At 61.2% G+C, this 47,337-nt stretch carries 38 protein-coding genes, 1 tRNA gene and 1 riboswitch; of the genes, 12 read left to right on the forward strand and 27 right to left on the reverse strand.

Translation table 11 applies throughout. From position 1 onward, the window contains the following. Nucleotides 1–170: 170 nt before the first annotated feature. From HMPREF2765_RS01970 to clpB, 10 genes are all read right to left on the reverse strand, one after another. Nucleotides 171–1,367, reverse strand: a complete 1,197-nt coding sequence (locus HMPREF2765_RS01970; protein WP_070604149.1) for a bifunctional glycosyltransferase family 2/GtrA family protein — start codon at nucleotides 1,365–1,367, stop codon at nucleotides 171–173. Further along, a complete protein-coding gene (locus HMPREF2765_RS01975; protein WP_070604150.1) occupies nucleotides 1,364–2,434 on the reverse strand; it encodes a phosphodiester glycosidase family protein in 1,071 nt (356 codons plus the stop codon). The genes HMPREF2765_RS01970 and HMPREF2765_RS01975 overlap by 4 nt, the downstream gene beginning before the upstream one ends. A 344-nt stretch (nucleotides 2,435–2,778) precedes the next feature. Further along, nucleotides 2,779–2,988 (reverse strand): DUF3073 domain-containing protein, encoded by a 210-nt coding sequence (locus HMPREF2765_RS01980; protein ID WP_005504588.1) that lies wholly within the window; start codon nucleotides 2,986–2,988, stop codon nucleotides 2,779–2,781. A 371-nt stretch (nucleotides 2,989–3,359) separates the two neighbouring features. Then, the gene (locus HMPREF2765_RS01985; RefSeq protein WP_070604151.1) at nucleotides 3,360–5,087 is read right to left on the reverse strand and encodes a carbohydrate-binding domain-containing protein; all 1,728 of its coding nucleotides are present in this window, start codon (nucleotides 5,085–5,087) and stop codon (nucleotides 3,360–3,362) included. Between the two features lie 246 nt (nucleotides 5,088–5,333). Further along, the gene (locus HMPREF2765_RS01990) at nucleotides 5,334–6,254 is read right to left on the reverse strand and encodes a polyphosphate polymerase domain-containing protein (RefSeq protein ID WP_070604152.1); all 921 of its coding nucleotides are present in this window, start codon (nucleotides 6,252–6,254) and stop codon (nucleotides 5,334–5,336) included. A 119-nt stretch (nucleotides 6,255–6,373) separates the two neighbouring features. After that, nucleotides 6,374–7,123 (reverse strand): DUF4956 domain-containing protein, encoded by a 750-nt coding sequence (locus HMPREF2765_RS01995; protein WP_070604153.1) that lies wholly within the window; start codon nucleotides 7,121–7,123, stop codon nucleotides 6,374–6,376. Nucleotides 7,124–7,439: 316 nt separating this feature from the next. Continuing rightward, nucleotides 7,440–8,642 carry an excalibur calcium-binding domain-containing protein gene (locus tag HMPREF2765_RS02000; protein WP_070604154.1) on the reverse strand — a complete coding sequence of 401 codons (1,203 nt, stop codon included), beginning with the start codon at nucleotides 8,640–8,642 and terminating at the stop codon, nucleotides 7,440–7,442. Nucleotides 8,643–8,956: 314 nt separating this feature from the next. Beyond that, nucleotides 8,957–10,162 carry an excalibur calcium-binding domain-containing protein gene (locus HMPREF2765_RS02005; RefSeq protein WP_070604155.1) on the reverse strand — a complete coding sequence of 402 codons (1,206 nt, stop codon included), beginning with the start codon at nucleotides 10,160–10,162 and terminating at the stop codon, nucleotides 8,957–8,959. Nucleotides 10,163–10,361: 199 nt separating this feature from the next. Beyond that, nucleotides 10,362–11,330, reverse strand: coding sequence for a Sir2 family NAD-dependent protein deacetylase (locus HMPREF2765_RS02010; protein WP_070604156.1), 969 nt, complete (start codon nucleotides 11,328–11,330; stop codon nucleotides 10,362–10,364). A 161-nt stretch (nucleotides 11,331–11,491) separates the two neighbouring features. After that, a complete protein-coding gene (gene clpB, locus HMPREF2765_RS02015) occupies nucleotides 11,492–14,101 on the reverse strand; it encodes an ATP-dependent chaperone ClpB (RefSeq protein ID WP_070604157.1) in 2,610 nt (869 codons plus the stop codon). Between the two features lie 258 nt (nucleotides 14,102–14,359). On the opposite strand from clpB, the gene HMPREF2765_RS02020 reads away from it, so the two are divergent. The 4 genes from HMPREF2765_RS02020 to HMPREF2765_RS02035 all read left to right on the forward strand — a co-directional run bounded on the left by HMPREF2765_RS02020 (nucleotide 14,360) and on the right by HMPREF2765_RS02035 (nucleotide 17,926). After that, nucleotides 14,360–15,043 (forward strand): NAD(P)-dependent oxidoreductase, encoded by a 684-nt coding sequence (locus tag HMPREF2765_RS02020; protein ID WP_070604158.1) that lies wholly within the window; start codon nucleotides 14,360–14,362, stop codon nucleotides 15,041–15,043. A gap of 18 nt (nucleotides 15,044–15,061) precedes the next feature. Next, nucleotides 15,062–15,724: an HAD family hydrolase gene (locus HMPREF2765_RS02025; protein ID WP_070604159.1), complete on the forward strand. Its 663-nt coding sequence runs from the start codon at nucleotides 15,062–15,064 to the stop codon at nucleotides 15,722–15,724. Between the two features lie 155 nt (nucleotides 15,725–15,879). Then, nucleotides 15,880–16,383, forward strand: a complete 504-nt coding sequence (gene dps, locus HMPREF2765_RS02030) for a DNA starvation/stationary phase protection protein Dps (protein WP_044150096.1) — start codon at nucleotides 15,880–15,882, stop codon at nucleotides 16,381–16,383. Between the two features lie 388 nt (nucleotides 16,384–16,771). After that, nucleotides 16,772–17,926, forward strand: a complete 1,155-nt coding sequence (locus HMPREF2765_RS02035) for a VIT1/CCC1 transporter family protein (protein WP_070604160.1) — start codon at nucleotides 16,772–16,774, stop codon at nucleotides 17,924–17,926. A gap of 182 nt (nucleotides 17,927–18,108) precedes the next feature. Here the strand turns inward: HMPREF2765_RS02035 and HMPREF2765_RS02040 are convergent, their stop codons facing one another. The 5 genes from HMPREF2765_RS02040 to HMPREF2765_RS02060 all read right to left on the reverse strand — a co-directional run bounded on the left by HMPREF2765_RS02040 (nucleotide 18,109) and on the right by HMPREF2765_RS02060 (nucleotide 25,041). Beyond that, on the reverse strand, nucleotides 18,109–19,035 hold the full coding sequence (locus HMPREF2765_RS02040; RefSeq protein ID WP_049363461.1) for a hypothetical protein: 927 nt from the start codon (nucleotides 19,033–19,035) through the stop codon (nucleotides 18,109–18,111). Nucleotides 19,036–19,270: 235 nt separating this feature from the next. Beyond that, nucleotides 19,271–20,188, reverse strand: a complete 918-nt coding sequence (gene sucD / locus HMPREF2765_RS02045) for a succinate--CoA ligase subunit alpha (protein ID WP_005504562.1) — start codon at nucleotides 20,186–20,188, stop codon at nucleotides 19,271–19,273. A 29-nt stretch (nucleotides 20,189–20,217) separates the two neighbouring features. Beyond that, nucleotides 20,218–21,384, reverse strand: a complete 1,167-nt coding sequence (sucC, locus tag HMPREF2765_RS02050; RefSeq protein ID WP_005504561.1) for an ADP-forming succinate--CoA ligase subunit beta — start codon at nucleotides 21,382–21,384, stop codon at nucleotides 20,218–20,220. Nucleotides 21,385–21,841: 457 nt separating this feature from the next. Continuing rightward, nucleotides 21,842–24,808: a UvrD-helicase domain-containing protein gene (locus HMPREF2765_RS02055; RefSeq protein WP_070604161.1), complete on the reverse strand. Its 2,967-nt coding sequence runs from the start codon at nucleotides 24,806–24,808 to the stop codon at nucleotides 21,842–21,844. Between the two features lie 160 nt (nucleotides 24,809–24,968). Next, nucleotides 24,969–25,041: transfer RNA gene (locus tag HMPREF2765_RS02060), tRNA-Arg, on the reverse strand. Nucleotides 25,042–25,185: 144 nt separating this feature from the next. Between HMPREF2765_RS02060 and HMPREF2765_RS02065 the strand changes: the two genes are divergently transcribed. Then, a complete protein-coding gene (locus HMPREF2765_RS02065; protein WP_070604162.1) occupies nucleotides 25,186–26,199 on the forward strand; it encodes a DUF4031 domain-containing protein in 1,014 nt (337 codons plus the stop codon). A 180-nt stretch (nucleotides 26,200–26,379) separates the two neighbouring features. Here the strand turns inward: HMPREF2765_RS02065 and HMPREF2765_RS02070 are convergent, their stop codons facing one another. The 3 genes from HMPREF2765_RS02070 to HMPREF2765_RS02080 all read right to left on the reverse strand — a co-directional run bounded on the left by HMPREF2765_RS02070 (nucleotide 26,380) and on the right by HMPREF2765_RS02080 (nucleotide 29,611). Beyond that, on the reverse strand, nucleotides 26,380–27,075 hold the full coding sequence (locus tag HMPREF2765_RS02070; RefSeq protein WP_070604163.1) for a C40 family peptidase: 696 nt from the start codon (nucleotides 27,073–27,075) through the stop codon (nucleotides 26,380–26,382). Further along, nucleotides 27,076–27,235: riboswitch (cyclic di-AMP (ydaO/yuaA leader) on the reverse strand. 697 nt (nucleotides 27,236–27,932) lie between these two features. Further along, a complete protein-coding gene (locus HMPREF2765_RS02075; RefSeq protein WP_049346095.1) occupies nucleotides 27,933–28,637 on the reverse strand; it encodes an iron-dependent transcriptional repressor DtxR in 705 nt (234 codons plus the stop codon). A 209-nt stretch (nucleotides 28,638–28,846) separates the two neighbouring features. Then, the gene (locus tag HMPREF2765_RS02080) at nucleotides 28,847–29,611 is read right to left on the reverse strand and encodes a DUF3027 domain-containing protein (protein WP_246824909.1); all 765 of its coding nucleotides are present in this window, start codon (nucleotides 29,609–29,611) and stop codon (nucleotides 28,847–28,849) included. A 141-nt stretch (nucleotides 29,612–29,752) separates the two neighbouring features. On the opposite strand from HMPREF2765_RS02080, the gene HMPREF2765_RS02085 reads away from it, so the two are divergent. From HMPREF2765_RS02085 to HMPREF2765_RS02100, 4 genes are all read left to right on the forward strand, one after another. Then, a complete protein-coding gene (locus tag HMPREF2765_RS02085) occupies nucleotides 29,753–30,025 on the forward strand; it encodes a hypothetical protein (protein ID WP_070604165.1) in 273 nt (90 codons plus the stop codon). A 74-nt stretch (nucleotides 30,026–30,099) separates the two neighbouring features. Continuing rightward, nucleotides 30,100–30,804, forward strand: coding sequence for a response regulator transcription factor (locus tag HMPREF2765_RS02090; protein WP_005504528.1), 705 nt, complete (start codon nucleotides 30,100–30,102; stop codon nucleotides 30,802–30,804). A gap of 1 nt (nucleotide 30,805) precedes the next feature. After that, the gene (locus HMPREF2765_RS02095) at nucleotides 30,806–32,305 is read left to right on the forward strand and encodes a sensor histidine kinase (protein WP_070604166.1); all 1,500 of its coding nucleotides are present in this window, start codon (nucleotides 30,806–30,808) and stop codon (nucleotides 32,303–32,305) included. Nucleotides 32,306–32,705: 400 nt separating this feature from the next. Next, nucleotides 32,706–32,996: a WXG100 family type VII secretion target gene (locus tag HMPREF2765_RS02100; RefSeq protein ID WP_005504526.1), complete on the forward strand. Its 291-nt coding sequence runs from the start codon at nucleotides 32,706–32,708 to the stop codon at nucleotides 32,994–32,996. A gap of 232 nt (nucleotides 32,997–33,228) precedes the next feature. Here the strand turns inward: HMPREF2765_RS02100 and HMPREF2765_RS02105 are convergent, their stop codons facing one another. Continuing rightward, nucleotides 33,229–34,641 carry an RNase H family protein gene (locus HMPREF2765_RS02105; RefSeq protein ID WP_070604167.1) on the reverse strand — a complete coding sequence of 471 codons (1,413 nt, stop codon included), beginning with the start codon at nucleotides 34,639–34,641 and terminating at the stop codon, nucleotides 33,229–33,231. Nucleotides 34,642–34,819: 178 nt separating this feature from the next. On the opposite strand from HMPREF2765_RS02105, the gene HMPREF2765_RS02110 reads away from it, so the two are divergent. After that, on the forward strand, nucleotides 34,820–35,809 hold the full coding sequence (locus HMPREF2765_RS02110) for a 4'-phosphopantetheinyl transferase family protein (RefSeq protein ID WP_083303605.1): 990 nt from the start codon (nucleotides 34,820–34,822) through the stop codon (nucleotides 35,807–35,809). Between the two features lie 112 nt (nucleotides 35,810–35,921). On the opposite strand, the gene HMPREF2765_RS02115 is transcribed toward HMPREF2765_RS02110, so the two are convergent. From HMPREF2765_RS02115 to HMPREF2765_RS02145, 7 genes are all read right to left on the reverse strand, one after another. Further along, nucleotides 35,922–37,025: an isochorismate synthase gene (locus HMPREF2765_RS02115; protein ID WP_070604168.1), complete on the reverse strand. Its 1,104-nt coding sequence runs from the start codon at nucleotides 37,023–37,025 to the stop codon at nucleotides 35,922–35,924. 86 nt (nucleotides 37,026–37,111) lie between these two features. Then, the gene (locus HMPREF2765_RS02120; RefSeq protein WP_070604169.1) at nucleotides 37,112–37,879 is read right to left on the reverse strand and encodes an SDR family oxidoreductase; all 768 of its coding nucleotides are present in this window, start codon (nucleotides 37,877–37,879) and stop codon (nucleotides 37,112–37,114) included. Next, nucleotides 37,876–38,595, reverse strand: coding sequence for an isochorismatase family protein (locus tag HMPREF2765_RS02125; RefSeq protein ID WP_070604170.1), 720 nt, complete (start codon nucleotides 38,593–38,595; stop codon nucleotides 37,876–37,878). The genes HMPREF2765_RS02120 and HMPREF2765_RS02125 overlap by 4 nt, the downstream gene beginning before the upstream one ends. Before the next feature lie 306 nt (nucleotides 38,596–38,901). After that, on the reverse strand, nucleotides 38,902–40,311 hold the full coding sequence (locus tag HMPREF2765_RS02130; protein WP_070604171.1) for an FAD-dependent oxidoreductase: 1,410 nt from the start codon (nucleotides 40,309–40,311) through the stop codon (nucleotides 38,902–38,904). Between the two features lie 207 nt (nucleotides 40,312–40,518). Further along, a complete protein-coding gene (locus HMPREF2765_RS02135; protein WP_070604172.1) occupies nucleotides 40,519–41,352 on the reverse strand; it encodes an alpha/beta fold hydrolase in 834 nt (277 codons plus the stop codon). Between the two features lie 27 nt (nucleotides 41,353–41,379). Continuing rightward, nucleotides 41,380–42,384, reverse strand: a complete 1,005-nt coding sequence (locus HMPREF2765_RS02140) for an NADP-dependent oxidoreductase (RefSeq protein WP_049353947.1) — start codon at nucleotides 42,382–42,384, stop codon at nucleotides 41,380–41,382. Between the two features lie 69 nt (nucleotides 42,385–42,453). Continuing rightward, nucleotides 42,454–42,888 carry an Rrf2 family transcriptional regulator gene (locus HMPREF2765_RS02145; protein ID WP_049353949.1) on the reverse strand — a complete coding sequence of 145 codons (435 nt, stop codon included), beginning with the start codon at nucleotides 42,886–42,888 and terminating at the stop codon, nucleotides 42,454–42,456. A 239-nt stretch (nucleotides 42,889–43,127) separates the two neighbouring features. Here HMPREF2765_RS02145 and HMPREF2765_RS02150 point away from each other — a divergent pair, with 239 nt between their 5' ends. Both HMPREF2765_RS02150 and HMPREF2765_RS02155 read left to right on the forward strand, forming a co-directional pair. Then, nucleotides 43,128–43,655: a mycothiol transferase gene (locus HMPREF2765_RS02150; protein ID WP_049353950.1), complete on the forward strand. Its 528-nt coding sequence runs from the start codon at nucleotides 43,128–43,130 to the stop codon at nucleotides 43,653–43,655. Nucleotides 43,656–43,867: 212 nt separating this feature from the next. Next, nucleotides 43,868–45,229, forward strand: coding sequence for an MFS transporter (locus HMPREF2765_RS02155; protein WP_246824527.1), 1,362 nt, complete (start codon nucleotides 43,868–43,870; stop codon nucleotides 45,227–45,229). Nucleotides 45,230–45,433: 204 nt separating this feature from the next. On the opposite strand, the gene rlmC is transcribed toward HMPREF2765_RS02155, so the two are convergent. After that, nucleotides 45,434–46,567: a 23S rRNA (uracil(747)-C(5))-methyltransferase RlmC gene (rlmC, locus tag HMPREF2765_RS02160; protein WP_070604173.1), complete on the reverse strand. Its 1,134-nt coding sequence runs from the start codon at nucleotides 46,565–46,567 to the stop codon at nucleotides 45,434–45,436. Nucleotides 46,568–47,337: the final 770 nt, after the last annotated feature.

The raw sequence follows: 47,337 nt of genomic DNA on the forward strand, positions 1-47,337 counted from the left end.
TTGTTGTCCAAGAAACGGGAGGCAGTTCATTTTCTCAGCGGGGGCTTTTCGTGAACAGAACGCTGCCGCATCTGATGCGGCAGCTTGCTTCTCCCACCCACCCTCACGACTGACGGGTGGGAGAAATCTTGGGGTACGCCCCTAGCGAGCTGGACGCTAGGTAGAAAGCGCTAGGGACGTACCTGGGAGGCGCGCACACCGGTACGGATACCGGCTGCCTCCATGCGAGCGGACTCGTAGCTGCTCACCGCACGCAGACCCGAAGGCGCGTTGGTTGCCACCGCCTTTTCTCGCGGCTTTTCCTGACTCTGGGCGGGTAGAAAAACCCAGTGGCGCTGGACCGCGAAGCTGACCGGAATGAGGATCAGCTCGGTCAGGATCTTGGCAACCAGCAGGGATACTCCCAGGCCGGTCAGGGTTTCCATCAGAGCCGCATTGGCTGCGAGGATACCCACCGCCAGCACGGCGTACCGCACCAGCGAGGAGGATGCCGAGGGGCGTGCGCCTCCGTCGTGCATGAGCATTCGGTTGACGGTGAAGTTCGTCAGCGCCGAGATGATACGTGCACCGACTACGGCTGCCAGGAGCGGAGCACCCAAGCCCACCAGGATGAAGAGGGCGATAGCATCCACGAGGAAGCCGGTCAGGAAAGACGAGGCCAGGAAGGCGAGCAGCGGTGCGTAGATGAGCGCCGAGTCCTGCAGGGGCCTAAAGTGGCTGGTCGGGTTGCCCGGCTCGTAGACCTTCACGATGGGTACCTGTACCAGGTCCACGTCTGCGCGGGTTGCGCGCAGCAGCATGGAGAACTCGTACTCGTACTTATCGCCGGGAATCTGCAGTAGCCAGTCCAGGATCTGCGGGGTAAAGCCGCGCAGACCGGTCTGGGTGTCTGCCACGCGGGCTCCGGTCGCCAAGGCGAAGAAGCCTACGGTTGCGCTGTTGCCAATCTTGGAGCGCAGCGGCACCCTAGTACCTTCTTCACCGGCGTTCGGGTCGGGCTTGGTACGCACGCCGAGGATGATGCTCCTCTGCCCTGCCGCCGCGGCGGTTTCGGTGCGCACACCCACACGGAAGATATCCCGAGGTAGGTGCTGGCCGTCCGCGTCGGCGGTGACGATGACCTCGCCGGGGCGGTTTGCTTTCGCCCAGGCGATGCCGGTGCGCAGTGCCGCACCCTTGCCCCTGTTGGCGGGGTGGGTCTGCACGGTCACGCCGTCGATGCGCAGTTCGGTAAAGATGGGTGCGTAGGCGCTGCCGGATCCGTCGTCAATCACGAGGATTTCGACGGCAGGGTCCTGTGCGCGCAGGGCCCGGGCAAGGCGGACCAGTGATTGGTCCGGCTTATAGGCGGGTATCAGGATAATCACGATGCGCTCCCTGCAATGTAGAGGATGTCGCTGGTGCCGCGTTCCTTGGTGCCACCCTGCGGGCGGTTGACCAGCTTGTTGTTGAAGACCATGGCGGAGGAGCCACCACCGTCCAGGTTGTAGGCGCTCACGCAGCCGAGGTCCTTGAACATCTGGGCGAACTCGGGCATGGTCACGCCACGCGAGTAGTTGGTGGAGCGGCCGTCGACCACGATGAAGACCAGGTGGTTGGTGCCGAGCACGCCCACACCGGTTCGCGGCTGGTAGCCCTGGATGGAGTGGTTACCGAAGTTGGTGTCCACTTCGACGCTGTCGATGCCGTCGACGATTGCGGAGTCCTTGACCAGTGCGGGGCCGAAGGAGAGGGTGTTCCACACGCCCTCGTTGACGAGGGTCTGGGCGTTGGTTGCGGTTTCGTCGTAGAGCTTGACGGAGCCGTCGCGGTAGAAGGCCAAACCCTCGCGAGCGCCGGAGTCACGGTAGACGACGCCGTTTCGGATCACGATGCCGGTGGTACGGAAGCCGTAGTAGTCGCCGTTAATCGCCCAGATGCCGTTGTGTTCGGAGGCAATGTTCGAGGGGATGTCGATGATGTTCTGGCCGAACTTGTTGTTGGCGAAGGCACTTCGCAGCAGGGTTGCGTTGTCGAGCTTGATGTCTGCTACGAAGGAGACGACCGCATCCGAGCCGCTGCCGGTGGTGTTGGAGGTGATGGTGATTGAGCCTTCGTTAGCGGTGAGGCTCTGGCCGTTGACCTTCACGCCGGTCAGTTCGGTGGGATCTGCGGTGGCGGAGCCGGAGGCGCTTGCGTTTGCCTGAGCTGCTGCCGCCTCGTAGGCGGTGGTGTCTTCGATTTCAGTGTGCTCTGCCAGGTAGCGGTTGTATGCCCAGCCTGCACCGCCGCCGACTACTGCGAGTGCGCCGAGGCCGCCGCCGATGAAGATTCGACGGGTGAGCTTCTTCTTGGCTAGCTTCTGCTCTGCGGCGGTTTGTGCTGCGTTAGCTTGTTCTGCCGCGGTCTGGGTGGTCTGGTCAATGTTCTGAGTCATGTTCTGTTCGTTGTTCATGTCTCTAGAATGCCGGCCTATTCTCTGTGCCAGGCATGACTAAGCTGTGCAGAAGCTATGTATGGTTATTCATCCAAAGCTTTTTTATGAGTGTTCCTGCCGTATTATCAGAACTTGCTATGCATATATTTGTATAAACATGTGATTGGGCTGTGGGTGCCGAGGTATTCCTTCCATTAGCCACCGCTCCCCCACTCCCCGCAGCACTGACCGCGACCTCGCCTGCACGCACCCGCCAAAAGGGCACGAAAAAACCGGCTGAGCACCCCGTGTGGGGTCTCAAGCCGGTTCATCATCTGTCGAATACGCTCGGTCGATATGCACCGAATCATTCCGCGTATTCTTTATGCCTCATCCTCGTAGGACGCGTACTTTTCTGCGTATGCCGAGTAGTCGTCCTCGTCGTCATAGCGACGGCGGGACGAATCGGAGGACTTCGTTTTCTTCGCACTGCTGAGCTCGCGCTCGAGTGCGCTGTAGTCGGTCTCGGGGCTGAAGTACTTCATCTCCCGAGCCTGCCTAGTTGCTTTAGCCTTCTGACGGCCGCGCCCCATGGCGTGACCCCCTCTTTCATCCTGTCCAAGGCGAACAGCACGCGCGGCGCATCGCTCTCGGATCGTTCAACAGTCTTTACTACACTATAGAGTACCCTGTTTCAGCCCTGAATGTCTCGCTCAACGGCACCTATTTTGCGTATCATGACACTTCTTCGCACCGGAACAACCGTTTTATTTTGCACCGCGACTTTTACCCCAGACACCACAGAGCCCCGCACCGGACGTATCGCTACATCCAATGCGGGGCGAGTGCCTCCCCTACCGGCTCACTCACAAGACCGGGTTCGGAGAGGGTACCGTACCGGTCATGACATCCGGCACGGGGCTTGAGGGGTCTCCCCCACCGCTTAGCCTGCGGTGAAGGGGCGCTAGCTTGCGGTGAAAGAACCGAGCGAGGTGGCGTTAGAAGCCAGGGTGGTGCTGGAGGCATCCACGCTATCGGTGGTGGTGTACACGGTGTAGCTCTGGCCCTTGGTGATCTTGGAGCTGGAGACCAGGATCAACGCGGTGCTGGAGTTCGTCACCTTGTAGTTCGCCACCACGGTACCGGAGGAGTCGGTCACCTGTACGGTGGTGCCGGCGCTCAGGTTCGATACGTTGCTAATCTTCACGTAGCCGCTGGTGGAGGAGGTTGCGGGCGCCTCGAACATGTCACCGGAGTTCGCCGCGCTCACGGTCGTGCCGTTGAGCAGCAGGTCACCGTTGGTGTCCAGGGAGGTGTTACCACCGGTGAAGGGGCCGTTCACGACCAGGGTGCCGCCCGAGAGGGTTGCCGTGCCGTTGGAATCGATGCCGTCGCCGTTCGCGTTCACGGTGACAGTACCGCCGGTGATGTTGATGGTTGCGTCGACGACCTCGAAGGTGCCGCCGCCACCGCCCATGCCGCCGCCTGCGCCACCGCCAGCCGGGGGCTGACCCATGGCACCGGAGGGTGCCTGGCCGCCCGAGGGAGCCTGACCAGCCTGCGGTGCCTGACCGCCCTGTGCAGCGTTACCCTGTGCAGCCTGGCCGCTCTGGGTATTCTGCGCAGTCTGGCTGGTCTGCGTGGTGGAGGTCGAAGCCAACTCAGTGCTGGTCGAGTCGGTGGTAGTCGTAGTGCTGTACGAGGCGTTGATACCGTCATCCGAGCTGGTCACGTTCACGGTGCCGTCCAGAATGTTGATGTACTGCGCCTCAATACCCTCGTTCGCCTTGGTAATGTTCAGGGTACCGCCGGAGATTTCAAGCACGCGCTCAGCCTTGAAACCGTCATCACCTGCAGAGATGTTCACGGTACCGCCACTCAGGCGTACCCAGCCGCGGTTGCCGTCGGTGTCGTTAGTTGCCTTGATACCGTCCTTGGTTGCGGTCACGGTGATGGTGCCGTCCAGGATATCGACGTAGTCCTTACCCTTGATGCCGGTGTTTGCCGCGTTCACTTCCAGGGTGCCGGAGGCAATGACCAGGCCGTCCGTGGTGTGGATACCCTCTTCGTACTTACCTTCAACCTTCAGGGTGCCCTCGCCGGCAAGGGTCAGGTCACTCTTGGAGTAGATAGCTGCATCGGGGCTACCGCTGGCGGTATCCGAGTAAGAGGAGCCGTCAGAGACGGTGTTGGTGGTACCCGAGGCGGTGTAGATGACGACCTCGTCCGCCTCAACAACGTTGATAGCTGCACCGGTGGAGTTGGTGATGGTCGCGTTGTTCAGGATCAGGCGGACCATGTCGCTGTCAGCTGCCTCAACCTTGATCTGGCCCTCGTAGGTGCCGGTGAGTTTGTAGTTGCCCGCCTTGGTGATGGTGATGACGCCGTCGCTGACGGTCACGCCGTCGGTCGCGGTCGGGTTAGAAAGATCGATAGTAACTTCGCTGGAGGAATCCCAGGTGACGTCCTTTGCGGAGTAGTGGGTGTCCTCGGCGAGCTTCGCGCCGCTCTTCACGTCGGTGGAGAAGGAGTCTGCCACCTTCGACGTGGTGCCCGAAGTGCTCGAAGCGGAGGTACTGATTGCACTCGAAGCGCTGGCATTCGATGCCGAGGTTGCCGAGCAGCCGGTCAACGCCAGGGCTGCCAGGAGGGTAATGGAGGTTGCGCTCTTAATCATATTGCTCTTTTTCACGGGTTTTCCTTTGTGTTTGGGTGACCACTCGCGTAGAGCCAGCGCCACAGGGGTAAGACGTATGTGAAATGTGAATATGTGTGAGAGCGGTTATTGCCTGTGTGGGGCGAATACAGCCGATGTTGTGCTTGGTTCGGGGGGGTATAGATGAGGGGCTGGGGGTGCGGGTAAGGTAGGTGCACTACCCTACCCGCGCATCCCAGATTGCCGTTTTAGGCAGGTCGCTGTTTTAAGCGGGTTGCCATTTTAGGCGGCTGCGAAACGCTCGGTCAGCAGCTTCTGGTAATCCTCTTCGGTCATGTCATCCACGTTCAGGCGGGTGCCCTCAACCGGTTCCAGGTGCATCCAGTTCTTCAGGGTTTCTTCCCACTTGTTGCTTGCCAGCTGCGGGTTCAACGCCGCCATACCGGTTGCAAACTTGGAAATCTTCGCGGGGGTGATGCCCGCATCCCAGAGGTGCTGGTCTGCCACGGAGGGCTCCACGCCGGACTTGGTTTCGATGATGACCGCGTTCGGCAGGCCGTAGGTGGTGCCGACCAGGTTGCCGTGGAAGTTGCGGTAGTTCACGCCCGCCATGAGGATGTTCTCGGACATGGGGGTCCAGGTCAGGGCGTTATCTACGGTCATACGGGAGGCGACCGGGTTCTTCTCGCTCTGCGGCAGGAAGACCGTGGTACGGCGGTAGCCGGTGGTCAGGACCGCCTCGAGCTTGTGCACGGGGCCGGCGAGGATATCGCCGAGTGCTGCGGTGATGTACTCGTGACCTTCCACGGTGAGCGTATCGCGGTTCTCGAAGGTGTACGGGATACGCTTCTTGACGGTCATATCCTGCTCACCGTCGGTCTTGACCTCCAGGAAGGTCAGCTCCGAGTCCAGGTAGCTACGGGTACGAATCTTGAAGGTATCGTCGCGGCTGTAGGCTGCCGAGTGGTAGCTCTGCATCTGCGGGGTGTCGAAGTAGACCGAATCGTAGGCGAAATCGCGCTGGCCATCGATTTCCATGACGGAGGCGTCTGCATCGAGCGTGGAGAGTACCTTGGCGGCAGTTTCTGCGTCGACAATGTACTTGCGGTCCACGCGGGTCTGCATGGCTGCCTTCTCGTTCATGGCTTCGAGGCTGATGCTCTTCCACTCTGCGGGGATGATGTTTGCGACTGCGTTAGTCATGGGTCTTCGTCCTTCTGGGGTGCCGTCCCCGCGTGCTGTGCGCTGGGGGGCGGCGTGTCGTGGGTATTGGAGATGTTTGTGCAGTTGGAGTGAATCGGAGGCTTTTATACCGGCTGGTCTTACTTGCCCACCGGGGTGCGCTGGAGCGGAACCATCCGGGTGTCCAGGGTGGTGTGCGCCTCGGCGGTGGGAGCCTGAGGTGCTGCCGGGTAAGCTGCAGGAGCCTGCGATGCTACCGTCTGAGCGGCTACAGACTGAGCCGCAATCGGTGCTGCGTTAGCCGGTGCTGTCTCCACTGCCGCGGGGGTGCCGCCCTCGGTGGTTTCCTTGGGTTGGTAGGTGACGGTGGCGCGGGTCAGGTTGTTCACCATGTCCAGCTCGGTGATCTTCGCCGAGGTGACGGTGTAACCCAGGCGAGCACTCAGGTATGCCTTGAGCTCTTCCTCGTCGCTGATCGCACGATCGGCGGTGACGGCCTGAGTCTGATCGGTAGAGACCGGGGTGCTGCGCGAGTCGAGAATCGCGATCAGGGCGACCAGGGTAGCCATGAGGCCGAAGGCGATGTACGCCGGGCTAATGTTCACACCTGCGATCATGCCGACCGAGAGGGCTACGAAGTAGTAACCCACCTCGCGCTGGCTCAGGGCGGTGGAACGCAATCGGATAATCGACAGGACACCGAAGAGGCCCATACCCATAGCGGATGCGTTCGATCCGGCGGATACCAGCGCCACCGAGACGGTGAAGATGCCGGCGTTGATGACCGCGTAGGAAATCATCAGTTCGCGGTTGCGGTGCCGCACCATGTAGAGGGTGCAGAGAGCTGCGATGGCTACGGCATCGGCAATCGCCATGGTCAGAATAGTCATTGGGTGCTCCAGATATCGTGTCGTGATGTTCGCGATGCTCTTTGCTGTCTGTTCTTCAGCTCCAAGCTGTGCGTTCTTTGTAGTATCTAGATTCCCGTGCAAGCCTGTGTTTACCCTGTGCTGCCCTTAACTTAGAGATAAGTGTTAGAAGTCTCTAGTAAATCTGCTGGTCAAATGCACTAGAGGCTATTATTTTTTTTCCTCTCTCCACTACGTTTTCTATATCTTCTGCGGTATCAAAAGGCATAAAAAATGGGCTCCCTCCGATATGGAGGGAGCCCATAAAAGCAGCTAAAAACTTAGCGACTAGGCGTTATTATGCCTTCTTGCGCATGCGGGTTGCCACGATGGTCGCGCCACCAGCACCCAGAGCAATCAGACCCAGACCAGCAGCGGTCATCGCACCGGATGCACCGGTCTTAGCCAGGGAAGAAGAGCTCTTAGAGGATGCATTGGAGGAACCGGAGCCCAGGTTGTCACCGGAGCCGGAGCTCAGCGAAACGCTGTCGGAGTTCTGGTAGTCGGGACGCAACTCGCAACCAATACCGTCACCGTCGGCGTCGAACTTCTCCAGGAAGTCGGGATCACCCTTGTAGATGGGGCCGCCACGGTCTGCCCACACATCAGCGCAGTTCGGGTAACGAGACTTTCCAGATCCGTTAGAAGAGCCCTTAGAGTCAGCCTTATTCTCATAGTTGGGGTCCTCGTCACAGCCCTTATTGTCACCGTCAGCGTCGAACTTCTCACGGAATTCGGGATCACCCTTGTAAATGGGGCCGCCACGGTCTGCCCACACGTCAGCACAGTTCTGGTACTTGTAGGTCTTCTCATCCTTTGCGGAGGAGTCGGAGCCCTGCTCAGACTTCTGCTCATCAGACTTCTGCTCTTCGGCAGGCTTCTGATCCTCAGCGGGCTTGGTTTCCTTAGCCTCCTCAACGGCGGGTGCGGAGGTCTCGTCAGCAGGCTTGGGAGCCTCGGTGGTCGGCTCAGCAGTTGCGTCCTTGGACGGCTCGGGGGTCGGATCCTGGGTGGGTTCCGGAGTCGGGTCCAGAGTGGGCTCGGGGGTGGGCTGCTCTGCGACCTTAATGGTCACGGTAGCTGCCTTGCCGCCACGGGGAACGTCGCCGTCCTTCAGGGAGCCGGACAGCAGGTAAATGTCAACGGAAACGCTGCCGTGCAGCTCTTCCTGCCAGGGGATGGTGGCGGAGAAGTTACCATCGCTATCAGCGTGGATTTCCAGGTAGTCCTGGCCGTTAATCTTAACGGCGCCCTTGTTCAGCTTCAGAGCCAGAACGGAGCCGGAGGTGCCGTCAGCGGTCTTGAAGCCCTCGCCACCAATGTTCAGGCCCTGACCCTCATACCAGGTGTCGGGGGCAATGAACTGTGCAGAGTCTGCGTAGGTGTAGACAGTCTGAGGCGCGCCTTCAACAGCGAAGGTTGCGGGAACGGAAGTAGCAATGAGGCCACAGCCAATCAGAGCGGTGGCACCGATGCGTGCGATGTTGTTTCGAATGTTCATGCCCCCCATTCTAACGAGCGAAGCTTGGGATACCGGCTCCCAAGACGCCAATTTGCCATGACCTGACTCACAAACCGGGGTTTTCTTGAAGGTTTATTGAAGGCATGGTTGAACCATAGAGACCTTTTGCACCGCCGTGCACCCCTAAAGTCTCAATTGAGACTTGAAGAAACCAGCAAGTACATGCGCCATCCCACCGACACAACACGCCAACAAAAACCACCCCGTTAAACGCAAGAATCCCCTCCGCCGAACATTCAAAAGCGTTCAGGAGAGGGGACTCTCACGCACCGCACCGGGCGGCGGCAATAGTTTTAGGAGTTCTTGCGGTTGCGCACAGCGGTCACGCCAGCAACACCCAGACCCAGAGCTACCAGACCCATACCAGCAATAGTGAAGGCATTCGAAGCACCGGTGTTAGCCAGGGAAGAGCGCTGAGCGCGGCTCGAAGTGTAGCTGCTCGAAGAGGAGGAGCCGCCGCCCAGGTTATCCAGACCACCAGAGTTGCGGGACGAAGAACCCGAGGAGCTGTTGGAGGAGGAACCGTCAGTCACCTCGCTGTTAATGACCTCGCAACCCAGGCCGTTACCGTCGTTATCAAACTTCTGGCGGAAGTCCGGGTGGCTCTTATGCATGGGCGCCAGGCCAGCAGCCGCAACCTCTGCGCAGTTCGCAAAGCGAGTGCTCTCAGCCGAAGCGGTCACCTGCTCGGTAGCGGAGGTGGAATCACCCAGCTGATCCTTCGCCTCGTTCGCAACGGCTACATTCTGATCAGCCGAAGCAGAAGCCGAAGCCGATGCGCTCGCAGAAGCAGTTGCCGAAGCGGAGGGGGTCGCCACCACAGAAGCAGAAGCCGATGCGGTAGCCGAGGGGCTCACCGAAGCGGTAGCGGACGCCTTCTCATCGGCGCGGTCCTTGATCTTTGCATCCACGGAGGCAACAACCTCATCAGCTGCGGTAGCCGAAGCAGTCGCGGAAGCCGAGGGGGTTACAGATGCGGAGGGGGTAGCCACCACGGAAGCGGTTGCCGAAGCGCTCGCAGATGCGGTAGCGGAGGGGGTTGCTTCCTGAACGGAGCGAGCCTCAATCTTCACGGTGGCTGCCTTGCCGCCGCGAGCGGTGTCGTTGTCCTTCAGGGAACCGGAGAGCAGGTAGACGTCCACGGAGATGCGATCGTCCAGGTCGTCCTGCCAGGGAATGGAAACGGAGAAGTTGCCCTTCTCATCAGCCTGAACTTCCAGGTAGTCCTTGCCGTCAATCTTGACGGAGCCCTTGTTCAGCTTGATGGCGATGGTGGAGCCGGAGGTGCCGTCCTGGGTCAGGAAGCCTTCGCCGGTAATCTTCAGGGTTTCGCCCTTGTACCAGACCTCAGAAATGTGGGAGGTTGCCTTGTCGGAGTAGACGTAGGTGACGGACTCTTCACCGTTCTGAGCGAAAGTTGCGGGGATTGCGGTGACCGCCAGACCGCAACCGATCAGGGCGGTGGCACCGAAGCGAGTGATAGTGTGTCGAATGTCCATCCCATCATTTTATCCCCGCACGGTGGGTATATCCGCCTGTCCAGGGGCTATTTGCAATGACTTGCAACACAAAATAGCACTTTCGTGCAGTTAACAGCGGGTCATCTACAGGTCAGTGCACGCGCGGCAAAATTCGCTAGAGAAACAGCATTCACTGGAAAACAGCGCAGCCTAGACCTCTGCAACGACTCCGGCAACCTTAAACGTCAACGGCGTCGAGCATGAGTTCCAGCGCCTCACCCACGCCGCTGCGCCACAGGTAGGTAGCCTTCGCATCCGCACGACCGGGGCCGCCATTGATGACAGCGACCGGCTTGCCGGCACGCAGAGCCTCCAACACAATCTTGTAGCTGCTCATAACCGCCACCGAGGAGCCCACCACCAGCAGCGCCGAACATTCAGCGAGCATGGCGTCCTTGCGTGCCTTACGTTCGGCGGGCACGGACTCACCAAAGTACACCACATCCGGCTTGAGGCGGGTCGAACCACAGCCAAGGCAGGGCACCATCTGAAAATCGCGGATATAGCGGTCGTCCAACTCCACATCGCCATCAGGGTTCACGCGCAGCTCTTCGTCTTCAAGGCGCGCCAGGTAGCCGAGGTTCGCAGCATCCAGGCGTGTATCCAGGCTTTCGCGACTCTCGTCCTGCCCGCAGTCCAGGCACACAATACGAGAGAGGTCGCCGTGCAGCGCCAGCAGACGGGAGCTTCCAGCACGGGCGTGCAGCCCATCCACGTTCTGCGTAATCACGCCGCTCACGGCACCCAGCTGCTCCAGCTCGGCGAGCGCATAGTGGGCACGGTTCGGTTCGGCGCGGCGCATGCGGCGCCAACCCACGTAGGAGCGCGCCCAGTAGCGTTGGCGGGCGGCGTCATCGTAGCGGAATTCCTGGTAGGTCATGGGGCGGTGGTCGTGCAGGGAACCGCCGGGTCCGCGGTAGTTGGGGATGCCGGATTCGGTGCTTACTCCCGCGCCGGTGAGCACGAGAACCTTACCCGCCTTGAGTAGCTCGGCAATACCCGCGGAGGCGTATTCTTCGTCGTGCGGGGTGGCGTTCTCAGAGACAACGCGCTGAATCGAGCGGATTGCTGCACGGTGCACGGAGGCGATTTCTTCGCGCTGCTCACCGGCGGCGGCGAAGTTCTGGTGGTCAGTCCAGCGGTCCATTCTTCTCCTCAATTCTCTGTGTACTAGTGCGGTCAGCGCGGTTCTAGTGCGTTAAACGGCTGTGGGGCACCCCTTTCGAGGGTACCCCACAGCCTATTTCGTATGGTTTCGAATGTGCAAACTCAGCCACGGGCTAAGTCCGCCCAGCCAGCCGATTGAGCTTAGTTCTCAGCCTGCTGCTCACGCTCGGAGGTCACCGACAGGCCGTCGCTGGCAACGTCCGGGTTCACATCCACGGTCACGGTGTCACCGTCGTGAATAGCGCCGGAGAGGATGCCGCGAGCCAGGCGGTCGCCAATCTCGCGCTGAACCAGGCGGCGCAGCGGGCGGGCACCGAATGCCGGGTCGTAGCCGGTCTTACCCAACCACTCGAGGGCTGCCTCAGTCACGTTCAGGGTCAGGCGGCGGTCCTCCAGACGCTTAGCCATGCTCTTGATCTGCAGACCCACGATCTGGCCCAGGTTCTCAGCCGACAGGGGCTGGAACATGATGATGTCGTCCAGTCGGTTGAGGAACTCGGGGCGGAATGCCTGGTGAACAACCTCCAGCGCCTTCTCGGAGCGCTCCTCGAAGGGCAGGTCCTGGTTGACCAGGTACTGTGAACCGAGGTTCGAGGTCAGGATCAGGATGACGTTGCGGAAGTCCACGGTGCGGCCCTGGCCGTCGGTCAGGCGGCCGTCATCGAGTACCTGCAGCAGGATGTCGAAGACCTCGGGGTGTGCCTTCTCGACCTCGTCGAGCAGGACCACCGAGTAGGGGCGACGGCGTACAGCCTCGGTCAGCTGACCGCCCTCTTCGTGGCCAACGTATCCGGGAGGGGCACCGACCAGGCGGGACACGGTGTGCTTCTCGGAGTACTCGCTCATGTCGATGCGTACCAGGGCACGCTCGTCATCGAACTGGAACTCAGCCAGTGCCTTAGCCAGCTCGGTCTTACCGACACCGGTCGGGCCCAGGAACAGGAAGGAACCAATCGGGCGGTTCGGGTCGGAGATGCCGGCGCGGGCGCGGCGCACAGCGTCAGAGACAGCGACTACTGCGGCTTCCTGGCCAATGAGGCGGGCACCGATGCGCTTCTCCATTTCGAGCAGCTTCTCGGATTCACCCTGCATCATGCGGCCTGCGGGAATACCGGTCCAGGAGGAAATCACCTCGGCAATATCGTCCGCGGTGACCTCTTCGGAGACCATGGACTCGTTCTTGGCGGTGTCCTCGGCGCGCTGTGCTTCTTCCAGCTCAGCCTGCTTTGCGGGAATCTCGCCGTAGAGCAGGCGGGATGCCTCAGCAAGGTTACCCTCGCGCTGTGCAACCTCTGCGCGGGAACGCAGCTCGTCAATCTGGGTCTTGATGTCACCCACACGGTTCAGGCTAGCCTTCTCGGCTTCCCAACGGGCGTTGAGGGCATCGAGCTGTTCCTTCTTGTCAGCCATGTCCTTGCGCAGTGCTTCCAGACGCTCAACCGATGCGGGATCGGTCTCGTCGGCAAGTGCCAGTTCCTCCATGGTGAGGCGGTCCACGGCGCGGCGCAACTGGTCGATTTCCTCCGGTGCGGAGTCAATTTCCATGCGCAGGCGGGATGCTGCCTCGTCAATCAGGTCAATTGCCTTGTCAGGCAGCTGACGGGAGGGAATGTAACGGTTGGACAGGGTTGCAGCGGCAACCAGCGCGGAGTCAGCGATCTGCACCTTGTGGTGTGCCTCGTAGCGTTCCTTCAGGCCACGCAGAATACCGATGGTGTCATCTACGCTGGGCTCGCCCACGTACACCTGCTGGAAGCGGCGCTCCAGGGCGGGGTCCTTCTCGATGTTCTCGCGGTACTCGTCGAGGGTGGTGGCACCAATCAGGCGCAACTCGCCACGAGCAAGCATGGGCTTGAGCATGTTGCCTGCGTCCATGGAGCCTTCGGATGCGCCAGCACCGACAACGGTGTGAATCTCGTCGATGAAGGTCACAATCTGGCCCTCGGACTTCTTGATTTCTTCGAGGACTGCCTTCAGGCGCTCCTCGAATTCACCGCGGTACTTTGCGCCTGCAACCATGGAGCCCAGGTCCAGGCTGATGAGGGTCTTGCCGCGCAGGGATTCGGGCACGTCGCCGGAAACCATGCGCTGTGCCAGGCCTTCCACGACGGCGGTCTTACCGACGCCGGGCTCACCAATCAGAACGGGGTTGTTCTTGGTTCGGCGGGAGAGCACCTGCACGACGCGGCGAATCTCAGAGTCGCGGCCGATGACCGGGTCAAGCTTGCCTGCGCGGGCAATGGCGGTCAGGTCGGTGCCGTACTTTTCGAGAGCCTGGAAGGTGCCCTCGGGGTCGGGGGTGTCCACGGTGCGGTCTCCTCGGACGTTGGGGATGGTCTGTGCGATGAGCTCTGCGGTAGCGCCGAGCTTGTGCATTGCTTCAGCGGTGCTATCGGTTCCGCTGGCAATGCCCAGCAGAATCATTTCGGTAGAAACGTAGGTATCTCCGAATCCCTGGGCGCGGGTCTGTGCCGCCTGCAGAGCGGAGAGCGCGGCACGGCTGAGGGAGGCGTTCTGCACGGAGGCACCGGATGCCTTCGGCAGCTTCTTGATTTCAGCGGATGCCGCCTCGGAGATAGCGTCCACATCCAGGCCTGCAGCCTTGAGGACTGCTACGGCGACGCCTTCGCGCTGGTCCATGAGGGCCTTGAGGATGTGTGCGGTTTCAATAGTGGGGTTGCCGGCGGTTTGAGCATTAGTATTTGCCGCCGAGATGACTTCTTGACTCTTGGTGGTGAACTTGTTGTCCATGATGTTCCTTTCGTGTTTCGAGGGGCTTATCCTATGCGCCCCTGCATTACACAACTTGAGTCTACTCCACTCAACTATGTTTCGCAAGCCTCCTGCAAAAAAATTTTCGTATTTTTCGCCCCACCTCACACCCCCTGACCCCCAAACAAAAGCCCCCGCCAAAACTCCCTGTCAAAGCCCCAGTCGAAGCCGCATTGCTATACTGACCGGATTGGGCGCTTGCAGGTTCCCATAACAGCTAAAGATTAGGGACCCCACATGAAAATACTGGTTCTAGGCGCAACCGGCCGCACCGGCCGCCTCTTCACCCACAAAGCCCTCGAGGGCGGGCACACCGTCACCGCCTACGTGCGCAACCCCGATAAGGCGCACACACTACTGGGAGCACACCAGAACCTCACCATCACCCCCGGTACCCTGGACGATGCCGAACGGCTCGCCGCAGCATCCGCCGGGCAGGACGTCATGGTGAGCACCCTGGGACAGAAGGCCACGGTGCGAGAGTTCCTTCACGGTACGTTCCTACAGGAGCGCCTGCCGCTCATCATGCAGGCGGTCACGGGCGCAGGCGTAAAGCATTGCGTTCTGATGAGTGCCTACGGTGTCGGCAATACGGTACGGACCGCGTCCCTCCCCATGCGCCTGGTGTGCAAGGTCATCATGCGCGGCATTTTTACCGACAAGGTTAAGGCGGACGCCCTGGTCGCCGAATATCAGCCGTATATTTCGCGTGCGCATCCGGGCAGGCTGACCGATCAGCCCGGTAAGGGCGGAGTGAAGGTATTTGATATGGCGAGCGTCGAGCGAACTCCGGGCATCCCCACGATTGCCCGTGAAGACGTCGCCGATGCGCTACTCACTATCGCCAAGAACCCCCAGAACGCAGGCACAGATTTTTTGGTGACGATTGGGGACGTTACCCTACGCTCACCCCAGAAATAAACCGGTAGGCTTAATGACATGACGACTACGAACACCTTCCCCGCCGCCATTCTCTTCGACCACGACGGAACCCTCGTCGATACTGAACCCGTATGGGCTGCCGCAAAGGTTGCTCTCGCCGCAGAATTTGGCGGCACCTGGACTGAGCAGGACACCCTCGACTGCCTGGGCCTATCCATGCAGTTCACCCTGGATCGCCTGCGTGAGCGCGGCGTGAACCTGCCGGACGAGGAGATTAACGATCGACTGGTGGCAAAGGTGCGCGAGGCCCTGGCACACCAGCCGGTCGAATTTCTGCCCGGCATTGAGCGTTTCCTCTTGGAGGTTCACGATGCGCAGATTCCGGCGGCAGTCGTCACGAATGCGACCACCTCCGTGGCTCGCCGCACCGCGAATGCGGCACCCGTGGGCACGTTCTCGGTGGTTATTGGCAACGATGAGACCACTAACCCCAAGCCGGACCCGCAGCCCTATCTTTTGGCGGCGGAACGTCTGGGTGTTGACCCGACTCAGTGCGTGGCTCTCGAGGATTCCCCTTCGGGCGTGCGCAGTGCGACCGCGGCGGGTATGCGCGTCATTGTTGTACCGGGCGAGCTGGAGGTTCCGGCAGAGCTGGGCACCGCGCGCCTCAAGCATGAGGAGCTGACCCTGGAGGCGGTTCGCGCGCTAGTGAACCAGTAGGATTCCACTACACCCCATCATGTGACGATTTATTACGAATTACTCAAAATAATCTTGACAGTGGTCTCCTAAAATGGTTTACTCATAATAACGATTCGGCGGGGCGTCAACCCCCACCGAACCGCAAGCATCACAGCAACATGAAGGAGACCATCATGGCATTCGCAAACTACACCGCACCCGGCCTGACCCTCGAAGAAGGCAAGGGCATTTCCGAGGTTCTCCAGGCACGTCTGCACGACCTGAACGACCTGCACCTGCTGCTGAAGCACGCTCACTGGAACGTGACCGGCCCCGGCTTCATCGCCGTTCACGAAATGATTGACCCCCAGGTCGACACCGTCCGCGAGTTCGTCGACGCCATCGCAGAGCGTATGGCAACCCTGGGCGCAACCCCCAACGGCCTGGCTGGCGCACTGGTCGCACAGCGCACCGTCGAGGACTACCCCGTCGGCCGCGCACGCGTTGCCGACCACCTGCACGCCCTGAACGACGTGTACACCCGCGTGATTGAAGCCCACCGCAAGGCGATTGCGTTCGCTGGCGAGTCCGACCCCGTCACCGAGGACCTGCTGATTGGTCAGACCGCCGAGCTGGAGAAGTTCCAGTGGTTCATCCGCGCGTTCCTGGAGAACAGCGCAGGCGAGATCTCCGAGTAAAGCTGGCGATAATCGCTAAATTCATCCCGGCCGCTACCGGCCAGCTGAGCGCTCCCGGCCCATAGCCGGAATAGATGCTTACCTTCGGGCGGGCGTTCCCACACGCTGTGTGGGGACGCCCGCCCGTTTGCACACCCGCGTCGCGCTATCTACCCCTCTTTCCTGTAGCCTACCAACCGCATCGTTCCGGCGCTTCGACCAGGAAAGATTCCTCGACGCGGGGGCTCCCAAAAGTACGTTGGGGCGAACTTCAACACCCGGTGGAGCCGTCCTAGATTTCCGATTCCAAGTGCTTTACAGTGGTTCACTGGCCAACACAGATTTGAACGCATTATCAGCGCGCGCGGGGCCAGACACCCCGCACGCACCGCATCCGCGGAAGGGATTTATGAGTACGCACGCACCCTACGAGCACGGCGCTGAAACCGAGATGCTCCAGAACGAGCCGGCACGCCACCGGGCAGTTACCGACCCGACCCCGGCGCAGATTAAGCGTTGGCGCCGTTACCTGGCCGACGAGGAATCCGAGGCGCGCATCTATCGCTACCTGGCGAAGCGTGCCGAGGGTACCGACCGCGAAATTCTGCTGCAGGTGGCGGAGGCAGAGAAGCGTCACCAGCAGCATTGGCGTGACATGCTCGGCGAACACGCGGATGTTCACGTGCGCCCGTCCATGCAGTCTCTGGTGCTGCAGTTCTTGGCGAAGAACTTCGGTTCGGTATTCATTCTGGCGATGGCTCAGCGCGCCGAGTCCCGCTCCCCCTACGCTGAGGATCCGGACGCCACCGAGGAAATGGCGGCCGACGAGGCGATTCACGAGGAAATTATCCGTGCCCTGGCGACCAGTGGCAGGGAGAAGCTTTCGGGTAATTTCCGTGCGGCAGTCTTTGGCGCTAACGACGGTTTGGTGTCGAACCTGGCGTTGACTATGGGCATTACCGCCTCGGGCGCATCCAGCTCGATGGTTCTGCTCTCGGGTATTGCGGGTCTGCTGGCGGGTGCGCTGTCGATGGCGGCGGGTGAGTTCGTGTCGGTGCGCTCTCAGCGTGAGCTATTGGATGCATCCCAGCCGACCCAGGTGACCCTGCGTGTTGCACACGATTTGGATTTGGACTCGAACGAGCTGGAGCTGATTTACCGTGCGCGCGGTATGGAGCCGGACGCAGCGCATCACCGTGCGATGGAGCGTTTCGGCTACATGGATTGTGACTGCGATCCGTCGCTGTCTCACCGCGAGGGTGAGGATCGTGAGGAGAACGTGGCTTTGGGTACCGATATTGGTGCCGCCGCAGCGTCGTTCGCGTTCTTTGCTTCGGGTGCATTGGTTCCGATTCTGCCCTATATTTTCGGTTTTTCGGGCGTGTTCGCGATGGTGCTATCTCTGCTGTTTGTGGGTGCGGCGCTGGGCTTCACCGGCGGCGTGGTGGGTCTGCTTTCAGGTGCTTCCCCGCTCAAGCGCGGTATTCGCCAGATTCTAATTGGTTTTGGTGCGGCGTTCGTGACCTATCTGCTGGGTCTGGCGTTCGGCACGACGGTCGGCTAGTTACAACACCCCCCAATAAGCTCTCAACAAGTGTATATAGCCGCTCTGGAATTCGTTTTCAAGCATTTGAGAACTATACAGATGCAGAAATCCCCCGGTGGATACATTCAGTGTATCCGCCGGGGGTTTTCTATACGCTCTGACCCCGCGCAAGGGGTTACCCTACTACGGGCTGAGCCCTATTACGGGTGAATCTCCGCGGTGGTGGCCTGACCGGAAACGCTCTCAGAACCGGTCGCGCCGTTGCCGGAGTAGGTCAGGTTAGCGACCTGCACGCTGGACGTCTGCTTGTACGAAACCCAGCCGTCGTTTGCCGGGAAGCGCAGCTGCGCCGGCATGAAGTTAGTCTGGCTGTAGTACTTGGTGCCGGACTGCTTCATGGTGTACGCCTTGCTGGTGGTGTAGACGATACGACCCTTGAAGGTGTAGGTGCCGTCGGAGTTCTGGGTGATGGTCGGTACTTCTGCGGTCCAGGTGCCAGCGGTCTGTGCGACGGACAGGTACTTTGCCTGGCCTGCGGAGGCTACCAGTTCGGTGGTCTTACCGGTCAGCTTGCGACCGGAGGGGGCCCATGCCTGGCCGTTGATCTTACCGAACTTAAGGAGCGACTGTGCGCTGGCGGCGACGGTGTACTCAACCTCGGTCACGAAGGTTGCGCCAGCTGCGAGGGTGACGCTGCTGCCGGGGATGTAGCCGGTGCCGGTTGCGGTGTCCTTGGTCGGTACGGACCACCAGAAGCCGCTGGAGGACATGTACGCGCCGTTTGCGCCGGTCTGGGAGTTGGTGACGGGGGTGAACTTACCTTCACCGTTGACGTAGGTTGCGCTCTTGGGCTTGGAGGTTGCGTCGTCCCAGTTGATGTCGGAGTCGGGGGTGCCGGAGGCGGTGAAGTGTGCCTCGGGGGTTGCCGGGTTGATGGTGCCGGTGTTGTTGGAGGATGCGTAGCCGACGTAGCCGCCGTTGTTCTGCACGCTGACGTACACGCCGTACTGTACGCCGGGGGTTTCCTTGGATGCTGCGTAGGCGGGCACTGCTGCGGAGGCTGCGACGACGGGTGCAGACCAGACGCCTGCCTTGGCGATGGTGCGGCGAGAGATGGGCTGGGTCATGAGTGTGGTGATCTCCTGTGAGTGGTGGTGTTTCTTGGAGCCGCCCAGAAAATGATTCTGACTAGGCTCAACGCCCTCCAGTATACAAAGGTTCTGGTCATACTTACATCTTTTTGCGGCACCATGTGCACAATCTTACTTTCTAGTGCAATATTTGCTAGCGCTAGAGGGGCGTTAAAAGCGCAGATGCCGGTAGCCTCATGGACTACCGGCATCTGCCGCAATTTTATGCTGTTTACTTCGCTGCGAAGATTTCGCGCATCAGGTTTGCAGCCTCGGAGGGGGTCTTACCGACCTTCACGCCTGCTGCTTCCAGAGCTTCCTTCTTCGCCTGAGCGGTACCGGAGGAACCGGAGACAATAGCGCCTGCGTGGCCCATGGTCTTACCCTCAGGAGCGGTGAAGCCTGCAATGTAACCAACGACGGGCTTGGTCACGTTTGCCTTGATGTACTCTGCAGCACGCTCCTCAGCGTCACCACCGATCTCACCAATCATGACGATTGCTTCGGTCTCGGGGTCAGCTTCGAAAGCTTCCAGAGCGTCGATGTGGGTGGTGCCGATGATGGGGTCGCCACCAATACCAATAGCGGTGGTGAAACCAATGTCAGACAGTTCGTACATCAGCTGGTAGGTCAGGGTACCGGACTTGGAGACCAGACCGATCTTGCCTTTGCCGGTGATGTTCGCCGGGATAATGCCGACCAGGCACTCCTCGGGGGAGATGATGCCGGGGCAGTTGGGGCCAATGATGCGGGTGATCTGCTTGCCGTTCTCGTCCACGGATGCCTTAGCAGCTGCCCAGAACTCTGCGGAGTCCTGAACCGGAACGCCCTCGGTGATGACGACGACGAGGCCAATCTTAGCCTCGATAGCCTCGAGAACTGCTGCCTTGGTGAAGGCCGGGGGAACGAAGACGATGGAGACGTTCGCGCCGGTCTTCTCCATAGCCTCAGCTACGGAACCGAACACGTTCAGCTCGATGTCGGAGCCGTCCTTCGCCTTGTGGGTGACGGTGGTGCCAGCCTTGCGAGCGTTCACGCCGCCCACAATGTTGGTGCCTGCTGCGAGCATGCGTGCGGTGTGCTTGGTACCCTCACCACCGGTGATGCCCTGAACGATGACCTTGGAGTCCTTGTTCACAAAGATAGACATATTACTTCCTTGAAATCCTTTGCTGGCGATTACGCCTTGTGAGCGAGCTCTGCTGCCTTGTCAGCGCCGGAGTCCATGGTCTCAGCCAGAACAACCAGCGGGTGGTTCGCCTCGGAGAGGATACGGCGACCCTCAGCAACGTTGTTGCCGTCCAGGCGCACAACCAGGGGCTTGGTTGCTGCGTCGCCCAGAATCTCCAGAGCCTTCACAATGCCGTCTGCCACTGCGTCACATGCGGTGATGCCGCCGAAGACGTTCACGAAAACGCTCTTGACCTGCTCGTCGCCCAGAATGATTTCCAGACCAGCAGCCATAACCTCAGCGGACGCGCCGCCACCAATATCAAGGAAGTTTGCGGGCTTGACGTTGCCGTGGTTCTCACCAGCGTATGCAACGACGTCCAGGGTGGACATAACCAGACCTGCACCGTTACCAACGATGCCGACCTCGCCGTCCAGCTTCACGTAGTTCAGGTCGAACTGCTTTGCCTTAGCTTCCAGCGGGTTCTCAGCGGACTTGTCCACGAGAGCCTCGTGCTCGGGCTGGCGGAATTCTGCGTTGTCGTCCAGGGAGACCTTGCCGTCCAGGGCGAGGATGGTGCCCTCGGGGGTCAGAACGAGGGGGTTAACCTCAACCAGGGTTGCGTCTTCCTTGGTGTAGACTTCGCCCAGCTTGACGAGAACGGGAACAACCTTCTCCTGCAGTTCTGCGGAGAAACCTGCTGCCTTAGCAATTTCCTCAGCCTTAGCCTGGTCCAGGCCAACCAGCGGGTCAACCTCGATCTTTGCCAGTGCCTCGGGGCGCTCAGCAGCGAGCTGCTCAATTTCCATACCGCCTTCTACCGAGCACATTGCCAGGTAGGAGCGGTTTGCGCGGTCCAGCAGGAGGGAGAAGTAGTATTCTTCGGCGATGTCTGCGCCGTCAGCGACCAGCACGCGGTGAACGGTGTGGCCCTTGATGTCCATGCCGAGAATTGCCTTAGCGTGCTCGTAAGCTTCTTCGGGGGACTTTGCGAGCTTAACGCCGCCAGCCTTACCGCGGCCGCCGGTCTTAACCTGAGCCTTAATGACGGTCAGGCCGCCAATTTCCTCAGCTGCTGCCTTTGCTTCTTCAGGGGTGGTCGCAACAATGCCCTTGAGCACGGGTACACCGTGCTTTGCGAAGAGCTCGCGCGCCTGGTATTCGAAAAGGTCCACAGGTGTCCTTCTTCTTCGAAGTGGTGCCGAGTACTGGTGCACTCGGCTTGGTCATTAGAGGAGGTTCCCCTGTGTGTCCGGTACGTGCGATAGGTGTCTCTCGCACCCGGCGCACACGCATCATTGACGCGGGGAATTTCTCTCGTCTCTACTCTATCGGATTCGGCGTGAGCTCGCACTCACGGAACCCTAAATCTGAGATTTTAGCGACTCAGCTCACAAATATTTTGGGTACATTCTACCCAAAGGCTGTGCACCGGGTAACTAACCCAAACTCGCGCTCCCCCATCCGCCGCGAAATACCGGCGAAAATGCGGCGTTTACCGCCGTGCTCTGCAAAGCCCCAGTCCCCTTCTCAGCAGGCGGACAACACGCCCGGTACGGCGCACAAAAGAGGGGCGGGAACCTCAGGTACCCGCCCCTCCATCGGCGTTGTCAGGTTCGCACGCCTGACGCGTTAGCTCACCTTCTCCAGCGGCGCGTAACGCAGCAGCAGGCGCTTCTCTTCCGAACCGAAACGGACCTTTGCCACGGTCTTATCGCCGCTACCCTCAACGGCGAGCACGCGGCCCTCACCGAACTTGGTGTGGCGCACGGTATCGCCGACCGCCAGAGTCGGGATTTCCTTGCTCTGGTGCACGCGGGAACGGTTCGTCACCTTCGAGGTGGCCGCCGCCAGCCCGTAGCTTGCCGAGCCGTTAATATCCGCGGTGGACGGCTCGGAGCGGCGTGCGGGGCGAGACTCGTAGGGGTCGTATGAGCCGCGCGAGCCACCGGAACTGTACCCGCCCGAGCTGTAACCACCCGAGTAGCCGCCGGAACCATAGCCGGAACGGGAACCACCCGAATAGCCGCCACCGTACGAGTTACCGTAGGAGCTGCCGCGAGTGCCATACGCACCCATACCGGAGGCGCCGAAGCCAGAGAAGCCTGCGGTGCGCTTCCACTCGATGAGCTCCTCCGGGATCTCCTCCAGGAAGGGCGAGGGCGGGTTGAACTGGCTCTTACCCCACATGGTGCGGGTCTCCGAGCGGGTCAGGTACAGGCGCTCCATGGCGCGGGTCAGACCCACGTACGCCAGGCGGCGCTCCTCGCTCATCTCCTTCTCGTCGGTCAGGGCGCGCTGGTGTGGGAACAGGCCGTGCTCCATGCCGGTCAGGAACACCACGGGGAACTCCAGGCCCTTGGCGGTGTGCAGGGTCATGAGGGTGACCATACCCTGGGCCTTCGCCTCGGCCGCCTCGGCGGCAATCTGTGCGGCGGAGGCGCTCTCACCCTCCGCGCTGGCGGGGCGGTTCGGGATCGAGTCGGCGTCGGCGACCAAGGCCACGTGCTCCAGGAACTGCTCCAGGTCGGCGCCGGGGTTCTCGGTCTCGAACTCGACCATGGCGTCAAGCAGCTCGGAGAGGTTCTCCACGCGAGACTCGTCCTGAATGTCCTTGGAGGCGCGCAGAGCCGCCAGGTACCCGGTCTGCTCCAGGACCGCTTCCAGGCAGGTTGCGGCCGGTTCGGTGCGGGCAATCTGCGCCAGGTCGTCCATGAGGCGCACGAACTCGGCGTACTTCTTCACGGCGGCGGCGCCCAGGCCGGGAACATCGGCGGCCTGGCGGGCGGCAGCAAAGAAGGAGATGCGGTTCGCACTCGCGTACTCCGCCACCACGGACTCGGACTTGGCACCGATACCGCGCTTGGGCTCATTCAGGATTCGGCGCACGTTCACGTCGTCATCGGGGTTGCTCAGGGCGCGCAGGTACGCCAGGGCGTCCTTGATTTCCTTACGCTCGTAGAAGCGGGTGCCACCGACCACGCGGTAGGGCAGGCCGGCACGCATGAGCATGTCCTCGAGGGTTCGGGACTGCGCGTTGGTGCGGTAGAAGATTGCGACGTCACCGGGCTGCACGCCGTGCTCGTCGGCAAGGCGGTCAATTTCGCGGGTGATGTAGCGTGCCTCGGCGTGCTCAGATTCGGCGACGTAACCGATGATTTTGGCGCCCGCACCGGAGGCGGTCCACAGCTTCTTGGGGCGACGATCGGGGTTGCGTTCGATGACCGCATTCGCTGCGGAGAGGATGTTCTGCGTGGAACGGTAGTTCTGTTCCAGCAGGATCGTGTGGGCGTTCGGGTAGTCCTTCTCGAAGTCCGTAATATTGCGGATATCCGCGCCGCGGAAGGCGTAGATGGACTGGTCGGAGTCACCCACGACGGTCAGCTCGGCAGGGGGCACGGCGTCCGGGTAGGGGCCGCGGTCAGCCGGTACCTTCGTGTGGGCGCCGACCAACTCGCGCACCAGCTGGTACTGGGCGTGGTTGGTGTCCTGGTACTCGTCCACGAGGATGTGGCGGAACTTGCGGCGGTAGTAGTTCGCGATTTCGGGGAACTTCTTCAGCAGGAAGACGGTGCGGCCAATCAGGTCGTCAAAGTCGAGGGAGTTGGCGGCGCGCAGACGCTGCGTGTAGACGGTGTAAATCTGCGCGATGGTTTTCTCGTAGGGGTTATCGGAGGCCACGCGGGAGGCGAACGCCTCGGCGCTGACCAGCTCGTTCTTCAGCGCTGAAATGCGGTTGCCCACAGCCTTGGCGGTGAACTTCTTGGTGTCCAGGTTGAGCTCTTTAATGATGAGGCTCAGCAGGCGCTGCGAGTCGGTCGAATCGTAGATGGTGAAGGTGGACTTCAAACCCAGGGCGGCGGCCTCACGGCGCAGCACGCGCACGCAGAAGCTGTGAAAGGTCGAGATCCACATGTGCTTAGCGCGCGGGCCAACCAGCGCCTCGATACGTTCACGCATCTCGGCTGCGGCCTTGTTGGTGAAGGTGATGGCGAGAATCTGGCCGGGGGTCGCGCGGTGGGTTGCGAGCAGGTAGGCGATGCGGTGGGTGAGCACGCGCGTCTTGCCGGAGCCGGCGCCCGCGACGATGAGCAGGGGCGAGCCGGAGTGCAGTACGGCCTCCTCCTGGCGTTCGTTGAGCCCGGCGGTGAGGGAGGCGGGGTCTACGGTGCTCAGGCTGTAGGTGCGTTCGCCGTAGGGATCGGCGGGGTCGAAGTCCTCGCCGTAACCGCCGACGCGGTAGGCGGGCGGCATAAAGTCGCCGAGCGGGTCGGCGGCGAAGGCTGCGGGCGCGCCGGGTTCGGGGGCGCTGGTAACGGGAGCGCTGTAGGCGGGCATGCCGGTAGGCAGGGCGCCGGGTACATCCTGAGCGGACGCCTCCATCATCGGGGCGTCCATCACTGCGGCGTCCATGGGAGGCGCGTAGTAGTCGTCTTCGGCAGGGGGTACGTCGTAGTACGGGTCGAAGGGCGGCTCGTCCGCCGGTGCAGGGTCAATTGGAGCGGGGTCCGCCGGTGCTGCGGGGGCGATGAGTTCGGCGGCGAAGAGGCCGTCCTGTTCGGTGAAGGACTGCTTCTGCTGTTCGGGCTTATCGCTCATCGTCTACCTCGCTACCTAGAATACACGTTCGATATTCCATGCTACCGCATTTACTCCCCCGCTCCCACCCGCTTGGTCACCCGGCCGCCCCTCGTTCACTCGGAGACGAGAAACCGCCCGCGCCTGCTAGTGCAAGCGACGGGCGGTTCTGTCATATGTGTGCCCCCGAGACGATTCGAACGTCCGACACCTTCTTTAGGAGAGAAGTGCTCTATCCCCTGAGCTACGAGGGCGTACCTATCCAGTATAAAGCACCGCGCGTCGCGGGTCGGCACGGTGTTCAGAAACCTCTGCGGCCTGCGCGATTCGCCTCCACTCTGCGTTCACCGCCCGAAGACACCCGCGCCCGGCGGCAGAACCACTCCTACAATGTACGAATGAGCATCTACATTGACCCACCCGTCTGGCCCGCGCACGGCACCGTCTTCTCGCACCTCATCTCCGATGCATCCCTGGCGGAACTGCACGAGTTCGCCGCGGCGGCGGGCATTAGCGAGCGTGCCTTCGACCGCGACCACTACGATGTACCGGCGCACCGCTACGACGAGCTGGTGCAGGCGGGTGCGAAGGAACTCAGCGGTGCAGAACTGACTCGCACGCTCATTGCCAGCGGTCTACGGATTCCCCTAAAGGAACGCCCCGAGAAGATCCGCCCGCGCCTGCTTCGCACCTGGGAGGCGGCGTTTGCGCCCCGCCTCGAGCGTGCGGATGCGTCCGCCGAGTCGCGGGCCCGACTTGCGGCACAGGTGGCGGAGCTGGGCGAGCGCCTGCTGCAGGCGTGGGAGCAGCCGCACCGCGCCTACCACCACAGCGGGCACCTTTCGCAGATGCTCACCGATCTGGACCGTCTCTACGCACACCGCACGCAGGGTTCTACTCCCCTGCCACTGGTTCTGGCGGCGTGGTTCCACGATGCCGTGTACGAGGGCGCGCCGGGTGAGGATGAGCGCCGTAGCGAGCAGCTGGCGAGCACCTCCCTGGAGCCGCTGGTTACCGCGGGTCTGCTCACCGGGCACGAGCTACAGATGGTGAGCCTTCTGGTGCGTGCCACGGCAACCCACGAGTTGCCCAAGTCTGTCGACCTACCGGCGGGCTATGAGCCGGCGGATATTCAGTTTTTCCTCGATGCCGATATGGCTATCCTGGCGGCTGATTCGGCACGCTATCGCCGCTACCTGCGCGGGGTGCGTAGCGAGTACTCCCATTTTGACGATGAGGCGTTCCGTGCCGGTCGTACGACCTTCCTGCGTTCGATCCTGGGGCGTAAATGCGTCTTCCTCTCCGAGGAGGGTCTACAGCTCTGGGAGGAGCCCGCGCAGACTAATCTGCAGGCAGAGCTCAGCGAGTGGGCGCAGGACCCGCAGGGGCTTCTGCAGGTTCTCGCGCCCTAGCCGCACACACCTCAACACATACCGCCGAGAATGCACCCATACTAAGGTGCCCTCTCGGCGGTATTTTCATGGAATCTCTCGGGTACGCAAATCTCAGGTACACAAAAGGCGCCCACCCCGTGCGGGGTAGGCGCCTTTTCGAAGTATGTTGGGCTAGACCCAGCTCTTATGCACTAAGGCTTAGAGAGCGGTGTAGTAGCCATCAACGGACATCCAGGAGGTGGGGTGCACCAGGGTACCGTTGGTGGGGTTCAGAGCGGAGATCATCTTGCCATCGCCCAGGTAGATACCAACGTGGCTGTAGCCGTTCTGGAAGACGATGTCGCCGGGCTGGGGGTTAGAGGTGGGGCGCAGCTCGTTCTTCATTGCGTAGGTGAAAGCGGTCAGCTTGATGCCGTGCTGAGCGAAAACCCAAGAGGTGAAGCCGGAGCAGTCCCATGCACCGAAGGTCTTGCCGCCCCAAACGTAGGAGCCGCCCAGACCGCTCATTGCGGTTGCGACGATTGCGTCACGGGAAGCATTACCGGTGTTGGAGGAAGCGGCGGGAGCAGCCTGCTCCTGGGTTGCTACGGGAGCAACGTAAGCCTGCTGGGTCTCAGCCTGGGGTGCTACGTAGGTGGTCTCAACGGCGGGAGCAGCGGGTGCCTCGGTTGCTGCGGGAGCAACGTAGGTCTGCTGTGCCTGAGCCTGGGGTGCAACGTAGGTGGTTGCGGGGGTGGTGTAGCTGGTGTAGTCGAACTCGTAGTTGGTGTAGTCGTAGGACAGATCAGCAGCAGCGGGGATCTGTGCAAATGCGTTCGCGGGAACGGTCGAACCGAGCAGAACTGCGCCTGCTGCGAGGGTTGCACCTGCAGTACGTACGATCTTCTTAACCATTGATAATTCCTCCATTGCCTGACGAGGTGAGCTGTCGGACTCGAGCATGGATTCGCTCGGCCACCGAAGTGACTTAGCCCCGAGGCCTCTCGATTGAGATGCCGTATCCCAGCTTGGGGATTGGGTCCCCCGCTTCTGCCATATTGGGTAGACGTTCATCGAAGCGTTGGCAGAACTCAGCGGAACCGCTTCGACGGTGCCCTCTTACGATGAGGATTTGAGCACAGAAACGAGAATACACAGAAAACTCCCAGTTGTCACTTCATTCGGACTTAAATTTTGAGCTTTCACCCCCGGCGGAACGGAGCGGGTTTGGGCAACTAGAACCCCGTTTATTTATGGGAGCTTAAGCAGATTAAGGCGTTTGACTAGGCATTTCACAAGGATGCACATTCGCTTTTAATGCACTACCACCCCTTAAGGGCATGGTTCAAAACTCTTAAAAATGACCCTCGTCTCTTAAGCTTTTGCTCCCATATACTCACTCAGAAACCGGCGTGTCTCTTAGCTTCAACCTCAGATTTAAGCGAAAAACGCGAAAAATGCACTCAAGCGCAGTTGCCAAAAAGTTAAGAGAGGAGTATATGCTCGCTCACGTGAGGGTAGCCTGGGCCACTGATCTACGCCACTTAGTCCACCTTTTGCAGCCCGAATACGCCTCGTTCCTCCGCTTTCCCCGATTCTTCCCTTATATGCGGCGTTTTACTCCGATTATTGAGCTAAATCGTCCATTATCTAAGACAAAGCCGGTTCTCAGGGAGCTAACGGCACAAAAAACGGTGGTACCGCCTCCTCAAGTGAGGAGGCGATACCACCGTTTAGCGTGAACTGGGTTAGCGGACTCTCAGAATTAGAGCTTAGAGGTTGCCGCCGCGCTTGACCACAATTGCGTTTGCCACGTCCATATCCAGGGAGAGGGTGTCCTCTTCACCGTCGGCGTGAACAATCACGTCATCGTCCTGACCGGCGACCACGGACACCGAAGCGCCGTAAACAATACCTGCGTCAGCCAGCAGCTTCAGCAACTCAACGTCAGTCTGAATGGACTCGGGGAAGCGAGAAATAGTGAAACGGTCCTCGGGACCGGAGTCGCGTGCCGCCAGGGACATGGGCACGGTGCGCTCGTCGTTCTTCTCGCTAGCGTGGCCCAGGTCCTCCAGGCCGGGAATAGCGTTACCGTACGGGGAGAACTTGGGGTCCTTGAGCATCTCCAGGATGCGCTTCTCCACCTTGTCACTCATGACGTGCTCCCAGCGGCATGCCTCTTCGTGCACGTACTCAAGTTCCAGACCAATAATGTCGGAGAGTAGCCGCTCAGCCAGGCGGTGCTTACGCATCACCTCGACCGCCTTGTGGCGGCCTTCCTCGGTCAGTTCGAGGTGGCGGTCCGGCTCAACGGTGAGCAGGCCGTGCTTCTCCATGCGTGCCACAGTTTGGGAAACGGTCGGGCCGGAGTGCTCGAGTCGTTCAGCGATGCGCGCACGCATGGGGACGATGCCCTCTTCCTCCAGTTCGAGGATGGTGCGCAAATACATCTCTGTGGTATCGATGAGGTCTGTCATATATCTCTCCCAGCTATCACCGCAACAGTACTTAGATAGCACTGCCTAAGTCGTTACTTAATTCAATAATCTATTATGTACTTTTTCAGCGGCTTTTGCCACGGCTTAAGTCATTGAGTCGCCCAATGAAAACTCATTGGACGACTCAAGACACCTTATATATACGCTTTTGCTAACCCACCCCTTATTAAGAGGAGTAGACGGTAGGCTTACTCTGCGGACTCAGCCTCAGCGGTTTCTTCCACGGCAGATTCGTTCTCTTCCGCTTTGTTCTCTGCGGGCTCAGCAGATTCCTCTGCCTCAGCGGTTTCGGCAGACTCTGCGTTCTCCTGCTCGGCGTTCTCCTCCAGGTCTTCCGGGCGAACGCGGTCAGCCCACGGCACCCAATCCGGCGCAATGAGCGCGTCGTCGCCGGGCAGCAGGCCCACCTCGCAGATCGTTGCCACGCGGGAACGAGGCGCACGCGAGAGGGTCGCGAACCAGAACCAGCCGCGGTAACCGGGCAGGGTGCACTCGAAAAGGTGAGTGCTCAGACGCTCTTCCTCGGCGCGCACGTGGTGCACCAGGCCGATAGCGTGTGCCGGGGCGATTTCCTGAACGCCCTGCAAAGCCACATCCTTGGCGGCGGCAAGAATCTCATCCACCTTGGAGGTGCGGCGCAACTTGTGCGGAACGCCCAGGGAGGGGGCGCCCACCTCTTCATCCAGCGGGGTGAAGGGGTCGGGGGTGGAGTCTTCGTTCTGTGCGGTTTCTTCGGCAGCAGATTCCTCAGAGGTATATTCCTCGGATGCAGATTCCTCAGCGGGCGTATCAGCCGCCTCAGTCTCCTCAGCGTTCACGGAGGGCTGAGTCTCAGCAGGTACAGCGCTACCCTCGTCGGTGCTCTCAGGCGCGGCAGAAGGCGCAACGGACTCTGCAGGCGCGTCAGTAGCGGGCGTAGTTTCGGGGAGCAGTTCAATAACCTGTTCAGACATACCCCTATTAAAGCATCTCGCGTGCGCAAACATTGCGGCGCCCGCCCCAAGCTTCGCATACGCTGTGAATTTGAGTCTCAAACCGCTAAATCTGGGGCTTCGCCCATTAACAGCTGTGTGTGAGCTGATACGGTTAAATTTATGAGTAATGAACCCGTACAGGACACGCGCAGTACCGCAGACCAGGCGCCCGCTCCCCTTCCCTACGCCGGAGCTATCCGTTGGCTCGGCGCGGCAGGTGCGCTTCTCGCCCTGCTCTGTCTGCTCACCGGAGTTGCCATGCTCGTGATGAAGTGGGTTGGGGCAACGCCGCCCGCCCTCATGAGCCAGATTCCGCTGGTCCTCCTACCCGTCGCCTTTATTGCACTCATGGCCGCACTCATCCTGTCGGTCATGCGCCGCAACAAGGCATAAAGATTTGAGCCGCAAGCTCACACACATCATTCACTTATCAAGTACAGCCTGCCATTCAGAGAGAAAGATAGAGTATGTCTGCTGAAGCAAAACTCCTAGTCGTCGATGACGAGTTCAACATTCTTGAATTGCTCGCCACCTCCCTGCGTTTCGCCGGTTTTGAAGTAGTTACCGCCGGCAACGGCCGCGAAGCCCTCGAAAAGGCGCACGCCGAAAACCCCGACCTCATTGTCCTGGACGTCATGATGCCCGGCATGGACGGCTTCGAGGTGACCCGCCGCCTGCGCGAAAACGGCACCACCACCCCCGTACTCTTCCTGACCGCAAAGGACGCCACCGAGGACAAGGTGACCGGTCTGGGTGCCGGTGGTGACGACTACGTCACCAAGCCCTTCTCCCTCGACGAGGTGATCGCCCGCATCCGCGCCATTCTGCGCCGTAGCCGCAGCGTCCAGGAAGAGGACGACGCCGTACTGCGCGTTGACGCCCTCACCCTGAACGTGGACACCCACGAAGTGTTCCTCGGTGACGAAGAGATTGACCTCTCCCCCACCGAGTTCAACCTGCTGCACTACCTGATGCTCAACGCCAACCGCGTACTGTCCAAGGCGCAGATTCTCGACCACGTGTGGGAGTACGATTTCAACGGCGACTCCTCCATCGTTGAGTCCTATATTTCGTACCTGCGCCGCAAGATTGACAACAACCGTGAAAACCACGAGCCGCTCATCCACACCAAGCGCGGTGTGGGCTACATGATTCGCGGTTCTCGAGGCTAACGTGGCGCTCAAACCCCTCGACCGGATCCCCCAGTCTCTTTCCCTTCGCACCCAGCTGGTACTCATTACCTCCATGCTCATCGCCCTCTCCATTGCGGTGACGAGCCTGGTGGCGATTTCCGCTCTGCGTGCCCAGATGGTGCACCAGCTGGACGAAGAGATGAAGAGCAGCGCCCCCTCGCTCGTGCAGCTGGCGACCGTGCGCCCCTCCGGCAATCAGGAACAATCCCTGAGCACCTACCGCCTGTACCTGCTCGATAAGGACGGCAACGTACTGTACTCGCTCAAGTCCGAGGACAGCGAACAGTTCAGCGAGCCGGCGCTGCAGGGCTGGACCGAAGAGAAGGTTCGCAAGCAAAACGAGGAGGCGGTCACCGTCAATTCGGTGGGTAGTTCCTCCGATTGGCGCGTGCTCGCCGTGCCCATCGAGTCGAATGATTCCTCCGGGCTGACGGAGGCGGCATCCCTGATTATTGCCATGCCGCTGAAGCAGACCAACCAGGTGGTCGCCCTCGTGGGCGTGCTGACCTTCGCGTTTGGTTTGGCGACTCTTGCCTCCGCCATCGCGATGACCTGGGTGATTGTGACCCGCCCCTTCGAGCCGCTGGCTCGCGTGGAGCAGACCGCCGCTAAGATTGCTGCCGGCGACCTCTCGCAGCGTATTGAGGACTACAACCCCAGCAACGAGATTGGTAACCTTGCGGTCTCGCTGAACACGATGCTCGCCCAGATTGAGGTGCTCTTCAAAGCTCGCGAGAAGAGCGAGGCGAAAATGCGCCGCTTCGTGGGTGACGCTTCGCATGAGCTGCGTACCCCGCTGGTCAGTATTCGAGGCTACTCGGAGCTGTACCGTCAGGGCGCGTTACCGACCGATGAGGCGGTCGCTACCGCGATGAGCCGCATCGAGTCGGAGTCCAAGCGTATGGGTCAGCTCGTGGAAGACCTGCTGACCCTGGCGCGTATTGATGAGCGCCGCGAGTCCAAGCTGGCGCCCTTCGACCTGTTCAACCTCGCGGTGGACGCTAGTAACGACGCCTACGCTACGGCACCCGATCGTGCGGTGTCCCTGGTGGGTCTGAACGAAGAGGTGGCACCGACCTCCGCAACCGTGCTCGGCGACGAATCGCGCCTGCGTCAGGTCGTAGCGAACCTGCTGACCAACGCCATGCGCTACACCCCCGACGGCTCTCCCCTGGAGATTGCGGTGGGCGTGCGCGAAGAGGTTCCCGGCTTCCCGCTGTCCGTACTGGAGGTGCGCGACCACGGCCCCGGTATTCACGGCGAGGACCGAGAGCGCGTCTTCGAGCGTTTCTACCGCACCGATGCTTCACGTTCGCGTGAGACCGGCGGTACGGGTCTGGGACTGTCCATTGTGGCTGCGATTATCGAGCAGCATGAGGGCAAGATTCACATTGAAGAGACCGATGGTGGCGGCGCTACCTTCGTGATTTCTTTGCCGTTCTATCCGCCGCCCGTCTCGGACGATCAGCTGATGAAGTAGCACTGACGCATAAACCCCCGGATTGTAGAACTTGAGCGTTCTACGGTTCGGGGGTTTTGCTGTGTCATGGAGGCGGGATGATAACTCGCGGCGGCGCGAGTAACGAGAGCACGAGTGAGAAGAAGCTTCGCGGCTAAAGAACAGCGGGAGCAACCTAGCGCGCGTCATGGCGACGTCATTTTCGGGAGGGCTTTCGATTTTTTCGAGATGCGGAGTGAATCTGGCGGGTTTATCCACAGATTTATTTAATAATCACTTTTCAGCTCATTTGATGCATTTTGAAAGATATAGTGATAACAAGCTTCCGGTCAGGAACTCAACCCTTCCAGAGATCCACACCCCAAGCGCCACCACGGGGCAACCGCCCCACCTATCTCACATATCTCAAAGGAGAAAAACCATGGCACAGTTCAATGTCGATTCCGAAGTCATCGCAGCCAAGAGCGCACAGGCACGATCCTACGTCGCATCCATCACCGCAGACGTCAACGGTATGACCGCATCCCTGCACGATTTGCAGAGCTCCTGGACCGGCTCCGCATCCGCCAACTTCCAGGGCGTACTGGACCAGTGGCACGCAACCCAGCGCCAGGTCGAAGCATCCATCACCCAGATCAACGAGGCACTCACCCGCGCAGGCGTGAACTACGCAGACACCGAGCAGGCTAACGCCTCCATGTTCGTCGGCTAAGGGGTCAGGGCGGCAAGCCCAAAACCCCACCCGCAGCCAGGCAGCAGGCCGGGTGGTTTAAAGGTCCCGGACGCACGGCACACCGCCCGCCAGATTCGCCAGAAGGCGGCGAACATTTATTGAGAAAACCCCGTCGCATCCTCGCAATTGAGGATGCGGCGGGGTTTTATTGCACGGAAATCTTTGGGCTCAAGAGCCCAATCCTTAGGAGCTGAGCGTTAGGAGCTCAGCTTTAGGAGGCGGGGGTCTCCTGGCGGAAACGCAAACGCCACAGGCCGCGCTCAGCGTCGTAATGCCAGATACTTGAACGGCTCACGCGGCCGCGCGCGGTGGCAACCGCCGCCATGACCAGCACGCTAGAAGAATCCAGCACCTGCACGCCCTGCTTGAGCGGGGCACCCTGCTGAGTGAAGGCGCGTTCGCGGTACTGCAACACCGAGGAGCGGGACACCGACTTGCCGGTAGCGGTCACCCACACCAGACGCTCGTGCAGCATGGAATCCAGCTGCGCCGCCTCCATGACGGAGCCGCGGCTTTCGAGTAGTTGTTCTGCGGCGGCGGCTTCCTCGGGGTTCAGAGCGGGTGCCGCAGGAGCAGACGGTGCGGGCTCAGCGGGCTGGGAAGGAGCAGGCTGAGCGGGAGCATCCTGAATGGGCGCCGCGGCGGGCTCTACCGCCTGCTCTTCTGCGTGCGCTTCCGTCTCGCCCAGCAGTTCCGCCGGGTCAACATCGTTCGGGTCCAGACCTGCGAACTCTTCCAGACCGGTCAGGTCATCCTCTTCTTCCGCCTGCGCGGCACTCGATGCCTGCTGAGCGGTCTCCTCCTGCTGGCGTGCCAGTGCCTTTGCGTCACGCTCGGCGGCACGCTCTGCCGCGAGCGCCAGCTGTTCCTTGCGGGTGCGGACCGCCTCCGGGTCGGGGGCGTTCACCGCGGAGGCGGGGCGCAACAGACCGGACAGGCGCAGGCTCTCCACGCCGCGCTGGGCGTTCTCGATCTCGGCTGCGGTGAATTCCTGCATGGGCAGGTGGGCGTCCGCGGAAGACTCGGAGGGCGCCGAATCAGAGAGCGCAACGTCAGAGAGGGCAGGTTCTGCAACCGGAGCGTTCACAATCGGCACTTCAACAGCCGGAGCCTCCACAGGCTCAGCCGCAGTAGTGGGTTCAGCAGCCGCACCGAAGCCGGGGCCGTGCGCGGGTTCACGGCCCTCCTGGTAGGCGCGCGCGGCACCGTTCGCCAGGGAATCCGCCTTCTCATTGAGCGCGTGACCCGCGTGGCCCTTCACCCAAATAAACTCGTAGTCGCGGCCGGTCAGCGCCTGATCCAGCGCCTCCAGAAGGTCGCGGTTGAGCACGGGCTTGCCGTCGGATTTCTTCCAGCCCTTCTTCTTCCAGCCGGGCATCCACTTGGTCAGCGAGTTAATGACGTACTGGCTATCGCAGTACACGCGCAGCTTTGCCTCCGGGCGGGATGCGGTCGCTTCGAACAGGTCCAGGACAGCCTTAAGCTCACCCATATTGTTGGTGCCGTGCGCCCAGCCGCCGCTCGCCCAGTGGTCGTCGTCGATATACCATGCCCAGCCCGCCGGTCCGGGGTTGCCCAGCGCCGAGCCGTCTGCGGCGGCAATGATTTCTTGCGTGCTGTTCACGGTACCTTCTTTCTAAGCTGCCACCCCTCTAGCGTGCAGGCGGCAGTCCGTAATGATGTCTGTGATGACTTTACCGCACCGGCGGCGAGGGTGCGTAGCGCGCGGTCGCCGCTGTGGACAACCTCAAGTAGCCTCGGACGCGCTCATTGCCGTGATGCCGGGCGGGTACACTAAACCTATGAGCTATTCTGCCCCCGAAACACCCAGCGCACAGCACCCGGAGCGCCCTACCGCCCGTCCGAGCGAGCGCGTGCAGATTTTCGCTCTTCCCACCCGCACCATGTACGGTTCCCTGCGTTTTAGCTGGTTGAGCTACCTGGGGCTTGCTGAGCAGCAGCATGCGGCGCAGTTGCCGACCTCCACGGCGGCGGTCAGCTACCTGAGCACTCAGGCGCTCATGCGTGCCATGGCGGCGGCTCGTCTGGATGTGCCGTCCAGTGCCGCTTCTGAGATTGAGGTGGATCGTTCCTGCACCCTGTGCACCAGCGGTAAGAAGCACGGTAAGCCGCGTATTGCGGGCGTAAATTTCAATATGTCGCAGGTGAATCCGCTGGTCGTGGGTGCGTTTAGCCGTAACCCCTCGGCGGTGCTCGGTGTGGATGTTGAGACTCTGGATGCGCGTCTGTTCTCCGGTTTTGCGCGCCTAGCGCTCTCCAATGAAGAACGTGCGTTCTATGAGCGAGTGGCGCAGGAACGCCCCGCGCCCGTACTGCACCTGTTCTCGGTGGCGCTGTGGACCGCTAAGGAGGCGGTGCTCAAAGCGACCGGCCACGGCCTGAGCGTAGTGCCCTCCCTGGTTCGGGTGCAGCTCACAGATGAGCTGCTGGATGCGCTCGAACTTGCCATGAACGAGGAGGTCCCGGGGGACCTTCTGGGCAGCAACGTTCCCGAGCCGACCGCCCTGCGCGTACTGACTCAGGACAGCTTGACCGCGCGTGCTACCTTTAGCGCACCCACACCTCAGGGCGGCGGCGAGGCTATCGAGCGGAGCTTTAGCCTGCAGTGGGTACCCGTGGCGCTGCCCGATGCGGAGAACCCCGAGCACGCGCAGAAGATGCTCATCGCCCTGGCTGTGGAGAACCCTGCCGAGGGTGAGCCCGTGCAGCTTGAGGCTCAGCTTCTGCCGGTTGCCACTCCCCTGGAGCTCAAGCGTCTGCTCACCGACTAGCCACGCTCCCCCATAACAACAACGACTGAACGCGCCCGCCATAACAGCGAGCGCGTTCAGTCGTTTTATTCTGCCGGGTCAAGGCAGTCACGAAAGGCGTTCACGAAAGAGCCTAAGGGGTGTCTTCGCCCAGGGTATCCACGCCCAGGGCACGGCCGAAGCTGCCGAGCTTCGTGCCGGTCTCGGTGTGCTCCAGCTCCGGATCGGACTCAGCCACGATACCCGCGCCCGCGTACAACACCGCCTCCTCCGGGCTGACCTGGGCGCAACGCAGCACCAGCGCCCATTCGCCGTTACCCTCGGCGTCCATGTAGCCGACCAGGCCGCCAAAGTAGCGGCGCTCGAAAGACTCCAGCTGGCGAATCAGATCGAGTGCTTTCTCGGTGGGGGCACCGCAAATCGCGGGGGTCGGGTGAATCGCGCGGGCACCGTCCAGGCAGGTCAGGCCCTCCTTCAGCACACCGTCGATGGGGGTCGCCAGGTGCCAAAGCTGCGGGGTCTGCAGCAGCGAGGGCACCTGCGGTACGTTCAGCTCCTCGGCGATGGGGGCCAGGCGCTTGGCAATATCGTTAATGACGTAGGCGTGCTCGTGGCGGTCCTTCGGCGAGGCGAACAGGCGGTCACGAATCGCCTCGTCCTCGGCGCTACCGGGCTCGGCAATGCGCGGGGCGCTACCGGCAAGCGGGTGGGTCTTGAAGGCGCGGCCCTCGGTGCGGAACACCAGCTCCGGGGAGGCACCCATCAGGTAGCTTCCGTTCATGCCGCGCTCACCGTCGGGCAGGCGCACCGCAAAGTTGAACGCGGAACGCTGCTGGGCGCGCAGGTTGTTGTACAGCGCCTCCAGGTTGAGAGCGCCGGGTGCGTAGCGGGCGGTGAGCACACGCGAAAGCACGATCTTGCTCAGCTCACCCGCCTTCATGCGCTCCACGGCGGTCGCCACGGCGGCACGGAACCGGTCGTTCTGCCGGCCGGTGACCGATACCGGCTCGGCAAGCGCCACGGTCTGCTCGGGGACCGGCACCTGCTGCTCCTCCAGGCGTTCGGGCACGAAGAGGTAGGCGGACATATCCGGGTCAAAAGGAATCAGGCCCACGACGGCGCTACCGGCACGTTTCGCCTCGTCCAGGGCATTATCGAAGGTGACAGGGGTCATCGCACCGGATGCGCGCAGGACGCGGGTGCCGGTGGCAAAGATAAAGTCGGGAAGGTTCGTCATCGTACTTCTATCAGTGGTGTGCGGGTTCGCGCCAGAAGCATTTAGGATATATGCGGGCGCGGGTACAGTCCGGGCTCGGAGTACCGTTAGAGGGTCGCGCCGCCGTCGGCGACAATCTCCTGCATGGTGATGTGGCGTGCCGCTTCAGAAATGAGGAAAGCATTCACCGAGGCAATATCCGCCGGGTCGGCAATACGGCGTAGCGGAATGCCCAGGCGGAACGTTTCCGGGTTACCGGCAACCGGCAGGGCGGAGCGGTCCTCGCCCTCCCAGGCGTCAGTCACCATGGGGGTTCGGGTGGTGCCGGGGCAGACCGAGTTCACGCGAATACCGTGCGCGGCAAGCTGCAGACCGAAGCTGGAACTCACGCGCGCCGCCGACGCCTTCGATGCACCGTAGGCACCAAACTCCGCGCGGGGCACACGCGCCGCGTTGGAGGCGACCGTCACCAGGGAGCGGCTGTTCGCCGGGTCGGTTTCCTGCTGGTCAATCATGATGCGCGCGAATTCGCGCAGGCACAGGAACACGCCGTCGGAGTTGACCGCGTGCAGGCGCTTCCAGGTGTCGAAGCTGGTTTCCAGCAGCGGCTGGCTGTGGGCGATGCCCGCGGCGAGCACCGCGCCGGTGATGGGTTCGTCGAGTGCCACTACAGCGTTGGCGAGGGCGGTGACGGACTCTTCGCTCGTAACGTCTACGGCGCGGTAGCGGAAGATCGCGTCCCCGTAGGTACCGAAGGAGGCAATGGGCTGCTCCGCGAGGTCAGCCGCAAACACCGAATAACCGTTCTTGATGAGCTGGTGGACGGTTGCCTCACCAATACCGCCGTTCGCGCCGGTCACAATGACCCAGCTCATGCGCGCGCCTCCTCAGCAGTCTCAGCCTTCTCAGCAGTCTCAGCCTTCTCAGCACCTTCTGCAGCATGCAGGTCGGCAAGTACATCGGCGGTGTTCAGCACGCGGGCGCAACGACCCGAAGCGTACTCGCACGCCGTGCGGTGCTCACCTTCCGAGAAGTCGGCGAGCGCATCCGCGACCATGAACGGCTGAATGTCACGCATGAACGCCTCCAGGGCGGTGGTCAGGCAGCCAATATGCGCGTACACGCCGCCGATAATGAGCTGGTCGCGACCGGACTCCTTGAGCAGGTCCTCGAAGGGGCTGCGCACGAACGCGGAGTAGCGCCACTTGGTCAGCACGGTGTCGCGGTCGGTGGGTGCCAGTTCGTCGAGCACGCGGGCGGACTCGTCGTTCTGCAGGCCGTCGCCCCAGAAGTCGATGAGCAGGCGGCGGTCTTCGGGGTTCTGGCGCGGCGGCTGCGCGGTGTAGTAGACCGGGATTCCGGCGGCGTGGGCGGCGTCAATGAGGCGGCGCAGGTTCCTAATGGCGATGTTAATCTGGGCGTCCGGGTTGGCGTCGCCCTCCCCCAGGTTGGCGCCTTCGAAAGCCTGGACGAAGTGTACCTGCATGTCGTGCACGAGCAGTACAGCGCGGGAGGGGTCCACAGGCCAGCTCACGCGGTTGCTGTGTTCACGGTCGACGTAGGTGTAGGGCTTGATTTTGGGCAGTGCCATGATTCTCCCGGTTCGTGCCTATGGTTTTCGGTTGTATGTGTGGCGCAGGTGGCGCACTGCGGTGGGTGTAGCCGCGAGTGAGGCTCGCCTCCGAGCCCCTTCGCGCTGACCACCCAACCGGTGAGCTTGCGCTTATCTCATAACCATCTTAGGGCATGCTTAGGTACAAGGTATATATGAGCCTTAACAAAAATGCTTCCCCACCCGCACCCCCGTTGACAGCACAACGGGCGGAACGGGCAGGGAAGCACTCGGACAAGCAGAAACGCTATACAAACCGCGAATTCAGCCGCGATTCTAGTTCAACTAGTTCACGGGCGCCGCGACGGCAAGAACCTCATTCAGACCCTCAGTGATCGAGGGGTGAGTGTAAATCTCATCGCGCAGCTGCGAAGCAGTAATGCCGTGGCGCATCGCCAGAGCCACCAGGTTAATAACCTCCATGGACTCGATTACCAGCAGCTGGGCGCCCAGAATCTGGTCGGTCTGCGCGTCAATCACGAACTTCATGATGCCGCGCGGGTTCTCCTGGGTCTTCGCGCGCGGCATCGCGGCAACCGCGGCAACCGGCTTCGAAGCGACCTTCACCTTGTGGCCCGCCTCGATTGCCTCACGCTCGGTCAGGCCCACGGAAGACAGCGGCGGATTCATGTAGATGGTCGAAGCCACTGCCTTGCGGTCCTTGGTGGAGCGGGAACCGTCACCGACCAGCTGGGAGAGCACCACGCGGTAATCGTCCAGGGAGATGTAGGTGAACTGCGGGCCGCCGTTCACGTCACCGAGCGCGAAAATGTTCGGCACGGTGCTGCGCAGGTGCTCATCCACGACAATTGCGCCGCGGTCGTTGGTTTCGATGCTGGTGTTCTCCAGGCCCAGACCCTCGGTGGCGGGCTTGCGGCCGGTCGCAACCATCACGTAGTCCACCTCCAGTTGCTGGGTAGCGCCCTCGGAGTCGAGGTAGGTCACGGTCACCGAGTCAGCGCCGTCCTTGAAGGACTGCACACGCACGCCGGTGTGAGCGGTAATGTCCTGGTCTGCGATAATCTCGCGGGCAACCTGGGCAACGTCCTCGTCGTAGCGGCCGAAGAGGGCGGGTGCACCGTCCAGAATGGTCACCTCGGTACCGTAGGAGGAGAAAATACCGGCAAACTCAACACCGATGGGGCCGCCACCGATAATGCCCAGACGCTTGGGGCGCGGGGTGAGCTTCTGCAGCTCGGTGGAGGTGAGCACACGCTCAGATTCGCGGATACCCTCAATCGGCGGGATAACCGACACGGCACCGGTGTTGACGATGAAGTAGTCGGCGGTAACGCGCAGGGTGTCTTCTCCTGCGGTGACCTCAACCTCGGTGTCGGAGATGAAACGTGCGTGACCGTCAATGAGCTTAGCGGTCTCGTTGGACAGCAGGATCTCGCGGTTCTTGGCGCGCATCATGCCGGTCAGCTTGTCACGGAAAACCACGGCGGATTCGTAGGCGGCGTTTGCTTCTTCAAGGCTGCGCTCGCCGCTGGCGCGGAACTCATCGGCGCGGTGCACGAGCGCCTTGGTGGGTACGCAACCGATGTTGATGCAGGTGCCGCCGTACATGCCGGTGGATTGTTCGATGAGGGCAACGTTCTTGCCGGTCTTGGCGTATGCGCCGGCGAGGGTCTTGCCGCCCTTGCCGAAGCCGATGACGACCATATCAAAGTGCAGCTGAGCGGGGGTGGTCATAATATTCTCCTGTGAAATTTAGATGATGATGTGTTCGCAGAATTCAACGGGAAGAAATGAGTATTATTCCCGTGCGCCACATTTTTTCTTGATCCCACCCACCGTTAGGGCATGAGCAAAGCCCCTACCGCACTGCACTGGGCACACTGCACAGGAGGCGCTTCACAGAAGGCACTGCACAGGACGGTAGGGGCTTCATATGGGGCGCTAGCTCAGGAACTTCAACAGGTCCTCAGCGAACTCATCTGCGTACTGGAAGAGAGCACCGTGACCGGAACGGCGGTACATCTTCAGCTCACTCTGGGCAACCTTGCGGTGCATATCGTAGGAGTTGACGCTGGGCACCATCATGTCGGTTTCACCGTTGACGATGAGGGTGGGCTGGGCAATGTATGCCATATCGTCCTGCGGCTGCTTGCCCCAGCGGCGGATAGCCGCCAGCTGACGCAGGAAGCCGACAACCTTCATAGGGGCACCGCGGTGCGCCTCGGTGCGGGCATCCATGCGGTCCAGCACGCGCTGCGCCTCAATGCCGCCCTGCGCGTCGTGGGTGTAGAAGATGTAGCGCTTGGGGCTAATCTTCTCGCGGGCTGCACGCGCCATGTAGCCGAAGGTGGTTCCGGTGACGGCATCGATTCCAGCGCCACCGCGCGGGCCGGTACCAACCAGCACCAGGCGGTTGACGAGGGTGGGGTAGGCTCGTACAACTTCCTGAGCGATCATGCCGCCCATGGACAGGCCCAGCAGGTTGACCTTCTGGTAGCCGAGGGCCTGAATAATTTCTGCTGCCTGGTGAGCCATACCGGGGATGGTGGTCGCAACAGAGCCTTCGCTGGAACCCACGCCGGGCAGGTCCATCACGATTAGGTGCTGGCGCTCAGCGAGCAGGTCAAGCAGTTTGGGGTCCCAGTCGTCCATGGTGGCGGCGAGGTGCACAAGCATGACCAGCGGAATGTCCGAGTTGCCTTCGCCGAGTTCTCGGTAGGCAATCTTCTGGTTGTTGACGGAGATGTGGCGGGTGGGGGTTTCGAGGTAAGACACGATTCTTCTTTTCGTTGAGTGAGGCGCTTATGCGGTGAAGGAGATGACGGTCTTGCCGTTGGAGCGGCCGTTAGCGACCTTGTCCAGGGCGGCGTTGACGTCTTCGAAGGGGAAGACAGTGTCGATGGAGGGCTTAATCTGACGCTCAGCGAAGATGTCAGCAACCTGCTGCAACTGCGCGCCGTTAGATTCGACGAAGATGAAGTGGTAAGTCACGCCGTACTTCTGCGCCTTGCGGTCCATGGTGCGACCTGCCGCACCGAAGAGCAGCTGCTTCCAGAAGGGCATTCCCATGCGCTGTGCGAATGCCTTGTTGGGCATGCCGCGCAGGGAGACGAGCTGACCGCCGGGCGCCATGATGCTCATCTGCTTTTCAGTCTCGTCGCCGCCGAGGGTGTCGAGGACGTAGTCGATATCGCTGAGGGTTTCAGCGTAGTTTTCGGTCTTGTAGTCGATGAAGCGGTCAGCGCCAAGACCCAGCACGCGCTCCTTACCGGAGGCGCTACCGTTAGTGATGACGGTCAGGCCCTTAGCCTTTGCCAGGGGAATTGCCATGGCACCCACACCACCGGTACCGCCGGAGATGAAGATGGTCTTGCCGGGCTGGGCGCCCATCAGGTCGAATGCCTGCATGACGGTCAGGGCGGTCAGGGGAACGCCCGCCGCTTCTTCGTCGCTGAGGTATTCGGGTACGCGAGCCAGGGCGGCCGCATCCACGGCTACGTATTCTGCGAAAGCGCCGATGCTGTTCAGCGGCAGGCGGGCGAAGACGCGCTCGCCGACATTGAAGGAGGTGACGCCTTCGCCGAGGGCTTCTACGCGGCCGACGATTTCGTTGCCTGCGATCTGGGGCAGTGCGTAGGGGGTGATGAGCTTGACTTCACCGCGGGAAATCATGTTGTCGAGGGGGTTGACGCCTGCGGTGCTGATCTTGACGAGTACCTGCCGTGCGGCGGGGCGGGGTGCGGGTACGTCGGTGACGGTGAGGGCGATGTTGTTCTTGTTGTAAGAAACGATCTGTGCTGCCTTCATGGGGGGGTCCTTTCGGGTGTGGTGTTATTCGGTAAGTTCTGGTGCCGGGTTTAGCCGTGTTTGAGCCGGTTATGCGGGAGGGGTTTTTCCTGCCGCGGTGTAGAGGTTCGTGATGACGTTGCGCAGGCTTTGCTGTGCGAGGTCTTGAGCCAGGTGCCGCTGGGTTTCTTCGAAGATGGGGTTGACTGCCTGGAGGATATGGGCGCCGACCGGGCATTCTTCGTTCGCGTTGTGGTGCGTGTGGAAGAGGTTGATGCTGCGGCTTTCCTGGACGGCAAGGTAGATGTCGAGGAGGCTAATGTTCTCTGCCGGGCGGGTGAGCTGGTAGCCGGGTTTGCCGCGCTGGGAGCTGAGGATGTCTGCCTTTTTGAGGAGGGTGATGATTTTGCGGATGTAGCTGGCGTTGGTGCCAACGCTATGCGCGAGGTCCTCGGAGCTGAGCGTTTTTTCGCTTTCGCTGATCATCGTTAGGACGTGTAGTGCTACCGAGAATTTGGTGTCCATGTCCCCTCCTGGGTTGTGTGCCGCATACCTTAGTTGTATCCGTATTGGATACAAGTACAACTATGGCAGTAAAAAGTTACACCGTCAAGTTTTATCTCTAGGACGTGCGCCATAAACACAAGAACCCCTCTCTCTTCTTCCACAGCCACCCCTCAGAGCCCGTGCGGGCGTAGACTAAAACTACCCGGCTCCCTACAAGAAGCCACCCTAAAGGAAGCCAGCACAATCAGGAGGACTCCATGAAAACCCACGATATTCTGCGTGACGCCGCCAGCCGCCCCGGCATCGAAGCCGCCGTAGCCGTCAAGGGGCTATCAGCTGAGGCACTCAACGCCCACCCGGGCGGGCACCCGAACTCTATCGCCTGGCTGCTCTGGCACGCCGGACGACAGATGGACATGCAGCTTTCTGCTCTGAACGGTCAGCCGCAGGTCTGGGAGGCTCAGGGCTTCAGGGAACGTTTCAACCTGGGCGAGCTTGGCGACACCATAGGTTACGGCCACACCCCCGAGCAGGCACGCTCCATCGTGGTTGCAGATTCTGCCCTGCTGGTGGAGTACCTTGTGGCAACCGGCGAGGCGCTCGCGGCCTACGCGCAGACGCTGAGCGAGGCTGATTTGAGCGAGGTTATTGACCGTTCGTGGACTCCGGCGGTGACTCGCGGTGTGCGCCTGGTCAGCCTGATTGACGACGCAGCCCAGCACGTAGGCCAGGCGGCGTACGCGGCGGGTATTCTCGCGGCACAGGATTTCGCGGCGCAGGGATAGAATTTCACGCCCGCTAGAGGGGAACGAAAAAGCGGTGGCGCCTCGGACACAACCAGCCCGAGACGCCACCGCCCGGTTGCGGGCAACCCCGATAACACCGCGAGCAGATAATATTTCGGCGAGAAGATAACGGACTGTTATCTGCTCGCGCATCTTGTGTCTTGTTTCGCCTCGGTTACAGCGTTCTTACCCGTGATAGAATCCACAGTATTATGAGACGCACCACAGACCCTTCGCCTGAGCACCCTGAATCACCTGCGTCGCGCATTCCAACAAACACACCAGACGCGACCGCAAAACCCACATCAGCAACGCCGCTGAACGCACGCGGGCAGCTCACGCTCCTGACCGCGCAGGTTTCTGATGCTCTTGCGTCCAGTATCCAAGCTATCGCCATGCCCCTGCTGACCTACGGCGCCACCGGCGACCTCGCCCACTCCGCTATCGTCATGGTCGTCGAGGCAGTCCCCGTCATCCTCTTCGCACCATTCGCAGGCGCTATCGCCGACAAATTCAACCGCAAAACCCTCACCGTCAGCTTCAGGCTCGCCAGCGCCGCCCTACTCATCGCATCCCCAGCCCTCTACGCCGCCGCAGGACTACCCGCCTTCCTCACCATCGCATTCCTCGTCTCAACCTTCGGCACCTTCTCATCCCCCGCAGCCTCCGCCGCCATGCCCTCCCTGCTCGGCGACGACTACCAAAAATACATGGCACGCCGCGGCAGCCTCATCTTCCTCGCCCAAACCCTCGGCCCCACCATCGCAGCCGCCGTCGCATCCTTCACCACCCCAGCCCTCGCCGTCGGATTCGCAGGCACCCTCAACCTGCTCGCTGCCCTCACCGTCGCCACCATACGCAACTACGACCTCACCCACGCCGAACGCACCGCCACCGTGCAGGAACACCACACCGGCAGACTCCTGCGCGAAGGCGCCGCCTACACCGCACACAACCCCATCGTGCGCGGTATGCTCACCTTCTGGTTCCTCTCCATCGCCGCCGTACCCATCACCACCCTGCCCATGCTCGAATACCTCACCCGCGGCCTCGGGCACGACTACACCGCCTTCGGAATCGCAACTTCCGTCTACGCCGCCGGATGCGTGATCAGCTCCTGGCTTTCAGCCAAACTCGGCGTCGGTACAGGCGCCGGGCGGGTGCGTATGACCAAACGCGGGTGGATGTGCATCTCCGGACTCGGCTACGGCGCCGTTTGTCTGAGTATGGGACTACACCCGGCGCTGTGGGCGGTACTCGTGCTCTGGTTCATCTGGGGCATGTTCTACGGACCCGAAGAAGTGCTCGGGCAAGTCCTCTTCGCAGACGCTATCGACGAACACATGCGCGGGCGCGTCTACAGCTTCATGGGTGTGGTTTTCTCCCTAGCGGGTATGGTCGGGTACCTCATCACCGGATGGGCGGTACCAGCGTTCGGCGCGATCAACACCATTGTTACCGGAGGGGCACTCTTCATCATCGCCACCGTATTCACGTTCATTCTCGGCCCGACTGCGCGAGCGATACGGGCGCAGGAATCGCGGAATGAGGCAAAGAGCCGTGCGGGTGCATGACTGTGCTCTGTATATCGCCTCGGGGCATCATCGCCTCACCTCCGCCACGTTGCGGGCAACCCTGATAACACCGCGAGCAGGTGATTTTTGGCCGAGCATGCAGGAAAAATACTACCTGCTCGGCCAAAAATCACCTGCTCGCGCCCTAGTGTTATGTATCTGCTCGCGGACTTGGGATAGGAATGAGCGCTTGACCCGAGAAACCTACCCGCGCTTCAGCAACGTCATAACCTCATAGTGGTCCGTATGCGGGAACATGTCCAGCACACGGCCCTGCACCGGCGCATACGAGGGCATACGCTCCAGATCCTTCGCCAAAGTCACCGCGTTACAGCTCGAATACACCACACGGTCAATACCCGAACCCTCAATCCACGCACACAAGCTCTCACCAATACCGCGGCGCGGCGGATTCACCACCAGCATCTGCGGCACCGCACCCGAAGACACCGCGAATTCCGGCGCATCCTGAGCCGAAAAGTCCACGCCCTTCAGGCCGTACTCAGCGACCGTGCGCTGCGCCGAAGCGACCGCCTCCGCGCTAATCTCAATGCCCGTCACCGAGCCGCCGTCCATCACCGAAGCCGCGTGCAGAGCAAAACCGCCCACACCGCAGTACAGGTCCCACAGCGAGCGCGGAGCCACCTCACGCACCCACTCGCGGCCCTGCGCATACATCGCCTCAGCGACCTTCGTGTTCGTCTGGAAGAAGCTCTGCGGACGCAAATGTAGAGTCAGGTCGTTCACCTGCATCGGCAGGGTCTGACGCTCCGAAAGGATAATCTCCTCATCCCCCTCAACACGCGCCACCGGTTCACGCAGCAGGTTTACCGACAGCACCGCCAGATTCGGCAGCCGCTCCTGTAGCCAGCCCATCTGGCGGCGAATCGGCACCAGAAGCTTCTTCGAACGCAGCACGAAACGCACCATCAGCTCACCCGCCGCCGAAGCAGTCACCAGAATATTCTTCAGCTCACCGCGACGATTCGGAATGTCATAAGGGGTCAGGTCCGCGCGCTGAATCAGCTCACGCAACACCGGAATAGCCGCCTGAATCGGCTCCATATAGAGCGGGCATTCTCCAAGATCCGTGGAGGCGCCCGTACGGTAATCCACAATGCCCAGGGTCGGATTCTTCGCCGAACCACCCACCACAAGCTTCGCCTTGTTGCGGAAGCCCGCCTCCGCGCTGGTCACCGGGTCCAGCCACTGCAGTTGCGGGTACGCGGCAAGCAGGGCGCGGGCATGCTCCTGCTTCGCCTGCACCTGCGCGGTGTAGGCGGTCTCAATGCTGGGGCAGGAGGAGCAGAGGTCATCACGAAAATAGGCACATTTCATAGGGGAACCATTTTACCGCCTCCACCGCCGGGAACGCCGCCGGCCCATGACGCGCGGGCGCTTAGGAGTGTGAAGGACCAGACCGCCGAGTCCCCTGGCGACGATTTACTTTCAGCACCGACCGATACGACCCTACCGAGAGCACAGAGAGCCCCGAAAAGACCGACAGCACGCCAAGAAAGCCCAGGCACGAGGCAACGGCCCCGGCAGAAAAGACAGAGCCGATGGACCCAAGCGAGAATACCGAACCAATAGAAAACGCCGAGTTCACAGAGCCAATACTGCAGAACGAGTTCACCGACCCGATGCTCAGAATCGAGCCCCGCGATCCGATGCTCTTCACGCTCCGATTGGTGCAGTCCGGGGCTGGTGAAATATGAGAGGAAGACGTGGTGTTAGAGCTCATGTTCTCAGCATATCGCTTGCCCCTTCCCCACCTCGCAACGCCTCTTTGAGTTACCGCCCAAACGGCAAAAAAGCGGGGGCGGTCACCCTTCATGGGTAGCCGCCCCCGCCTCATACGGATGCGTGGACCTGCGCCGGTTTGGGTACCAGCGCCGGGTCACCACCGGGTCACGCTTCGCGTGCCACGGATTCCGTAGAAATTTACCCCATCAGGGATAAATTTCTACTACATCATGCCGCCCATTGCGTCCGCACCAGGAACGGCCGCACCAGCGGGCTCCGGCTTGTTCGCAACAACAGCCTCAGTGGTCAGGAACAGACCGGCAATCGACGCAGCGTTCTGCAGAGCCGAACGGGTCACCTTC

Source organism: Rothia sp. HMSC062H08 (assembly GCF_001810775.1).
Classification (GTDB): Bacteria; Actinomycetota; Actinomycetes; order Actinomycetales; family Micrococcaceae; genus Rothia.

Coding starts and splice junctions, on each gene's coding strand:
- HMPREF2765_RS01975 (WP_070604150.1), bottom strand. CDS start 2,434: ATGAACAACGAACAGAACATGACTCAGAACATTGACCAGACCACCCAG.
- HMPREF2765_RS01980 (WP_005504588.1), bottom strand. CDS start 2,988: ATGGGGCGCGGCCGTCAGAAGGCTAAAGCAACTAGGCAGGCTCGGGAG.
- HMPREF2765_RS01990 (WP_070604152.1), bottom strand. CDS start 6,254: ATGACTAACGCAGTCGCAAACATCATCCCCGCAGAGTGGAAGAGCATC.
- HMPREF2765_RS01995 (WP_070604153.1), bottom strand. CDS start 7,123: ATGACTATTCTGACCATGGCGATTGCCGATGCCGTAGCCATCGCAGCT.
- HMPREF2765_RS02000 (WP_070604154.1), bottom strand. CDS start 8,642: ATGAACATTCGAAACAACATCGCACGCATCGGTGCCACCGCTCTGATT.
- HMPREF2765_RS02005 (WP_070604155.1), bottom strand. CDS start 10,162: ATGGACATTCGACACACTATCACTCGCTTCGGTGCCACCGCCCTGATC.
- HMPREF2765_RS02010 (WP_070604156.1), bottom strand. CDS start 11,330: ATGGACCGCTGGACTGACCACCAGAACTTCGCCGCCGCCGGTGAGCAG.
- clpB (WP_070604157.1), bottom strand. CDS start 14,101: ATGGACAACAAGTTCACCACCAAGAGTCAAGAAGTCATCTCGGCGGCA.
- HMPREF2765_RS02020 (WP_070604158.1), top strand. CDS start 14,360: ATGAAAATACTGGTTCTAGGCGCAACCGGCCGCACCGGCCGCCTCTTC.
- HMPREF2765_RS02025 (WP_070604159.1), top strand. CDS start 15,062: ATGACGACTACGAACACCTTCCCCGCCGCCATTCTCTTCGACCACGAC.
- dps (WP_044150096.1), top strand. CDS start 15,880: ATGGCATTCGCAAACTACACCGCACCCGGCCTGACCCTCGAAGAAGGC.
- HMPREF2765_RS02035 (WP_070604160.1), top strand. CDS start 16,772: ATGAGTACGCACGCACCCTACGAGCACGGCGCTGAAACCGAGATGCTC.
- HMPREF2765_RS02040 (WP_049363461.1), bottom strand. CDS start 19,035: ATGACCCAGCCCATCTCTCGCCGCACCATCGCCAAGGCAGGCGTCTGG.
- sucD (WP_005504562.1), bottom strand. CDS start 20,188: ATGTCTATCTTTGTGAACAAGGACTCCAAGGTCATCGTTCAGGGCATC.
- HMPREF2765_RS02055 (WP_070604161.1), bottom strand. CDS start 24,808: ATGAGCGATAAGCCCGAACAGCAGAAGCAGTCCTTCACCGAACAGGAC.
- HMPREF2765_RS02065 (WP_070604162.1), top strand. CDS start 25,186: ATGAGCATCTACATTGACCCACCCGTCTGGCCCGCGCACGGCACCGTC.
- HMPREF2765_RS02070 (WP_070604163.1), bottom strand. CDS start 27,075: ATGGTTAAGAAGATCGTACGTACTGCAGGTGCAACCCTCGCAGCAGGC.
- HMPREF2765_RS02075 (WP_049346095.1), bottom strand. CDS start 28,637: ATGACAGACCTCATCGATACCACAGAGATGTATTTGCGCACCATCCTC.
- HMPREF2765_RS02080 (WP_246824909.1), bottom strand. CDS start 29,611: ATGTCTGAACAGGTTATTGAACTGCTCCCCGAAACTACGCCCGCTACT.
- HMPREF2765_RS02085 (WP_070604165.1), top strand. CDS start 29,753: ATGAGTAATGAACCCGTACAGGACACGCGCAGTACCGCAGACCAGGCG.
- HMPREF2765_RS02090 (WP_005504528.1), top strand. CDS start 30,100: ATGTCTGCTGAAGCAAAACTCCTAGTCGTCGATGACGAGTTCAACATT.
- HMPREF2765_RS02100 (WP_005504526.1), top strand. CDS start 32,706: ATGGCACAGTTCAATGTCGATTCCGAAGTCATCGCAGCCAAGAGCGCA.
- HMPREF2765_RS02110 (WP_083303605.1), top strand. CDS start 34,820: ATGAGCTATTCTGCCCCCGAAACACCCAGCGCACAGCACCCGGAGCGC.
- HMPREF2765_RS02115 (WP_070604168.1), bottom strand. CDS start 37,025: ATGACGAACCTTCCCGACTTTATCTTTGCCACCGGCACCCGCGTCCTG.
- HMPREF2765_RS02120 (WP_070604169.1), bottom strand. CDS start 37,879: ATGAGCTGGGTCATTGTGACCGGCGCGAACGGCGGTATTGGTGAGGCA.
- HMPREF2765_RS02125 (WP_070604170.1), bottom strand. CDS start 38,595: ATGGCACTGCCCAAAATCAAGCCCTACACCTACGTCGACCGTGAACAC.
- HMPREF2765_RS02130 (WP_070604171.1), bottom strand. CDS start 40,311: ATGACCACCCCCGCTCAGCTGCACTTTGATATGGTCGTCATCGGCTTC.
- HMPREF2765_RS02140 (WP_049353947.1), bottom strand. CDS start 42,384: ATGAAGGCAGCACAGATCGTTTCTTACAACAAGAACAACATCGCCCTC.
- HMPREF2765_RS02145 (WP_049353949.1), bottom strand. CDS start 42,888: ATGGACACCAAATTCTCGGTAGCACTACACGTCCTAACGATGATCAGC.
- HMPREF2765_RS02150 (WP_049353950.1), top strand. CDS start 43,128: ATGAAAACCCACGATATTCTGCGTGACGCCGCCAGCCGCCCCGGCATC.
- HMPREF2765_RS02155 (WP_246824527.1), top strand. CDS start 43,868: ATGAGACGCACCACAGACCCTTCGCCTGAGCACCCTGAATCACCTGCG.
- rlmC (WP_070604173.1), bottom strand. CDS start 46,567: ATGAAATGTGCCTATTTTCGTGATGACCTCTGCTCCTCCTGCCCCAGC.